The following is a 54,517-nucleotide window of genomic DNA, read 5'->3' as shown; positions in this document are numbered from 1 at the left end:
TTTGATTAATGTGCGGCGGACTTGCTGTTATTTTCGGTCTCTTTGCCGCCGCAAAAGCCGCCCGATGATAAAGGACGTGCGGGGGGCATAGACGTAGGATGTGCGCTTGGTCGGGGTCGCGCGGGCGCGCATTCGTGTCAGGCCGAAAACCACAAGAACCGCATGGCCGATGGCCATAAGCATGAACAAGGCGGTTGGGCCGAACGCCTCCATCAATTTCGACGCGCCAAGCGGGGAGGCGATGGCGCCGACCGCGTACCAGAACATGAGCGCTGCCGACAGCTCCACCCGCTCCTCGGAGGTTGCAAAGTCATGAGCGTGGGAGGCAGCGACGGAATAAATGGGGAATGTGGTGAACCCGAACACCGCAGCGCCCAGAAGCACCATGGTCGTCCCGCCCATGGCGGAAAAGACAGTGAACACACTGGATATGATCGCGGCGACAGAGAGCCAGATCAGCACCCAGCGGCGATCATATTTGTCTGCGAGCCAGCCCGACGGGACTTGGGCCAGCGCCCCACCGGCCACGAAGGCTGCCAGAAAAATACCGATCTGGTCGGGCCGCAAGCCTACTTCTTGGCCATAGACCGGGCCGACCATTCGAAACGCGGCACTGTTCAGTCCCGCCACGATAACGCCTGCTGCCGCCAGAGGGGACCGCGTGATCGCCAACATCGGCCGCAAACGCGGGGCGGTCGGGGTTTCGGGCGGGCGTGCCGTCGTCAAGGTCAGCGGCAAGATGGAGGCACAGCAGAGCAAGGCCAGCAAGTTGTAGGAAACGTAGGACGCTGGCTCCAAAATCCCGATCATCAGCTGCGCGACCAGCGACGCCCCCATATCGACCGAACGATAGGTACCCATGGCGCGACCGCGCGTTTCGTTGGTGACTTTTGATTGCAGCCATGCCTCGATCACAGTGTAGCAGCCCGCAACGCACAGGCCCGACGCGACCCGCATCAATGCCCACGCATAAGGGTCGATGATCAGCATATGCGCCAACAGTCCGATGGCCCCTGTCGCCGTGAAGGCCGCAAAGGCTCGGGAATGCCCGACGGAGCCCATCGCCCGCGGCGCCCACCAGCATCCGATGAAGAACCCAAAGAAATGCGCAGACCCGAGCAGGCCGACCTCGGACTTGCTGAAATCCAATGTCAGGCCGGACAACGCGTCCAGCGGGCCGACCCCACCCGAGGAAAGCTGCAAGAGAACGACCGACAGAAACAAGGCCGCGAAAGAGATCAGGAGGCGCATGGGTCTGCCTTTTAAGTTGCCTCACGCTCGCCTTATGCGCCGCGGACCGCAAGTGGTTTTGCGTCATGTCCCTGTCGCTCGCGGGTGATATCCTCTGGATTCAGAAGCAAGTTTCGGAAATATTGCAAAGATTGTTTGAATAAATTTTCAAGAGGTCGACGATGATTACCGCAAAACAGTATGGTGCCATGATGCGCCAACAAAATGTCCTTTGGCCGTCTCCTGCCGTTGATAGTGCTGATATGAAGCTCCCCGATGTATCGATCTACCAAATCGGCGGGCGCGGATTGTCCAATGCGTTCTTGCTGACCCGCAAGGGGTGGGGCACCGTCTATGTAAACCCCGCCTATACCAGCTACCGCGCCGCCTTTGACGCCGTGATGCCGCGCACATCGGACGGACAGGACGTGGACCACCTTTTGCCGCGCTCGAAAGGCGGCGCTCAGGAGTTTTTGGCTTTGGGTCGGATCAGCGGGACGTCGAACCGTGGCTGGAATGACGATGAAACCCATCAGGCGCTGGCACAGAAGGTTCGCAACATGCCGACGGCGTCCCCTCATTCTTTCACGTCGTTCTTGACGGACATGGAGCGCGGTTGGGCCGTGGTGACCTGCTACATCCGTCCGTTCCGCGAGTTGAACCAAAGTGTGCTGACAAAGATCGACCCCAAAGACTTGTAGCAGCGTGTTTCGCAGTGGGCGGGGCTTTTTCTTTTTGATTTCGACAAGATGCCGCTCGATTTTGCGGTTGTGACGGGCGCGTAGCTGACTAAGCTCGCGCCCGATCCTCGAAGAGCAGAAAGAGTCAGTTACAATGAAGACAGTTCGCCTTGGCCGCACCGACCTGAAGGTTTCCCAGTTGTGTTTGGGATCAATGACATGGGGCACCCAAACCAAAGAGGCAGAGGCGCACCAGCAGATCGAGACCGCTCTCGACGCGGGCATCAACTTCATCGACACGGCAGAAGCCTATCCGGTGAACCCGATGAACAAAGAAAACGCTGGCAAGACCGAAGAGATCATCGGCAACTGGTTCGCCAAGACAGGCCGACGCGACGAGGTGGTGCTGGCCACCAAAGTGGCAGGGAAAGGCAATTACATCCGCGATGGCGAGGAGATTTGCGCCAAGACCATCCGCGAGGCCATCGAAGGCTCGCTCAAGCGGTTGCAAACCGATGTGATCGACCTCTACCAGCTGCATTGGCCCAACCGCGGCAGCTATATGTTCCGCCAGAACTGGGCCTATGACCCGTCCAAACAGGACCGCGCCGCAACAGAAGCGCATATGGTCGAGGTTCTGGAAACTTTGAAAGCACTGGTGGCGGAGGGCAAGATCCGCCATTTCGGACTCAGCAACGAAAGCGCATGGGGCACTATGATGTGGCTCAAGATTGCGGAGCGACTGGGCGGTCCTCGGGTGGAAAGCATCCAGAACGAATACTCTCTGCTCTGCCGCCTCTACGATACCGACATGGCCGAGCTAAGCCATAACGAAGACATCTCCCTGCTGGCCTTTTCACCGCTGGCGGTGGGTTATCTGACGGGCAAGTATCAGGGCGGCGCTGTGCCGGAAGGCTCGCGCATGTCAATCAACAACAAGATGGGCGGGCGCGCGTCGGATCGCGTGCTGGACACGGCACAGGTCTATCTGGACATCGCGGTCAAGCACGGGCTGGATTCTGTCCATATGGCCCTTGCGTGGTGCTGCCAACGTCCATTCCCCGTCATCCCGATTTTCGGTGCGACCACGATGGACCAACTGAACCATATCATAGCGGGCAAGGATCTAGTTCTGGGCCAAGACGTCCTCGACGATATCACCGCCGCCCATAAGGCCCACCCGATGCCCTATTAGACGGATCGCGGGCGCCTGTCGCCCTCGAGAGATAAGCAGGCGAAAACAGGCTTGCGCGGGGGGGCTAAAAATGGCCCCCTTCGCCAAAACGGGGAGAACCGAAATGCCTTTAGAAATGAACCGCGACGTGTTTATCACCTGCGCTGTGACGGGCTCTGGCTCGACCCAAGACAAAAGCCCGCATGTGCCGCGCTCTCCCAAACAGATTGCCGATAGCGCCATTGCGGCGGCCAAGGCTGGGGCTGCGGTGGTCCATTGCCACGTGCGCGACCCTGAGACGGGCGCGCCATCGCGTGATCTAAAGTTGTATCGCGAAGTCACCGACCGCATCCGCGACGCTGAAGTGGACGTTGTGTTGAACCTGACGGCAGGTATGGGGGGCGATATCGTCTTCGGAGCGCCAAACCCGCTGCCGACCCAAGCCGGCACCGACATGGTCAGCGCCGAAGAACGCGTGGCGCATGTGGCCGAATGCCTGCCCGAGATTTGTACGCTTGATTGTGGCACGATGAACTTTGCCGAAGCCGATTACGTGATGACCAATACCCCCGGGATGCTGACCGCCATGGGCCGCATGATGACCGAACTGGGCGTGAAACCCGAGATCGAGGCGTTTGATACCGGCCACCTGTGGTATGCTAAGCAGTTGGTCAAAGATGGCGTGCTTGATAGCCCTGCCTTGGTGCAGCTTTGCATGGGCGTCCCATGGGGCGCGCCGGACGACCTGAACACCTTTATGGCGATGGTCAACAACGTGCCGGACGATTGGACGTTTTCCGCCTTCGGGCTGGGGCGCAACCAGATGCCCATCGCGGCCGCCTCTGTGCTGGCAGGGGGCAACGTGCGGGTCGGGCTGGAGGACAACCTGATGCTGGATCGTGGCGTGCTGGCCACAAACGAGGCGTTGGTTGGCCGTGCGGTCGAGATCATCGAGCGCTTGGGCGCGAAGGTCATCGGGCCGGACGCCGTGCGCGAGACGCTTGGGCTGGTCAAGCGGGCGCCGCGCGGGTGAAACACTGGGTCGCCGCTATCGGGTTTCTGGCACTCGCCGCCTGCGCGCCGAAACCTGCTTTCGTGCCAGACGGCTTTCGCGACACCAACATCCCGATCACGTCCTCCACACGGTTCGATCCCAAACGCTTTGCTGGCGACTGGCGGGTGATTGAAAGCTTCGAGCGTACGCCGCGCGAAGTCGCCATCAGTCGTGTGTCCTTCCGGCCCGAGGCGGGGGGATATCGCTACATCCCCCAAGCCGCGATTTCACCCTTGGCGGCGGATGCCGAAGGAGCCGCTTGGCCGCTTTATAGCATCGGCCAATTTGGCAGACTGTTGCCCGAGGAGGGTGATCCGATCTGGGTGATCTGGGTGGACGAGGATCACCGCACCGCGGTGCTGGGCACGCCCTCCGGTCGGTTCGGTATGATCATTAACCGAACCTCAAAACTGCGCGCGGACCGCCTAGCCGCCGCGCGCGAGATACTGGCCTTTAACGGCTACGATTTGGCCCAACTCAGAAAGGTGTCGCCATGACGAAAACAGCAGCAATTCTTGGCGGTGGCGTCATTGGGGGCGGCTGGGCCGCGCGGTTCTTGCTGATGGGCTGGGACGTGCGGGTGTTCGATCCCGACCCAGAGGCTGAACGCAAGATTAACGAAGTGCTGGCCAATGCGCGGCGCTCGCTGCCCGGCTTGGCGGACGGCGCTATGCCTGACGAGGGCCGCCTGAGTTTTCATGCTGACCTGGCCGACGCCGTTGGCCCCGCCGACTGGATTCAGGAAAGCGTGCCGGAGCGTTTGGAGATCAAGCACAAGGTTTTCGCCAACGTGCAAGCCGCGTGCCGCGAGGACGCGATCATTGGGTCCTCCACTTCAGGTTTCAAGCCGTCCGAGCTGCAAGACGGCGCTGCCCGTCCCGCGCAGATCGTCGTGACGCACCCGTTCAACCCTGTTTATCTGTTGCCGCTGATCGAAGTCGTGCCTAGCCCCGCCAACGACGCTGCAATGATTCAGAAAACCAAGGACGTTCTAACCTCCATCGGCTGTTTCCCTTTACATGTCCGCAAGGAAATCGACGCCCATATCGCCGACCGCTTTCTGGAGGCCGTCTGGCGCGAGGCGTTGTGGCTGATCAAGGACGGCATCGCCACCACCGAAGAGATCGACGAGGCCATCCGCATGGGCTTCGGCCTGCGTTGGGCGCAGATGGGACTGTTCGAGACCTACCGTATCGCAGGCGGCGAGGCAGGTATGAAGCACTTCATCGAGCAGTTCGGCCCTTGCCTGTCATGGCCATGGACCAAGCTGATGGACGTACCGGAGCTAACAGACGAGTTGGTGGACCAAATCGCCAGCCAGTCCGACGCGCAATCGGGGATGCACAGCATTCGCGAGCTGGAACGCATTCGCGACACCAACCTCGTCGCCATGATGCGGGCGCTGAAGGCGCAAAACTACGGCGCAGGGGCGGTGCTGAACCGTGCGGAGCCGCCGAAAACCGCGCCCGACGATATATCCACCCCGATTGAAACCGTGCAGCGTGCGGTGCCTTTGGACTGGGTCGATTACAACGGCCATATGAACGAAGCCCGCTATTTGCAGGCTTTTGGCGACGCCACCGACCGCTTCATGGAAATGGTCGGCTGCGATGCCGCGTATATCGCCTCGGGTGGCAGCTACTTCACTGCCGAGACCCATATCCGCCATCTTGACGAGGTCCATGCCGGTGCCCGCATCCGCGTGGAAACCCAAGTGCTGCTGGGCGAGGGCAAGAAGATGCACCTGTTCCACCGGATGTTTGAGGGCGGGCGTTTGTTGGCAACGGGCGAGCACATGTTGATCCATGTCTCGCTGGAAACTCGCAAAGCGTCTGTTCCTGCGGACGCCATTGCCGCACGGCTTGCAGAGATCGCCACAGCCCACGCGGCACTGCCCGCACCAGAAGGCGCAGGGGCGGCGGTCGGCAAACGATGAAGGTCCTCATTACGGCAGGTGGCTCCGGCATCGGATATGCGATGGGGCAGGCCTTCAGCGAGGCGGGCGCGCAGGTCTGGGTGACGGATCTCGACATCTCGTCTGTGCCTGCTTCGTGGCGGGCCTCCAAGGTGGATGCAAGTGACGAGGCTGGCATGGCCTCCTTGTTCACGGAGGTAGACAGCGAATGGGGCGGATTGGATGTGCTTTGCGCCAATGCGGGCATCGCAGGCCCGACCGCAGCAGTTGAGGATGTGGCGCTGGCCGATTGGAAAACATGTGTTTCTGTGAACCTTGAAGGCGCGTTTCTGGCAGCGAAATACGCGACACCCCTGATGAAACGGCAGGGCAGTGGCGCGATGGTGCTGACGTCCTCCACGGCAGGGATTTATGGCTACCCAAATCGCGCGCCCTATTCGGCAGCGAAATGGGGGATCATCGGGCTGATGAAAACTCTGGCGATGGAGCTGGGCCCGCATGGCATTCGCGCCAACGCGATCTGCCCCGGTGCGGTCGAAGGCCCGCGTATGGAAGGCGTTCTGGAGCGCGAAGCAGGCGCCAAGGGCATGACCCGTGATCAAGTCTATGAGGGTTATGCAAAAGGCACCTCCATGCGGTCCTTCGTAGAGGCGCGGGATGTCGCGAATATGGCGGTGTTCTTGGGGTCAGATGGCGCGCGGCTGGTCTCCGGTCAGGTGATCGCTGTTGATGGCCACACGGAGAACCCAGACCCTAAAGTCTAACCTGCGCGAGGGTGGTGTAATGCTCTGTCGGGGTCAGATGAAGCGTCGCCCTCTCAATTGCGTCGTTCAGTGCGTGGGCCATTGTAACCGGCGCCCACTTGTCTTGGGTGCCATGATAGATGTCCGTCGGGCAGGAAATCTGAGGTAGTAGATCAGACCAATCCGCCACATAGTCTCGCAAATGGGCGATATATGCCGCGCGATATGTCAGCAAACTTTGGCGCAGTCCGTGCTGAAGGGCGGGTTTCTGATTGCGGGCAAACGCACGTTCGTCAGGGCCGGATTTGGCGAATAATGCGCTCAACAAAAGGCCGGGTGCGGCGCGGATGGCGAGGGATTGGATTAAGGCAAATCGGGCCATTGCAGCTTCACTTTTTTGGGCGGCAAGGAAAACAGGGCGACCTGCCATTTGGCTTAGGTAGTCACCTGTTTGGAGTGGTGCGCCGGGGGAGATCAGGGTCAGTTTCGCGATCCGGTCCGGCCGATTGGCCGCAATCAAGCACGCAATGCGCGCGCCGATGGAAAAGCCTGCAATGTGAACTTGGCCCGATAGATGCGCAGTCATTTCGTCAAATTGCGAGAGCGGATCAGAGGCCGCCAGCAAGTCAGGGGCAATGGCTTTCGCTGTCATCAGGCTGGTATCCAAGGGGCTGCCGGGAAGGCCGTGACAGAAGTATATGCTTGATGTCATTAGGTTCCCCGCGGGTAACTCGGTAAGGTCTTGTTTATGTATGCTAAGGCCTGTCCCAATAAAAAACATCTAAAACAAATACTTATGACTTAGTTGTTACCTATTGAATTAACCAGTTCTTCCAGCAATTTCGGCATGTCGCGCGACGACAGTTCTGCTTCGCGCACCAATCCGTCGAAGTGTTGGGTGATGGCCTGAACCCGCTCGCGATCCCGAAACGCGAGGTAGTTGCGGCCCAGATATATCACCGCAAGTTTCGGTCCGAAGATGGTGACCGGCGCGGAATACAGCTTCCGCGCGTCGAAGGCGTGGAGCCTGAGAGTAGGGTATAGCTGCTCGTGAAGCTCCAGCAGTCGGGTCAGTTGCGCGCGGCGCAGATCGACGGGTAGGCCTTCGTAGTACCCGCACCCCTCTGCCATGGTGTGAAGCTCGTGCAAGGGGACAGCGATCTCGTAATCGGAACCCGCGCTGCGCATCCATGTAAGCCGATCCTCGGACGCGCCGATGGCCTGTGCCGTGGTTTTGCCCAAGTGCGGGGAATATTCCCATTCCAACATGTCTCGCGTTTTCAGCATGTCGGGAAGGCTGGCAGGGACGTGGCGGATTTTGTATCCGGCCGCCTCGCGGTGCCAGTCAAAAATCTGTTCGTCCACCAGTGCGCGCGGGGCTTCGGTGAAGGTCAATGCGGAGGCCATAAGATCCGCCGCAAGCTCTGGCCGGTCGGTCAGGCCCAAAAGCCAGTCAGCCGAGACGCCAAGCACCCGCGCGCATTCCCCCACGACCTGCGCGTTCGGGAGGCGGGCGGTTTTCTGTTTGAGCAACTGCGACACCGTAGAGCGATCCACCCCAATGGCGCGGGCAAGCGCGCTTTGGGTGGTGCGGCTGTCGGCCATGGCTTGGGACAGGCGCAGGCGAAACAGGTCCGCCCGATCGCGTTTGTCTAATATTTGCGTCATTTGGTGTGTATTATCACCATTGCTGCAAAATGTGAACTATCTTCAGGATGGCCCACCCGTCCGCCGCCGCGCTAGGCCAATGGTACGGGAAAGGGACATAATGGAAAGCACGACACGCAGCTTGGTGAAGGCCATGCTTTGGACCCTTTTGGGGTTCGTCATGATGAGCGGCGTTGGCTACGCCTCGACCGGCTCTTGGGCCCTCGGGGGCGGCATGGCGCTTGCGAACTCGACCTTGGGGCTGGTGAGCTATGTCCTTTACGAGAGGGTCTGGGCGCGCATCTCTTGGGGTGTGGCGGGGCCGGAGCGGCGCGATGTCTGAACGTCGCCCCCGCATAGAGTGGCCGACGCTGGCCTTGCTGGCCGTCACCTACGCGATTTGGGCGTGGGCGGTCTTCTGGCTATCGGGATGGTCCGTGCCCTTGGCCGTCGTGGTCGCGGCGCTTGCGATTGCGCAGCAGTCTTCTTTGCAGCATGAGGTGCTTCACGGACACCCGTTCCGCTGGCAAAGGCTAAACGAAATTCTAGTGCGCCCGTCGTTGAATTTGGCCATTCCGTACGGGCGGTTCCGCGACACCCATCTGGCCCATCACCGCGACGCCTGTTTGACGGATCCGTATGATGACCCTGAAACCAACTACCTGGCAGAGCGGGATTGGAACGCGCTGCCCACTGTGCTTCAGCATATTTACCGCTGCAACAACACATTAGCGGGGCGCATGCTGTTCGGGCCGGTTCTGGGGCAATTTGCGTTTATGCAAAGCGATGTCAGGGGCTGGACACCCGCCATTGCCAAAAGCTGGCTTGCGCATTTGATTGGCACTGCACTGGTCATTTGGATGATTTGGCAGTCCGCCATGCCGATCTGGGCCTATGTCGTCGCTGCCTATATCGGGCTATCGCTGCTAAAAATACGCACCTTCCTAGAGCACCGTGCGCATGATCAAAGCAGAGAGCGCTCAGTCATTGTGGAGGATCGTGGACCTCTGGCGTTTTTGTTTTTGAATAATAACTTGCACGCAGTCCATCACATGTATCCTCAGGTTCCGTGGTATGATTTGCCGAAGCTTTACCGCGTTGGCAAAGACCGATTTCAGGCGTGCAACGGTGGATATGTTTATCGCTCCTACGCGACGGTTTTTGCGCAACATCTGGTGCATCCGAAAGATCCGGTCGTCCACCCGCTTTGGCATAAGGCCGAGGAGACGCTGGACGCCTGAATTGAAGGGAGTATAGACAGGCCAAGCGTCGCGATTGGAATGACACATGGCCCTTTGGATATACGTCTCTGTCTTTGCGGCCTTCATGCAGAACTTGCGCTTCATGCTGCAAAAGCACCTGAAGGCAACAAAGCTTTCGACGGGTGGCGCGACCTTTTCCCGTTTTCTGTTTTCAAGCCCGCTGGTGGCCTTGGGCGTCGGCGGCTATCTGGCCGCAACGGGAGCGCCTATCCCGTCCTTGAATGGCGCGTTCTGGCTTTACGCTCTATCTGGTGGAGTTGGTCAGATTTTGGCGACAGCCTGCGTCGTGGCATTGTTTGCTGAACGAAATTTCGCCGTCGGTATCGTGTTCAAAAAGACCGAGGTCGTGCTGACGGCGCTGCTTGGGTTGGTCGTGCTGGGCGAGCGGATTTCGCCCCTTGGCGTGATCGCAATTATCATAGGGTTTGCGGGCGTGGTGTTGCTGTCGGACCCACCCAAAGGCGGCGCACGGTTCTTTAACAAGGCGGCAGGGTTCGGGTTGGGCTCGGGGCTTTTGTTCGGCGTGGCAGCTGTGGGATACCGCGGGGCGGCATTGCAGATCGACAGCCCTGACGTCATCGTGCGCGCGGGCGTCAGTCTTGCCGTCGCCACGGCGTTCCAGACGGCGATCATGGCCGCTTGGCTCGCGTGGCGGGATAAAGGCGAGATCGGGCGCGTGCTGGCATCCTGGCGGGTGTCATCGCTGGTTGGGGTGACGTCGATGTGCGGCTCGTTCGGGTGGTTTGTGGCCTTTGCCTTGCAGAATGCGGCTTATGTGAAAGCCGTCGGCCAAGTGGAATTGGTGTTCACCTTTCTGGCGTCCTACTTCATCTTCAAAGAGCGCAGCACTCGCAAGGAATTGATCGGCATCGCGCTGATCGTTGTGAGTATTCTTGTGCTGGTGGCTGTGCTTTAGGTGAAAACGGGGAGGAGCTTCGACATGGCATTAAAAGTAACAGCAGCTCAAATGGTGGCAAACGCACGGGCGCGGATCGAGGAAATCGAGACTGCGGACGCGATTGCCATGGTGGACGACCCGAACGTGGTGATCGTGGATTTGCGAGACGTGCGGGAACGTCAGCGTAGTGGCTATGTGCCCGGAAGCTTTCATTGCCCGCGCGGGATGGCGGAGTTCTGGGTCGATCCAGACAGCCCCTATTTCAAAGACGTTTTCGCGCAGGACAAGAAGTTCGTGTTTCACTGTGCCTCTGGGTGGCGGTCGGCGCTGACCGTGGCCACCCTGAACGACATGGGGTTCGAGGCGGCGCATCTGCGTGAGGGGTTTTCGACTTGGGAAGCGCAGGGCGGGCCGGTCGCGCGCGACTGATGGAATAGCTTACCTTGACGCTACGGAGACGTGGCCATATCTGAACAGAACAGTTCACTTTGATATGGGGCGTGATCCGCATGGCCAAATCTGTCGACCGCTTCTGGACAGAGGCGACGTTTGACCTTCCCAACCCGCCAGTCTTGTCGCGGACGAGTTCTGACGGGGTTTTGTTGTTCGAGTATCGTGAAGACGCACCGGGCTCTTTGCCGCCTCAGGTTAACGCATTGTTCAGCTTTGTTATCCCTATCTCGGATGAACCACTGCGCGTCATCGCGGACCGCGACGGGCGTACCGAGCGACTGACCATGAAGCCTGATGACATTGCGGTATCCCCGGCGGGATCGAAAACGGGATGGCAGTGGATGGATCCGTCCAAATGCATGATCATTCATATCAACCCGCCAGCAATGAAACGCTTCGTTCAGACCGAGCTGAAAGTCTTGTCTACGGGTGGGCAGTTCGACGACGTGATCTTCTTTCATGACGCTGAGGTGCGGCAAGCCGCAGAGCGGATGTATGAAACTCTCGTGAGCGACGAGCTGGGTGCGGATGTGATGTTCGACGCTTTGGCGCGGATGTTTCTGGTGCTGCTGGTCAAGCGCTACGGCAAACCGCAGAAGGTAGATGCGACCTTTGACACCCATTTCAGTGCGGACAACTATGCCCGCGTCGTCGAATATATCGAGGGGCATCTGGATCAGAAAATCAGCCCCGCCGATCTGGCAGCGGACCAAGGCATGAGCGAGGCCGCGTTTTCGCGCAAGTTCAAGGCACGGGTCGGGGAAACGCCGATGCGGTTTGTCACGCAGGTGCGACTGGAGGTGGCGAGCCGGTTGCTAGGGCAGGGTGACTTGTCGATGGCCCAAGTCGCTGCGCGCTGTGGTTTTGCCGATCAAGCGCATCTCTCACGCACCTTCAAGCAGCATCTGGGCATATCCCCAAGCCAGTTTCGGTCTCAGCTGCAGCACGCATGAAAAAAGCCCCGGCGGGCCAAGACCTGCCAGGGCGACGACTGATTTAGGGATTTGGGGGACGGAACGATCAGTCGTGTGCGCCGATGAACATGCGCGCCAGTTCCGCAGTGGAATAGGTGTCAGGGGACACACCTAGATCGCGAGCCAGTTGGATATGGCCCTGGGAGTTGCGGCTCACCTGAGGGGCGTCGATGACCACGATACGATTGTCTATATCGTCACCGGACAGTTTCAGGACGGCGGTTTCATAAGCGGCGGCAGATGCGTTGCTCCCTGCATTTTTCATGTCGAATTCTTCGGCCGGTGAGCCTGCCAGAACAGGAGCGGCAGCAAGGGCGAGTGCGGTGGTGAAAGCGATCAGTTTCATAACTTTTTCCTTTGTTTCATGTGCGGCTGCGGCGAGTGCCGCTGCTGATGAATGATAAATAAGGAGTGCCACTGCCTATGCCTTGAACGTGGGGCGCAACATTTTGAACGAGAGCGGCAAGTGTATGAAATTGTGGTAAAATTCGATCACGGACGCGTGAGGTGAACGCCTGTTTTGATCCCTTTTTCGCGGGTTGCGCCTCGCATCCCGCCTCACCGCCCGACCGAGCTGGAGTGGAAAGAACGCCAAGAGCTATTCGCCGTTGGGCAATGGCCCGTAATGGCACAAATAGCGCGTGGCGACCCAGCCTTTGAGCGTGCTCAGTGCAAATTCGGTTTCTTTGAGAAATACCCCGTCGGAGGTGAACAACACCCGCGCCTCGTGGATTTCGGCCCATGCGCCGTTGGGGCTGGTCTTTCCCGTGGTTGCAACAAGCGTGTAGGGGCTGAGTTTCATCACCTCGCCCGCGCCTGCTTTGGGGGCGCGGCGCGTGGACAGATAGCTGTCTGGCCCGCTGAGGCCGCAGACCATCCAACCACCGACACGGTTGGCAGCGTCGCGCTCCGGCTCTGTTCCGAAAGGCATGAGGGCGACCGCAGAGGCCATCCCTGCACTGGCACACAGGCTGGAGAGTGTCAGAAGCGGTTTGATCATATGACTTACCCTTCGGTGGTCGCGGGGCCGACGTGGCCAGTATAGTCCTGAAGCTCGCAACATTCCCAATTGTAGTCTGCAGGAACCATGAAGATGAACGTCTCGCCGCCTCCTGTATAGCGCGGATAGGATTTGACGTTTACTTCGCCGCCAGCGGCCGCGGTGCCGCGCTGCCCGCCCTGGTTGCCGCCCAAGATCGCAATCCGATCCGGCTGACCCGGAACTGTGCCCGCAACGAACCCCACATGCCCGCCGCCGTCCCGCCGTTTGCGGGCCGTCGCGCCATAGACGGGGCGCGGGATGATCTTGCCGTCGGGCCACCCGTTGCCGCTGGAATCCAGCGTGGAGCGCGAATAGGAATTTGCCCGAAAGCCGTTATTGGCTGGAGTGATGCCAGCCTGTCGCAGTGACCATGTCACAAAGGACCCGCACCACGCGTTGTCTTCGGTAGAGTCGTCGTCCGTCCATGTGAAACCGGCGGAGCGATGGAACTCCATAACCCGTGGGTTGGCATTGTTCAGGCCGGCATACTCATGAACGCCCAATTCCCCCAAGGCGGTGTTCATCCATGGCGTGGGCCCGCAGCAGGGCGCGGAGGGGCGGCTGTCGGTGGCACCAGCTGTGGGGCTTGCGCTGGGATTGATCATGGTCGTGCCGCACATGTCAGGTCTCCTCGTTCGGTAGCATCTTGGTCATGCGTTTTATAGCGTAGTCTTTCAACACTCGCGCCCTTTCTTGTGGGGTATCAGGGGCTTGGGCGGGAATATCGCGCACCCAAGGGAAAAGCGGGTCTTGCGCGAACCCTGTTCCCAGCCAAAGGGCCAGTGACAGGCAAAGACCGTAGCCCGTTGGCGTTTCCATATCGAGTGCGTTGGCGGATTGCCGCGCTGCATCGACCAGATGCGCCTCTGGAAAGGTGTCCCGCTCCTGCGGGGTGAAGTCAAAGGCGACATAGAAGGCGTCGAGACCTGCGCGGGGAGAGAGTTTATCATCCGGCACAGAGGTGAGTTGTTCGTTGAAAAGGGTCAGGGCGCTCTTGGTTTGGGCCAACCCGATACCCACAAACCGATCCGCGAACTTGCGAAAAATCCGGTGCGCGGTTTCGATCCGTTGGTGGGCGACATGGCTTTGATCGGTCAATGCGCCCGTCAAAGCCGTGTAGCGCGGATCACGCGGGAACCCGGTGCCGATGAAATACATCATGAAGTGGACGTATTCGATATGCTCCATAAACTCGATCTTATGCGCATCGCAAAACGCCAGACCCTGACGGACGAACGCTTTGCAATTGGCGTCACCAAGGCCGCGAAATCGCGCGGGATCAAGATCTACCAGATAGGCCAGCATATGCTTGTAGATGCTGTCGAACCGCAGATCGGTCACAGATTGCGTGGACAGAACGAAGCTCATGGCGTGGGGGCACATCTGGGATCGCCGAGCCAGCTTTTGACCAGGACATCGCCGTCCGGCGACGATTGGCGGGCGTAGGCAATCATACCGGGGCGATAGAGCCGCGCCTGATCTTTTTGCGCTGCGGCCTCGGCCACTGTGAGCAGCGCGGTGCCTTCCCAAAAACGGAAATAGAACCACTTCCCGTTGTCGTTCTGCACTTTCAGGATTTTCCTGAAATGCTTACGCATTTCTGAGCAACTGGCGCGTGCGCGCAGAAACATACCGGGCCTTTTATCCCAAAGCTGCCACGGGGCGTTGCCTTTGGTGAATAGATGACGGGTCAGTGCGTTGCCGGTTTCAAGCCGCACAATCCATGGTGCGACATGGCTAAGCTCTTCCTGGGCCTCGCCGATGAACAGGCAAAGATGCTCTAGCCCAGAGGTTTCCAGCAGCTCGGGCAGATTGGTGACGACAGCCGCATCGAGCACAGCGTAAGTGCCGAGCGGCGGCACTTTGTCGGCGTCGCCGTTCGCGGCGGCCAGATCGGCGGGTGACGGAGCCGGTTGGCCGAAAAGCTCTTCGGTCAACGCGTCTGGCACGGACTTTTTGACGTCCACACCGAATTGCGCGTCGAGCGGTTCGATACTCTCGAATGTTTGAGAGAGAATGAGCGATCCCGCCTGAGCCGCCGCACTGTCATGAGCAGCGGGGTTCGAGGCTGAGGTGCCGGTCCAAATGTCGTCGACAGTGTTCATTTGCAACGTGCAAACCTAACATTTAAATACACTTTTAGCGCCAGTCGCGCTGTTCAATTTTGAGACCATGGCATAAGGACCGCACGTAAACAATGCCATGATTGACCTAGAGCTTGTTAACGAAAGAAGCTCTCGAGATCCGTGAGAAAGTCGCTGTGCATGGCTGCAAGACGGGCCGAGGGCTGGCGCAAGTCGAATGTCGCCGCCAACGGGTCCTCGGCTGAAATGAGGCTTCCGGAAAGTTGTTGCAGCACATTGTGGCCGCAGAAGGGAACGTAGACCTCGGAATACCCGCCCTCGTGGACCAGCACGAGGCGGTCGTCGCACAGGTCCGAGGCGGCTTCCATCGCCATCTCGGTCAGGGCGCGGAAGGTTTCTGCGGTTGCCATCATTCGCGATAACGGATCAATCGCTGCCGCGTCATAGCCACAGGCGACGATGATCACGTCAGGTTGGAAATCTGATAGGGCCGGAAGGACCAGCCGTTCCATTGCCTCCAAGTACAGGGCGTGACCGCCGCCAGGGGGAAGGGGGATGTTCATATTGTAGCCTTCGCCCCGTCCGACGCCACGATCCTCGGCGTCGCCAGTGTCCATCGGGTAATTGCGTTCCTGATGGAGCGAGATCGTGAGAACGTCGTCGCGGTCAAAGAAGATCGCTTCGGTCCCGTTGCCGTGGTGCACATCCCAGTCGATGACGGCGACCCTGTCTGTCAGGCGATGCTCCAGTGCGGCTTCGACGGCGATGGCGATATTGGCCAAGAGGCAGAACCCGTTGGGGAAATCCGGCAAGCAATGGTGTCCCGGGGGACGGGACAGGGCGTAAGCGTTGGTCATGTCGCCCTGAAGGACGGAAAAGAGCGCGGCTTTGGCCAGACCTGCCGACAGGCTCGCGATCTCGAACCCGCCTTGGGCGAAAGGGGTGCGCAGGCCCATTGTCCCGCCGCCTGCGTCCGATTTTTCTTTGAATTTGTGCAAAAAAGCCTCGGGGTGGACGCGGGCAAGATCGTCCCACGTTGCCTCCGGCGCGGATCGGGCGTGCAACTCGCTGATCAGCCCGGTCACATCGAGCAGGTTCTTCAGCCGGCGCTTGGTTTCCGGATTTTCCGGCAGGCCGCCTGCAGCCAAGGGCTGCACCAGCCCGCCGATGGGGACTGTAAAGGCAAAGTCGCCGCCTGCGTGCCAGAAGCATTTTTCATCCCAGAAGAAGCCGGTTTTGATCATGGTTTCCCCTTCAGCCGGTAACTGCCTTCGGGAAGGTCCAACGCGGCCGTCAGATCGCGGATTTGCTGGAGCGAGAACGTCACCTTCTGGATGCGGTCGGTGTGATGGTCCAGCTGCTCTACAGTGATACAGTCCTCAAAGGCGTTGATGGAGATGTCGCCTTGCAGATGTTGCTCCCCTTCGTCGATCAAGGTGATGAGGGTCGCGTCGAATTCGTGCTCGATCGTGAACATTGGGCCTCCAGCTGCCAGCAGTCTTTCCCTCACACTAGGGGCGCTGGGCGCAAAATTGCAAATGCTGATCTGTGGGCTTGGCGGGCAGGGGGAGGAGCGCTACATTCCCAAAAAACGACAAGAGGTAAATCGATGCGTTTTATGCTTTCAATCCTAGCCGCGGCGTCCCTTGGGGCGTGCACGGTCGAGACGGCGGAAACCCCCGCCGCCCAGCCAGCGCCGACTGCGACAGTGGGAACGTCATCCCCGCCGAAAGTGTCTTCGCGCACTGCCGTCGCGAATTTCAAAGCGGTGGTCCAGCAGGTTGAGCCTGTGGCCGAGCGCGAATGCCGTGCCCGTGCGCCCGATCTGAACTGCGATTTCAAGATTGTGGTCGACGAGCGGACCAACCTGCCGCCGAACGCCTTCCAGACGCTCGACAAATCGGGTCGTCCGATCTTGGGCTTCACCATCGCGCTGATTGCTGATGCGCGGAACCGCGACGAGATTGCATTTGTGATGGGCCATGAAGCGGCGCACCACATCTCCAAGCACCTTGCCAAGCAGCAGCAAACGGCCATGGGCGGCGCGATCCTCGGCGGGATCATTGCGGCCTCTGTCGGACTGGATGTGAATGCAGGGCAGCAATTGGGCGGCACTGTGGGCGCGCGGGCTTATTCGAAAAACAACGAGCTTGAGGCTGACGCGCTGGGCACGGTCATTTCCAAACGTGCGGGGTATAATCCTGTGCGCGGGGCCGAATTCTTTACCCGCATCCCCGATCCGGGCGACCGCTTCCTTGGAACCCACCCGCCCAACGCCAGCCGTGTTGAGACGGTGCGTCGGGTGAACTCCCAGCTGTAAGACCGGTGCGCGCCGCGTCTGTGGCGCGCCATACCTGCCCCGTTTGATGCAGATCAACGCTGTGGCGCGTCCTGTGATGCTATCTTTCACAGCATGACACATCGCATCCACCCCATGGGGGACTCCCGCACGCATTTCTGGCTCACCACCGGTATGGCCCGCGCAGTTGGCGTGGACTTGTCGGCCGCTATCCACCAAGGCCTGTTAACCCGGTCTGACTACGCCGAGATGGTCAACGAATGCCGAAAATGCGAGTTTGCTGACTGCCGCGCTTGGCTGGATGAACAATGGGATGGCCCGGTGGAGGCGCCGAAAGCCTGCCGGAACAAGAACATGTGGACTTGGCTGGCGCGCTCCGACGTGCAGGTCTAGCTGACAGGCTTATCTGGCAGGGCACGCTGTCGCGTCGAGTGGCGACAGATCGTCCGTGGTGTCATAGGCAAACACGCAAATCTCCGACATCTCACGATCAAGCGCGATGCGATTGTTCAATGCGAAAACGGCGGTGACAGCGGTGACGGTGATCGCGAGGCTGAGGGCGATGGCTTTGAGGGTCACGGGATTACGGGCTCCTTGCTTGCGTCGAATATCAATTGAACGCAGCCGCGACGGGCTTCCGTCGCAAAAACTTGTGCCCTAGGGTGCGGGCATGCTTCAGCTTGAGAACATCCTGACAGATCGCGGCTCCAAATACGCCGTGTCTGGCGGTCCTGTGCAGACGCGCGAGGAGGCGGCGGCGTTTGTCAAAGCCCTGTGCCGCACCAAGAAATACGCCAAGGCCACGCATAACACATGGGCAGTGGTGCTGCCGGACGGCACGCCGGTCAAAAACGATGACGGCGAGGCAGGTGCAGGCATGGTGATCCTGCGCATGCTGGAGCGCGAGGAACTGGTGGGCGAAGTCGTGGTGGTCACGCGCTGGTTTGGCGGGGTGAAGCTGGGCGGGGACCGGTTCCGGCGGGTGCAGGACTGCGTGCGGATGTATCTGGACGCGCGCAAGGGAAAGGCGGGGTGACCCCCGCCCGCCGTTTGACTACTTCGAGTGCCAATCCGCGACCACATCGTAGCTGCGGACCGTCGGCTGTTCGACCAGAAACTCCGAGAACGCGCCCCAGAGGGCTTTGATCTTCTCGGCGGTCTCGGGCGCTGTCTCGGCGTTCTCCGTGGTGGAGATCACATAGCCGGTGCCGTCTTCGTCATTGGAGACATTGAGAAAGCTTTGCTGGCCTTCCAGCGCCATGATTTTGTCCTTGAGGGCATTCATGACCTTGGTCGCGGCGGCCTGCGAGCCGGGCTTCATTTTGTACGGGGTAATACGTGCATACATGGTGTCTTCCTTTGTCATGCGAATGAACATTAGAGACGTATGCCCCGCGAGCATGAAGGCGCGGGACACAAGAATATAGCACAAAATAGCGGATTTGTGGTGTGAGTTCAGCCGAGCGTCTGTCCTAGAGCTTGTTGTGCGTACCGTCGCAGGTGACGGGGGCGGCGGAATGTTTGCAGCCGCAGAAGAAGACTTTCTTGGTCTCCGTGGCTTCGAATTTCACAGGGTTGAATTCGGTGCCTTTGTGCGAGCCGTCGCAAAACGGCTGCTTGGCGGACTGGCCGCAGGCGCACCAGAAATAGGATTTGCCTGCCTCGACCTCGACGGGGAAGGGGCCTTTTTGGGCGATGGTTGGGGGTGGCATGTGGGCTGGCTCCAATGTTGGTTTTGGAGAGCTTACGGTGTTGGGAGCGGAATGGAAGCGTGGTGCGTTTGGTGCGCAGCATTTAGGGGAGCGCTTGGACCGAGGGGGTGAAGGCCGTCTTGGAAACTGTCGAGGACAGTTTCAGCCCTGAACGCGCGACAGCGCAGGGGGTGCGCTGATGTGGTCGCAACATTTAGGGGAGTGCGCGGACCTCGGGGCGGGTGCGAAGCGCCCTCCCCATGGGGGAGGTCCGGGCGCTGCCCGGCGATGCCGGGCGGAAGGTTTGATTTATTGGCTATCCATATCCGACGAAGTGCTGATTCAATTCTCTAGGCTGGACACTAGCTCTTTCGCGCGAAAATATAGCTCGTCAAACGTAATTATCTCCGGAGAGTTCAATCCTTTCCGATACAGTTCGAAGCTCGTTATCTTGTCTTCGTTATCGATGAGTTCGTTGAGATTTCCGACGACGAGATAGGCGCGAGGCGAGATACGATAGGTCATCTCGCTTGTAAAATCCCCATTCTCATCCTTTAAATCAATCCGAGGGGATTGGCTTTTGACGAAGTCGAAGACAGTTTTTTGGGACTGAGTAACGGCTGAGTTTACCTCGTCCGATACAGGCCAAACTCCGGGGCGATAGTATTTGGTTCTAAGTAGTTTCGTGAAGTTCGACTTAATTTCAATAAGGACGGTTTGACTTATTTCAGCTCTTGTTCGTGCCAGTCCATCGGAGCGTTTTCCCTTACTATCAAAACTATGACCTTTAGTGGTTTGCTCGAACTTCCTGCCCACTTTATCTAAGAAAACATAATTTAGACCAAAGCCAAATATCCATGGATTTTCTTCGAAAAAAATCTGCCATTCTGTTTCTCTAGTCTCTGCATCAAGCTTTTTTCTAAACTCTTGCAGAACAAGGCGTTTCGCGCCGATTGCAAAAACGTCTTTTTTGAAACGGGGATCTTGAGCTAGGTCCTTGATAATACTGCTAGATTCTTCAAACTCCAGCAGATCATCAAGTGAGATTGCGGGTAGGTCGACACGAACCCGTTCAGTTGGCTCGATGTCGAGAGATGAAAGGATCGCGAGCAAATCGCGAACCTTTCTAGCATCAAATCCATTGAGTTTGAGTTCTTCAACCCAGTACCAACCGCTGTTCTTGCGATGTCTAAGTAAGTGAATTTTTATGGTAGAGGGTTCTCGACTTCCTGCCTTCAGGAAGGCCGATACTGCCACTCGCGTTTTGTTAACTAATTCAATTTCGCCAAGAACTGTTTCGTGGATATCATCGCAAATAGAGGCGAATGCTCCTTTGCCCTCAGCGGGATTTACATAAACACGCTTTATTCTATAATTTTTAATGTATTCGGCGTCAGAACTCATGATGCTCTATGCTACGGGCTTTCCCCATAAATCATACTCTCCAGCTTCATCCACTACAACAGAAACCATATCCCCAGCCTTCAACCCTTCAAACCCCTCGTCGATGAACAGGTTCCCGTCGATCTCGGGCGCGTCTGAGGTGGTGCGGCAGGTGGCTCCGTCGTCCTCTACCTCGTCCACGATCACCTGAATAGTGGTGCCGACTTTGGCGGCCAGTTTGGCCTCGGATATCGCTTGGGCTTTTTCCATGAAGCGGTCCCAGCGGTCTTGTTTGACCTCGGCCGCCACATGGTCGGGCAGGGCGTTGGAGCGGGCGCCGTCGACGTTTTCGTATTGGAAGCAGCCGACGCGGTCCAGTTGCGCCTCGTCCAGCCAGTCGAGGAGGTGCTGGAACTCGGCCTCCGTCTCGCCGGGGTAGCCGACGATGAAGGTGGAGCGCAGCGTGATGTCGGGGCACTCAGATCGCCATGCGCGGATTTCGTCCAGCGTGCGGGACGCGGCGGCGGGGCGGGCCATGCGTTTGAGCGTGTCGGGATGGGCGTGCTGGAACGGGATGTCGAGATAGGGGAGGATCGCGTTCGCGGGATCGGCCATCAGCGGGATCAGCTCGCGCACATGGGGGTACGGGTAGACGTAGTGCAGCCGGACCCACAGGTCCTTTTGCGCGCCAAGGCTGCCAAGCTCGCGGGCCAGATCGAGGATGGGCGCCTTGGAGGGGCGGTCCTTCCAGTCGGTGCCGTAGGCGGAGGTGTCCTGGGAGATGACGAGGAGTTCCCTGACGCCGGCCTCGACCAGTTTTTCAGCCTCGCGGATCACTGCCTTTTGCGGGCGGGAGGCGAGGAGGCCGCGCATGTCGGGGATGATGCAGAACTTGCACTTGTGGTTACAGCCCTCGGAGATCTTGAGGTAGCTGTAGTGGCGCGGCGTGAGGGTGACGCCGGTGGCGGGCAGCAGGTCGATGAAGGGATCGGGGGAGGGCGGCACGGCCAAGTGGACCGCGTCGAGGACTTGTTCGTACTGGTGCGGGCCGGTGACGGCGAGGATGGCGGGGTGGTGCTCGCGGATGTAGTCGGGCTCCGCGCCGAGGCAGCCGGTGACGATGACCTTACCGTTTTCCTTGAGGGCCTCGCCGATGGCGTCGAGGGATTCCGCCTTGGCGCTGTCGAGGAAGCCGCAGGTGTTGACGATCACCGCCTCCGCGCCCGCGTAGTCGGGGGAGATGGCGTAGCCTTCGGCGCGGAGCCTTGTGAGGATGCGCTCACTATCCACCAGCGCCTTGGGGCAGCCGAGGGAGACCATGCCGATTTTCGGCTGGTCGTCGCGTGTGGGCTCGCGCAGCTGGAGCTTCGGTGCAAGGTCGGGGCGGAGGTTTGGGGGGTTCTGGGCCATGGGGGGGCGTATACGACGGACTGGTGGTGGGGGGAAGTGGGAGGACGCGGTTTAGCTGGTGACTGTTTCGATGTGCCCAATTCCTACAGGTCAACTCTGTCCAGCAAAAAAACTTTATGCAGGCGGGGCTAACGGCAGCTTAGAGCCCTTCTACCAGATTTTCGCACTGAAGCTAAAGTCTGGTTTGGGGAAGGCCAAGGTAAATGCTCACGGTCGCCGCACCCGAAGCGATAGAACTACGCGACCCCCGACTGATCCTCAGGTTGTTGGTATGCACCCTTCTGGTCAACATCGCGGGCTTCTTCGTTGCGAAACACAACAACCTGTTCATGACTTGTGAAGGTTTTGCAGGAGCCGAAGGCGTAGCCTCTGCAAAAGCTGACCTCACGCCAATCGATCAATCAGAAAATCCATAAAGCACCTGACTTTCGGGGTCAGAACGTTGGATTTCGGATAGATGAGCCACAGCACTGATTGATCGTTCAGACGCCATTCGGGAAGGATTTGCATCAATGTTCCTGCTTCGAGGTCATGGGCGACGCTCCAAAGTGAGTTTATCGAAATGCCCAACCCCGCAAGCGTTGCGAGGCGTTGCGATGTGCCGTCATCAAGCACCGTTCGGCAAGTCATTTTTTCAGGATCGAGGATCGCCCTTTGACCGTCTTGGTGCACGATCTCACGAGCGGCCATGTCCGACCAAGCTAAAAACCGATGGTCCTTCAAATCTTCTGGGGTTGCGGGCACACCAAATCGATTCAGATAGGCCGGAGACGCGCAAAGCACACGACTGTCGTCAGACAACTTTCGGCCCAGAAGGCTACTGTCTTTCAACGGCGCATTCCGCAGGGCAAGATCAAAACTCCCGTCAATAATATCGAAGCGTTTGTCGGAGAGCCGTAGATCCAGTGTAATATCCGGGTAGCGGTTCTGAAAGTCAGGTAACAGCGGAATGATATGGAGTTGTGCAAAGCTGCTGGGGGCTGCAAATCGCAGAATGCCACTGGGGCTGAGCGTATCTTCCCCTAATGCGGCACGGCCTGCCTCTGCCTGCGCGATTATTTCGCGTGCATAAGGGAGGAATGCCGCACCATCTTGGCTCAGCGAAACCTTACGTGTCGTTCTATGGAGCAGTTCGACCCCCAACTCCTTTTCAAGCTTTGCCAGGCGGTTGCTGGACATGGCAGGCGCGAGACCAAGGTCGCGGCCTGCTGCAGTGATATTGAGCCGCTCGGCAGCGGCGACAAAAAGGCGAAGAGTGTCTGTGTCCATGGTGCTAAATTATATCAAAAATCGGAATTATAAAACCAAATATCCGCAGTTTCTATAATTTTTGGAGATGGTATTTAGCTTACTGAAACCGCACATAGGAGCAGGACAATGAAAGCAATCGGATATACGCAAGCTGGCCCAATCGATGGCAATGGCGCGTTGCAAATGATGGATGTTGCCAAGCCGCAAGTCGGCCCGCATGACCTTTTGGTTGCGGTCAAGGGCATCTCGATGAACCCCGTAGACGTCAAGCTGCGCGAAGTCCGTCCGCCTGAAGGTCCCACGAGTGTGTTGGGATATGACGCCGCAGGAACCGTTGTCGAAATCGGGTCTGACGTGACGGGCTATGCGGTTGGCGATGATGTATTTTATGCAGGTGATGTGACCCGCGCGGGCACGAACGCAGAACTGCACGCAGTTGATGAACGTATCGTTGGCAAAAAGCCAGCGACGCTCGACTTTACCGGAAGTGCGGGTCTTCCCCTAACGTCCATCACCGCTTGGGAAATGCTATTTGATGCCTTCCGTGTGACCGAAGGCGGTGGTGCGGGGCAGAGCCTGCTGGTCATCGGCGGTGCTGGTGGTGTGGGTTCAATGCTGATCCAACTGGCCAAAACGCTAACCAATCTGACCGTCATCGCGACCGCCTCCCGTCCCGAAACCCAGGACTGGGTACGCAAGATGGGCGCAGATCATGTGATTGATCACCGTGGCGATTTGGCGGCGCAGCTTAATGACCTTGGGCAGACGCCGACTTACGTTGCAGCTTTGACGGCTACAGATCAGCACTGGTCTGCGATCATAAACCTGATTGCCCCACGTGGACACATCGCATTGATTGATGACCCGCAGAGCATAAACATCACGGATGCAAAGCCAAAGGCCCTGACGATTTCGTGGGAATTCATGTTCACACGGTCGATGTTCAACACCGCTGACATCGCTGTCCAACGTGATCTTTTGACCCGCGTGTCCGCTATGATCGACGCGGGAACGCTGCAATCCACCGTTACGGAACGCGCCAATGTGCTGACTGTCGAAACGCTGACTGACGCGCACAAACGCCAAGAAAGTGGCCGCGTAATCGGCAAACAGGTCCTTCCGGGCTTGTCCGCACAACTTTGAAAAGAAGGAAATAATTATGACTTACTACTCAGTACTTGATGTGACCCCCACCAGCGAAGACTGGATTCCTGACTACCTGCCGGCGGCGAATGCCCGTGTTGCGGCCCACGGCGGGCGCTACATTGCCCGCACAGCCAGTCACGAACAAGTCGAAGGCTCCCCCCAAGAGGCCGGATTGCGTATCATCATCGAATGGCCGTCCAAAGACGCCGCAGAGGCCTTTATGGCGGACGACGAATATGCGCCGCACCTCGCGGAGCGGACCAAAGGCTCTGTCAGCCATCACTACCTGATCGAGGGCAAAGACGACCTTGCCTAATACCACTGCGTCGCCCCGTCAAAGGGGCGGCGCACATCACAGGAGACCTCAAGTGCGCGACGAGACCAATACCCCCTTTCCGCAAATCAATCGCGGCTTTGATACGACGTTTCAGAACGGTCAACTCAGCCTCGGTCTGGTCGTGCCGATTGCGCAATACGGGCACAGCCCCGTGCCGGATTTGTCTGACCACCTGCGCCGAGTAAAACAAGCCGAGACGCTTGGCTTCAAGGCTGTCTGGTTGCGCGACGTCCCGTTCAACGTCCCCAGCTTTGGTGACGCGGGGCAGCTCTTTGATCCGTTCACCTATCTGGGATTTCTGGCCGGCCAAACTTCGGAGATTGCCTTGGGCGTTGCCAGCATTGTCCTGCCCCTGCGCCACCCCGCGCATGTGGCCAAATCCGCCGCGAGTGCCGACGTGCTGTCAGGCGGACGGTTGATCCTCGGCGTGGCCTCTGGTGATCGCCCCGAAGAGTATCCGGCCATGAACGAAAACTTCGATGCACGCGGCGATGCATTCCGTGAGAGCTTTGAATACATCCGCGCCATGGGGCAAACGGCACCGCGGGTCAGCAACGGCTTTGGCTCGGTAAACGCGCCCGTCGATATGCTACCAAAACCTGCTGGAACAAAACTGCCGCTTTTGATCACAGGATCAAGCCGCCAATCCCCCGACTGGATTGCAAAGAATGGCGATGGCTGGATGACTTACCCACGCCCCGGCGTGGCGCAAGACCGCGTTCTGCAAGACTGGCGCGAAACCTTGTTACGACTTGGGCAGCCACCGAAGCCGGTATTGCAACCATTATATATCGATCTGGCCAAAGACCCCGATGAGGCTCCAAGCCCGATCCATCTCGGCTTTCGCTCCGGCCATCGCCCGCTGACGCGCTACTTAAAGCAACTCGAAGAGATCGGCGTAAACCACGTCGCTCTGAACCTGCGGTTTAGTACCGGCCCCATTGAAGATTCGCTCGAACAACTTGCCGAGCATGTTTTGCCAACTTTCAGTTAAGGAAACTAATATGACAAAAACCATCCTGATCACCGGCGCAACCGACGGAATTGGCCGTGCCACCGCTTTGGCCCTTGCAGCCCAAGGGCACCGCATGATCGTTCACGGGCGCAGTGCTGAGAAACTGAATGCTTTGGCGCAAGAGATTGGCCGCGATGTCACGACTGTTCAGGCTGATATGTCCGATCTATCGCAGGTCGCTGAAATGGCGCGCGACCTCAAGAACAGCAACGACAGGATCGACGTTGTGATCAACAACGCGGGCGTGTTCAAAGTGCCCGAACCACTTACGCGTGATGGTTTGGATGTCCGATTTGTAGTGAACACATATGCGCCTGCGCTCCTCTCTGGCCTCTTGCTGTCCATCATGCCGAACGACGGGCGATTGGTGCATCTATCGTCAGCCGCGCAAGCCCCCGTCGACGTTGATGCAATGCAGGGCAAGCGACGCCTGAACGACATGGAGGCCTATGCGCAAAGCAAACTGGCGCTGACAATGTGGAGCCAGGATTTCGCGGCACAGCATCCCGACGGGCCGCTGTCGGTGGCCGTGAATCCGGGGTCTCTACTGGCCACGAAGATGGTGCGTGAGGGCTTTGGCACCGCCGGAAATGATCTGAACATCGGCGTTGATATCCTGTCCCGTGCGGCGCTTTCGGATGAATTTTCAGATGCGTCGGGTCGGTATTATGACAATGACTCTGGTGCATTTGCAGCGCCACATGTCGATGCGGCTGATGCGGACAAAGTCGCAAAGGTTATTGCCGCGATTGATGGACGGATTAAAGGTGCGCTTACATAGGGGCGGCTACAACATCAAATCTGAACGATGCGCAATGAAATGATCAATCAGGCGTCGGGTTAGCGCCTGTTGCGGGCCGATGCCCGACCAAACAGCGTAAATGCCCAATGTGGGCAAGTTGCAGTCCGGCAAAACTCTTACCAATTGTCCTGTGACCACCTCCTACTCTATCACGCTAAGGGGGAGGTGTCAGATACCAAGCCCGGCCAGTACAGCGGCCTTGGTTACCTCAGTACGCACGTTTACGGGGACAACCGGACGTTCACGACTGCGAAACGAATGGCAGCTTCTTCCCGCAAAGCTGCCCTTCCTTGCCTGCGTCAGCGCTCCCCCCTACGCTAAATCGTTGTAGCCCGCCCCGTGACGGCCTACCTTGTGGAAAAGCCCATAAGAGGAGCAGGCCCCATGCGCTGGATATTTCGGATTGTGATCACCTTGATCATCCTTGTGGTGGTCGCCGTAGCGGGGTTGTTCTTGGTCCCCACCGACAAGATCGCCCGCCTTGCGGAAGACCAGTTCGAGAAGAACACGGGCCGCGCGCTCAGCATTGCGGGGGAGGTGTCACCGCAGATCTTCCCGCGCTTGGGCGTGAAGCTGGAGGACGTCGCGATCTCCAACGCGGAATGGTCGGGCAAGGGGCCGATGCTGGAAGCGGCGTCTATGGAGATGGGCGTGGGGTTCTCGGCCCTTTTGGGCGGCGATATTGTCGTTGAGGCGTTCGACATCCAGTCACCGGTGATCCGGCTGGAGAAATCCAAGGACGGCAAAGCCAACTGGGATTTCGTGAGCGAGCTGGGCGGCGGTGAGGATGGCGGCGGCTCTGCCGACGTGTCGCTGCCTTTGGCGCAGATCACCAACGGCTCGGTCGAGTTCGTCGATGCGCAGGCAGGGCAGTCCTATGTGATGACCGCGCTGGACGCGAGTTTGAAGCTGGTGGATTTGAAGGGCGCGGGGCGCGTTGATCTGTCGGGGCTTTACAAGGGCCAGTCGGTCAAGGTGTCGGGCACCATCAACGGCGTGCAACAGATGCTGGATGGCGGCGTGCAAGGCGTGGATATCGCGGCGAGCGCCGGGGGTAACAGTTTTAGCTTCAAGGGCAGTGCCGGGCTGGACCCGATGCAAGCGAAAGGGGCCGTAACAGGTGCCGTCAATAACCAGACCACACTGTTTGCGCTTATGGATCAGGCGGCACCACGTATTCCCGAGGGGCTGGGGCAAAAGGTCAAAGTGTCGGGCGAGCTGACGCTGACCGCCGATAACCAGATTTTCCTGCGCGGGGCGACGGTTGACCTGGACCAGAACCGTCTGACCGGTGCTGTGGATGTCGCATTGCGGGACACGCCTTACGTGACTGCAAAACTGCAAGCGGACCGGTTGGATTTCTCGGCGATGAGCACGGACACCACCGAAGGCGATGGCGCGGCCAATGCCGGGGCTGGCGGTTGGTCTGACGCGCGGATTGACGTGTCGGGGCTGTCTGGCGTGAATGGTGAGTTTTCGCTGAAGGCCAACGGAATCGACCTCGGCTCGGTGCAACTTGCGGCGACAGATATGAAAGGCGCGTTAGACCGGTCGCGTCTGGTGTTGGACCTGACGAACGTTGGCGTGTTTGAGGGCGTCGTTGCTGGACAATTTGTGGTGAACGGCCGCGGCGGGCTGTCCGTCGGGGGCGACCTGCGGGCCAATAGTGTTGCCATGCAAAAAGTGCTGAACGATTTCGCCGGATTTGACCGACTGGTCGGCGATGCCTCTATGTCGTTGAAATTTTTGGGCGTCGGCGGCACGATGAACGAGATCATGAACGGGCTGTCAGGCTCGGGTCGGATGGATGTTGGCAGCGGCGAATTGCTGGGGCTGGATATCGCGGGGATGATCAAGAACCTAGATGCGTCCTATCAGGGCGAAGGCTCGAAAACGGTGTTTGATGATATTACCGCCAGCTTCACAATCGAAGGCGGGGTTCTGAGCAACTCTGACCTGAATTTCGTGGCAGATTTGTTGACCGCGACGGGCAATGGTGTTGTCGATCTGGGCGGGCAAACGATCAAATACCGGCTGGCCCCAGTGGCGCTGGCGGGCCGCTTGAAAGACGGCATCCGCGTTCCTGTGATCATAGAAGGCCCGTGGAGCAACATCCGCTTCCGCCCTGATCTGAAAGCACTCCTTGATACCGAGCTTGAGGCGCAGAAAGAGCAGCTGAAGGCACAGGCCAAAGCGAAAGAAGAAGAGTTGCGTGCCAAGGCCAAGGTGAAAGAGGACGAGTTAAAGGCGAAGGCCGCGGCAAAGCTGAAGGACGAGCTGGGCGTCGAGCGCCAAGAAGGGCAGAGCGTGGAAGACGCCTTGAAGCAAGGCCTTGAGAACAAGGCCAAGGATGCGCTGCGGGGTCTATTGGGCGGGAACTAAACGGAGGCGTTAATCAACGCGTGTTCATAACGGCGGGGATATCTTTGAGTTCGCGTTTCTTGAGCAAAGCCTTTTCCGCCCACATCAAAAACCTCTCTTCAACCTGACCATAGGGCGGTGGGCTGATGTAGGGGGGCATCGGAAATTTGGCCGCGCTCATGTAGGCTCGCGGCGCGCCACCTTTGCCTTGTTGCGGACCGATTGCGGCGCGTTCCACCGTTTCTTCTTTGAAAACCTCATCGACAGATTTTCCGGCGTCTGCACAATAACAGTCTTTCATGTATGCCATGCGTACGCCGGTGTCGGGGTTGGGGTATTGCATCATATGAACCCGTCCCACGATCAGGACGCCGCCATATTGCTTTACGCCCCGAGCGATCTGATCGTTGATCTGTTTGATCTCTCGATACAAGGCATGGTGCATCGACATGTTGTAGGCAAAAGATGATGCCCTCAATGCGATCTCGGCCATGCCTTCACGGCCAGAGTTCCGCATTATCCCGAGGCGTGGCTTGATGCTTGTGCTCTTATAGCGGACGCCTTTTCGGCCTTTCTTGTAGCGCTTTACGCCTTGGATTTCCGCGCCGGTCTCGACGTTCACCTCGCCAATTTTCTCGGGCTCGGAGCTTGTGACATAGGGGGCGGAGAGTGGGTTCTGGAGCAAATAGAACTGAAGGCCCCATTCAGCCTTCCATTTCATCATCGTAAAGCGTTGGTTGCCCATTGCGCACCTAAAATACTAAAACCAATTCGGCACAAAAAAAGCGCCACGGCCTTCAGGCTATGACGCTTGATCTTTTTTAGCAAGAACGCTGAGCGGTCTTAGCGTCGGCGATCGCGGCGTGCGGACATAGGTTGGAACGCCACGCCGACATGCGCCTCGCAATAAGGTTTACCCTGCTGGGATGGCAGGCCGCAGAACCAGAAGTCTTCGGTTGCCGGATCACCGACAGGCCATTTGCAGGTCTTTTCGGTCAGTTCCATCACCGACAGGCGCTTTGCCTTTTTCTCGACTTCGCGCACGGAAGCCAGTGCTTCTGGGCTGATCTCGTTTGCGGAAGGCTGCGGAGGTAGGGGTTGGCCCGCGGTGACCACCAATTTCGGGCGGCCGACGGCCCTATTGACCGGAGCAGGGGCTGGCTTCGCCTCAGTCTCCGAGGCTGCTGCTGCCGGTTTCGGCTTCTCGGCAGGTTTGGCCTTGGCCGCGGGTTTGGCTTTTGCCGCTGTTGCTGCCTTGGCAGGGCTTGCGCCGCCGGAGCGGTTTGACAGGCCAAGACGGTGCACTTTGCCGATCACGGCATTGCGGGTCACGCCGCCCAATTCCTTGGCGATCTGCGAGGCGGATTTCCCTTCGCCCCACATTTTCTTCAAAACTTCGACGCGTTCATCAGTCCATGACATGCGGTGTTGCCTTTTCAAACGACAAACCGCCCCAGTCGCTTGGCTTGGGCGGCGTGTTCTTTTCCAGTTGCCCCTAATTTAGAGGCCAATGCGTCGGGATACAAGTTTGGATCAGCCGATGCGGCTCTGAGACGTGTTTCTGTGAGGCGTAAGAAAATTCTGGACAGGAACGAAGCTGCGGCATAGACGCTTTTCCATGATCAAGTCCGCACATATCGTTTCACTGCGACGCCGACGCTAATTTAGCGTCTGATCATCTGTGCGCTTGGCGCACGCCTCTTATCCCTCATTCAAATTGACTTGCCTCGGAACATCCTCAATATCTGGATTTCCTCTGCGTAAAGGACACCCACGCGATGATACCTGCTGTACTGCCGACCTATTCACGGGCGAAAATGAGCTTTGAAAAAGGCGAGGGGAGCTGGCTCATCGAGCAAGACGGCACGCGATATCTTGACCTTGGAGGCGGCATTGCGGTGACAGGTCTTGGCCACGCGCATCCGGCCTTGGTGAAGGTGGTGCAGGACCAAGCGGCCAAGTTGTGGCACACCTCGAACCTGTATCACATTCCCCATCAGGAAGAACTGGCCGAAAAGCTGCGCGAGGCGACCTTTGCTGACACGATGTTCTTCACCAACTCTGGTGCCGAGGCGATGGAATGCGCGATCAAGATGGCGCGCAAATACTGGTATGACAAAGGTCAGCCAGAACGGGTGAATATCATCACCTTCACGGGGTCCTTCCACGGGCGGACTTTGGCCACCATCTCGGCCGCAGCGTCGGAGAAACTGACAAAGGGATTTGGCCCCTTGTTACCCGGCTTCATCAATCTGACTGCCGGTGACCATGACGCGTTGCAAGAGGCGCTGGACGACACGATTGCCGCGGTGATCGTGGAGCCTGTGCAGGGCGAGGGCGGGATTATCCCGCTGCCCGATGCCTGTCTGAAGGGCTTGCGCGATATGTGCGACAGCACAGGAGCGTTACTGATTTTCGATGAAATTCAATGCGGTATGGGGCGGACGGGCAAGCTGTTTGCTCATGAATGGGCCGGAGTGACCCCTGACATCATGGCGGTGGCCAAGGGCATCGGCAACGGCTTCCCGCTGGGAGCGTGCTTGGCGACCGAAGACGCGGCAAGCGGTATGACCGCAGGCACCCACGGCTCTACCTATGGCGGCAACCCGTTGGCCTGCGCGGTCGGGTCTGCGGTGATGGATATCGTGGCGGATCATGATTTTCTGGCTGAAGTTTCGCGCAAATCCGGCCTGCTCCGGCAAAGCCTAGAGGGGCTCGTGGCGTCGCATCCGACGATTTTCGAGCTCGTGCGCGGCGCTGGACTGATGATCGGTGTGAAATGCGTGGTGCCGAATGTCGACGTGGTGACTGCAGGATATGCGGAGCATGTGCTGACCGTTCCGGGCGGTGACAACGTGATCCGGCTGTTGCCTGCGATGACCATCTCTGATGACGAGATCAAGGAAGCGGTGGCGCGTCTGGACCGCGCGGCGACAGCCTTGGAGGGCGCGGCATGAAGCATTTTCTGGATATCCACAAGACCGACCCTGCAGATCTGCGGCGGATCATCGACACCGCAAGCGATGTCAAGAAGGCCCGTGCAGGTCGCCCCAAAGGCGCGTTGGACGACGATCTTCCGTTGAAAGACCACATGGTCGCGCTGATCTTCGAGAAGCCGTCGACGCGGACGCGTGTTTCCTTTGATGTGGGCGTGCGGCAGATGGGCGGGCAGACGATGGTTCTGTCCGGCTCCGACATGCAGCTGGGCCACGGCGAGACGATTGCCGATACCGCCCGCGTGCTGTCGCGCTATGTCGACCTGATCATGATGCGGACCTTTGAGGAGGACACGCTTCTGGAGATGGCCGAATACGCCACCGTTCCGGTGATCAACGGGCTGACCAACCGCACGCATCCTTGCCAGATCATGGCAGATATTCTGACGTTCGAGGAACATAACGGCCCGATCAAAGGCAAAAAGGTTGTGTGGACGGGCGACGGCAACAACGTGTTCGCGAGCTTTGCGCACGCGGCCAAGCAGTTTGATTTCGATTTGGTCTTCTCCGGTCCGCCGCCTTTGGACCCGGAGGCGTCGTTGGACGGGCTTTATAGCATCGAGCGCAACCCGCAGGCCGCTGTTGAAGGGGCCGATCTGGTTGTAACAGACACTTGGGTGTCGATGCATGACCCGCAATCCGCGCGGGAGCGGCGGCATAACCAGTTGCGTGGCTATCAGGTGAACAAGCAGCTGATGGACCATGCCAAATCGAACGCTCTGTTCATGCACTGTTTGCCAGCCCATCGCGACGATGAGGCGACATCTGAGGTGATGGACGGGCCGAACTCGGTAATCTTCGACGAAGCCGAGAACCGTCTTCACGCACAAAAGGCCGTCATGCGGTGGTGCTTGGAGTCGTAACTCTTTGGCTGCGAAGCCAAGCGTTTTCGGCGGGACACATCGATCTGGCGCTTGAATTCAATCTGACATCCGAGTGATGCTACTCAGGACTGCCGCGGCGGTTGGAGGGTGCTGGAGTTGAACGCGACAGCTTAGATGCCTGAAGATTGTTATGCGGCAGCCCCAAGGGAGGACTGCCGCGATGATTGAAGAACCAAAAATGCTCAGGATTGGTCCGGATGTCGCCCGCCGCCCAACCAAGGACCAGATCGCCAAGTTTCAAGGCGTGCCGACGGGGTTCGTGGTTGACGCGATGTTCGGGGCCGGCGCCATGGAGGCGCGCATAGCGCCGCTGTCCGGGGCCAACACTCATGTCGCAGGGCCTGCGCTTACGGCGGATAACCGGCCATCGGATTTGCTCGCGACTTTGGGGTGCCTGAGATATCTGAAAGCCGGCGACGTTCTGATCGGGGCTGCCCAAGGTTGGCAAGGCTGTGCTGCGGCTGGGGACCGTGTCACGGGCATGGCCAAGAATGCGGGCGCTGCGGCTTTCGTGACTGACGGGCCGATGCGCGACTTTCAAGGCGTTCTGGAAGTTGGTTTGCCGTGCTGGTGCACCGGGTTGAACCCTGGCTCCCCTTATGGAACTGGGCCTGGGCAGGTGGGCACGCAGGTTGTTGTAGGTGGTCAGCCCGTCGAGACAGGAGACCTGATCGTAGCCGACCGCGACGGTGTTGTCGTTGTGCCATTTGCAATGATTGATGCCGTCGCCGCTCGCATTCCAGACGTGCAAGCAATGGAGATCGCTTTGGACGCAGAGGTACGCGATGGCCTTTCCTTGCCGGACCCGATTGCCGAAATCTTGGACGGTGACAGAACCGAAGTTCTATAGATCTGCGCTTTAAAAGGGCGGAAAGTGAACAAGCAGGGCCGCCTTCGAAAGATGTTCGGCGGCCCCGCCTGCCTCCCTGCTGTGCAGTGGAGTACGCTTTAGAGATAGGCCCTATGTCGCGAATGTCTATGCGCACGAGCGAACACGTGCTGCGCGATCGAGCCTCAAGGAAAGGTGATGGAACCGCCCGTTCCGGCGCTGTTGTGAACTGATCCGAGCAGCTATTTCGGCGTCATAATGATGCAGGTGGTGGAACCCGTCGCGTAGAGTTTCCCGTCCTCGACGCCCACAATTTTTCCCGTTGCGACGCCGGTCGAGCGGCCAGCGTGTTCGACCGTTCCGATGCAGTCCACAAGCATGCCCGACGGGATTGAGCGGATGATATTCACCTTGTATTCCAAAGTGGTATAGACGGAACCTTTGGGCACGCGTGTCATCACGGCGCAGGCCATAGCGCTATCGAGCAAGGTGCCATACCAGCCACCATGAATGGCGCCGCTGGGATTCATATGATTGAAGCCGGGCGCGCCGCGAAACACGATTTCATCCAGCTTTACACTGTGCAATCCGTAGTTCAGCCCGCCTGCTATCGGTGCCATCGGCAACTCGTTCGCGAGCACCTTCTGCATGAATTCCAAACCGGACATGGACAAGATTGCGTCCCTGCCTGGAAGCTGGTCGGGATGATCAGGGAAGAAATTGTCGGGCATGGGGGTGGGCCTGTCTCTTGGGTATGTCAGGGAGACGGTAGGAGACAGGCCCGAGAGGTGCAACTGGCAGTCTTACGCCACTTGCGCCAAGGCTAGTTTCGGGGTCACGCCCAAGGCCGCGCAGATATCGCGGGTCAATTCCGGGCGGTTCAGCGTGTAGAAATGCAAGTCGGCCACGCCGCCGTCGACAAGGTCGGAGCAGAGTTCGGTCACGACGGATTGGGCCAGCAGATCATGGCGGTCGTCACGGATCGCGATGGTAAACGCCTCGTCCAGCCATGCGGGCACTGCGGTGCCGCAGCGCTTGGCGAAGTTGCTGGCGCGGGTCCAGTCCTCAATCGGGAAGATGCCCGGCAGGATCGGCTTGTCGATCCCGGCCTTTACGCAGGCGTCACGAAAACGGAAGAAAGTGTCCGCCTCGAAGAAAAACTGGGTGATCGCCGCATCCGCACCTGCATCGAATTTGCGCTTCAGGTAGGCAATGTTGGCCTCCATCGAGCCTGCTTCGGGGTGGCTGTCGGGGTAGGCACCGACGCGGATCGTGGCATCGGTTTCGGTTTTCAGCGCTTCGATCAACTCGATGGAGGACGCAAATCCGTCTTCGGATGCCGCAAAGCTCTGACCTTTTGGGGCGTCGCCGCGCAGGGCGACGATGTCGGTCACACCCGCCTTCATGTAATCGCGCGCGATGGCGAGCGTTTCTTCGCGAGTCGCATCAACGCAGGTCAGGTGGGCCGCAACGCGCAGGTCTGTTGTTTTGTGCAGGGCCGTGACCGCCTCGTGGGTCAACTCGCGTGTCGTGCCACCAGCGCCATAGGTCACCGACACAAAGGTCGGGTCCAGCGGGGCGAGCGTTTGGATCGTGTCCCAGAGTCGGAAACTGGCTTCCACCGACTTGGGCGGGAAGAATTCGAACGAGACGTTAGGGCGAGTCATATCAGATGTCCTTTTGGAGTTGACGACTTGTGCCACAGCGTCTCATGTGAGACAAATTCATAACATTCACGATCATTATGAGGATCGCATGCATATTGAATTTCGCCACCTTCGGACGGTGCGTGCCATTCACGAAGCAGGTGGGCTGGCCAAGGCTGCCGACCAGCTCAACATCACCCAAAGTGCGCTTAGCCATCAGATCAAAGGTCTGGAGGATCAGGCTGGCGTTGAGCTGTTCATTCGCCGCGCCAAGCCGATGAAGCTGACGGCTGCTGGCATGAAATTGCTGCGGCTGGCCGAGCGGATTTTGCCGGAGATTGAAGCACTGCAAGCGGATTTCGAAGGACTTCGGATGGGCAAAACGGGGCGTTTGCACATCGCTATTGAGTGCCATGCGTGTTTTGAGTGGCTGTTTCCCGTGCTTGAAGGCTTCCGCAAGAACTGGCCCGATGTGGACGTGGATATTCGCCCCGGCCTGTCGTTTGACGGGTTGCCTGCCTTGATGCGCGAAGAGGTCGATCTTGTGGTCTCGTCTGACCCCGAAGACCTGCCCGGCGTGGATTTTACCCCGTTGTTCGACTACGAACCGGTGTTTGTCGCGTCATCCCAGAACCCTCTGGCACAAAAGGAATATATCGACGCGGAGGACTTGCGCGACCAGTTGTTGATTACCTATCCGGTTGATCGTTCACGCCTCGACGTTTTCACCGAATTACTTGCCCCAGCGGGGGTCGAGCCCAAAGCGATGCGACAAGTGGAGCTGACAGCGGTCATCTTGTTGCTGGTCGCCTCCAACCGAGGCGTGGCGGTGCTTCCGGACTGGGTGGTGCGCGAAGTGCGGTATAACTCTGATTACGTGACACGGCCTTTGACCAAGAGTGGGCGCACCAAGCGGCTTTATGCGGCGACGCGCAGCGAGGATACGGCCAAACCGTTCATGGCGAATGTTATTCGGTTGGCGAGAACGGAGCCGTTGAAACTGCAACGCACGCCGGAAAAGGCCTAGGCGGCAGGTGGAACAAGGCGCGCCATCCGGCGCTCCCGCAGCAAGATATAGAGACCTGCAGCCATGGTGATGCAGATGCCGACCATTGCGAGCGAGTTCGGCCAATCGCCGAACACAGCGAACCCCACAATCGTGGCGATCGGTATCTCAAGATATTGGATCGGGGCGACGGTGGCGGAGGGCGCAAAGCGCAGGCTCCACGTCATGACCAGATGCGCGAAGGTGCCAAGCAGGCCGATGGCCAGCAGCATCGCCCAGATGTTGACGCCTTCCGGCATGACGAGTTGGAACTGCTCAATCGTATCCGTGCCGGGGATGAAATACATCGCGGCGAGGATGAGTGTCGCGACAATGCCGCTGACGGCTTGAAGGCTGATCGGGTCGGCGTGCTTGGCGACCTGACGCGTCACCAACATGAACAGAGCAAATACCACGGCGACCACCAAGGGCAGCAGCGCAGGGGCGCCGACAGCAGCGAAGCTGGGCTGGATCACCAGCAACGTGCCGATGAATCCGACCACGCAAGCCAGCAAGCGTCGCATACCGACTTCCTCTTGAAGCACATACTTGCCCAGAAGCAGCATGATGAATGGCATGACAAAGGCGATGGCCACGGCATCGGCCAAAGGTAGAAACCGCAGGCTGGAGAACATTGCGCCAATGCCGATGATATGGAGCACCGAACGCAGCACCGTCAGGCGCAACACACGGCCTGACATAAGGAGCGTGCGCCCAGTTAGCAAAGCCAAAGGAATTAGCACTGCTGTCTGCACCCCGAAGCGGGTCAGCAGCAGCTGGCCCAGTGGAATGCTCTCGCCCAACAGCTTTGCCAACGCGTCGCCCATTGGGGCGAGCACGCAAAAGCCGATCATGAGCATGATGCCAAGGAGGGGACGGTCAGCGGACATAACTGGACGCTCGTTTAAATGCGCGGCATCCGCAAGGGCTTTCCCTATGCGGAGGATAGGTCTATACGCGCCTCCGAACCTCTCCCAAGGATGATGACCGATGCAAGGCAGCGCAAACCTGAATGTTATGATCAAAGCCGCACGAGTTGCCGGCCGATCGCTGGTGAAGGACTTCCGCGAAGTCGAGAACCTGCAGGTCTCGATGAAGGGCGCGGGGGACTTCGTGTCCAAGGCGGACACCGCCGCCGAAGCCATTATCAAAGAGCAACTGATGGACGCGCGCCCGACCTATGGCTGGGTTGGTGAGGAAAGTGAGCCGATCGAAGGCGCTGACCCGACCCGCCGCTGGATCGTTGATCCGCTAGATGGCACGACCAACTTCCTGCACGGGATGCCGCATTGGGCCGTGTCGATTGCGTTGGAGCACAAGGGCGAGATTGTTTCTGCTGTGGTCTACGACCCTGCAAAGGATGAAATGTTCGTCGCTGAAAAGGGCGAGGGCGCATATATGAACGAGCAGCGGCTGCGTGTTTCTGCCCGCAACAAGATGATCGAGTCAGTGTTCGCGACGGGAGTGCCGTTCGGCGGCAGCAAGTATCTGCCTGCGACACTGAAAGATCTCGCCCGGCTGATGCCCCAATGTGCTGGCGTTCGTCGCTGGGGCGCTGCGGCGCTGGATCTCGCTTACGTGGCGGCTGGCCGCTACGACGGATACTGGGAACGTGGGTTGAACATCTGGGACATCGCGGGCGGTGTGCTGTTGGTCAAAGAGTCGGGCGGGTTTATCGAGCCTATCCGTGAAGGCCAGAACTTGCTGGAAGACGGTCACATGATCGCAGCCAACCCCGATATTTTTCCTGCTTTCGCAAAGACGATCCGCGAGCGGGACTAAGCGTCAAAAATCGAAATAATTTTAGGGCTTGGCGCGAAAACGCTGAGCCCTTTCCGCTTGTGAAACCGTGATCTCAGGCCTTGATGAACCAGACAATTTCGGTCTCATAGCCTTCGCTTTGCAACACCTCGATTTTAGAGATCCAAGCCGCAGGGCATACGATGAGCGCAGCATCATTGCCACGCGCCTCAAGTGCTGACTCTGACGCCTGCAACAAGGCGCGGGCGGCGTGGCCTTGGTTTTCCAGACGGGTTGGGTTTTCGAAATCTGCATGGAAGTAGTCGTCTATGAATCCAGTGCCCACAACGTCATGGGCTGACGGGAAGTGAAGGGGTGTTGCAGGCTGGGACACAGAGTAGCCTTCTGGATCGCCTTCTGAGTTGGAGATGAGCATATCGCGGTCTGTGAGTGTGAGGCTGCGCGTCATCCAGCTGCCAAAACGGGCGTCAGCCTCTGGATGCGGTTTCCAGAAGTCGTTTAAGTCAAACAGCACCTGACGGTTCACGGCGCTGGAGGCCACAATCGCCGGGATGTCGTCTTCGGATGCTTTTTGCACGTCGTCGTGGTCTGCCGCATTGCTCAATCCGGTCTTGGAAAAATACAGAGTCAAAGGCTCGTAGCTTTGTGCCAAGAACTCATCGCCCCAAATGCCGCCTGCGATGGATGATCCCAGTAGGACCTTCGCACCGGCTGCAACCAAATCGGCCTCCGCTGCCTCCAGTAGAGCCTTCGCGGTGCCGGAAGGTGCGCGATCAAGGACGTAGCAATCCTCCATGATCAAACCGGGGGGGCCAAACTCGCCCGCGTAGATCGGCGGGACAGGCAGTAGGATTGTGTGGGTCACGCCAACGACGTTGCCCTCGGATTCGGCGATAAGCCAGTGTTGGCGAAAGGGCGGGGCTTCGTTTTGCATCGCGGCGGTGATGGTCGAAGCGACTTTCGCGTGCGGTTCTGGAGCCATCTTCCACAAGGTTTGATTGGCTGCGTAGCGTTGTTCTGCGTCCAGAACGAGCAGGCCGGCAATTGCCTCTACATCTGTAATATTTGCGGGACGAATGGTTAGGGACATAGCGGCACCTTTCGCAAGAAAATCTTCACTAAATCATATGCTTATCTCGGCGATATGCAATGGTGTGGCCGAGCGCGCAGGCGACCGAGTGTGGGGGATGACTGCCGCGTATTCAGTCGCGTTGGTAGGACACAGTGGCGTCTCCCGCCGTCATGCCCTCGGTCGCGCGGTCAAAGCGCAGATACGCAATCGCGCGGCCACCGGACTGGCTGTAGAGAGTGCCAACTGCCTTGTTATGTGCGTCGATCGGGGTTCCCACCGGGGCCGCGCCCTTAATGTCGACCAATGCCAGCCCCTTGCGCAGCTCGGTCTTGTGTTTCATGCGGGCCGTGACCTCTTGGCCGACATAGCAGCCTTTGCGGAAATCGACGCCGTGCAAGCGCTCAAAGCCCACTTCCAGAATAAAGCTATCATCGGGGATGAGTTCGATGCCGATCTCGGGGATGCAATGGGCAACGCGGATGGCGTCCCAATCGATATCGGGTTGCTCTTCGAACGCGAAGCCAGGCCCGTAGGCGCGCCAGCCGAGCGCATCATGGCGGGGGTCGGAGAATGCACCTTGCGGCATATCATTTACTCCGCGTGTCACATCAGCCTTCAATTCGTGAAGCTTCACATCAGCACGTAGCTTGTAGAAGGTCAGCCGTCGCATCAGCGCGTCGCCATAGGGTGCAGCCACGTCGATGAGAATCGCATCCTTCCAGGGCACCAAGAAAAAATCGACCTGAAATTTACCTTGAGGGGTCAACAGTGCTGCATAGACCAAGCCTTCAGATAGTTTCGCCAAATCATTGGTGACCAGACCTTGCAGGAATTCCACGCGGTCCCCGCCGGTGACTTCGATCAACATGCGCGTGCTGTCTGGCATTTCGTCCTCCATCTGTTCTTAGCTCTGTCATATAGGAGGCAGGGGTGGGTATAACAGCCCCGATATGTCTGCACCGTTTTCCATTGTGATCCCGACCCTGAACGCGGCCCCTCAGTTGCCCGCGACCCTAAATTCGCTATTGCCGGGGTTGGAGGTCGGGATGATCCGCGACCTGATCGTGTCTGATGGTGGCAGTGGGGATGACACCGTCAAAATCGCAGAAGAAGCAGGCGCTGTTGTTGTCACTGGCCCCAAGGGGCGTGGCGGACAGCTCCATCGCGGAGCGGAGGCCGCCAAAGGGGAATGGCTGCTATTCCTGCATGCTGACACGCGACTTGCTCCAGATTGGGTGGGGGCGGCGGCAACACACCGCGAAGCGCATCCAAATCTTGCAGCCGCTTTCCGCCTGAAGTTCCGCGCCAAAGGTATCGCGCCACGTTTAGTCGCAACCTGGGCGAATATGCGCAGCGCGGCGTTGAACCTGCCTTACGGAGATCAGGGACTGATGATGTCGCGCGCCTTATATGAGTATACAGGGGGCTATCCTGACCAGCCATTGATGGAAGACGTGGCCATGGCACGAGCTTTGAAGGGCCGCCTCCGATTGCTCGACACATATGCCGCGACAGGGGCAGAGCGATATGAGCGCAACGGCTGGTTGCGCCAAAGCCTGCGCAACTTTGGCACTTTGACGCGCTACAGCTTCGGGGCTGACCCGTCGGATCTGTCCAAACGGTATCACAAAGGCTGATAGTCCACGTCACGGATAGCGAATTGACGCCCCCTGCGGTCGCCTCTACGTCTTGACGCCAAGCTGTTGCTCTTGTTTCCAAAAGGTCCGTTTCATGTCTAATCTGCCTAACCTGTCCCATGGTCGTCATACGCTGGCCATTCCGGGACCGTCCGTTATGCCGGAACGTGTTTTGCAGGCGATGCACCGGCCCGCGCCGAATATCTATACAGGTGAATTGGTGGATCTCACTTACTCCCTGTTTCCCGATCTGAAAGTCGTCGCGAAGACTGCGGGTCAGGTCGCCTTGTATATCGGGAACGGTCATGCCGCTTGGGAAGCGTCTTTGGCCAATGTGCTCGCCCCCGGCGACAAGGTTCTGATCCCCGGGGCAGCGCAATTCTCGCTCGGTTGGGGTGTCACTGCCGAGAAACGCGGTTTGGTCGTCGAGCATCTGGATTTCGGTCGGCGAGCGCCGATTGATCCTCAAGCAGTTGAGGACGCCTTGCGCGCCGATACAGATCACAAGATCAAGGCCGTTCTCGTGGTTCAGGTTGATACTGCAAGCTCTGCCAAGTCCGATCTTGCGGCGATCCGTGCTGCGATGGATGCGGCCGCGCATTCGGCGTTGCTTATCGTAGACAGTATCGCCTGCCTTGGCTGTGATGATATGCAAATGGACGCCTGGGGCGTCGACATCTTGGTTACGGGAAGCCAGAAGGGGCTGATGGTGCCGCCGGGTATGTGCTTTGTGTTTTTCAACGCTAAAGCTGCTGCGGCGCGCGACAAGATGGAACGCGTGTCGGCCTATTGGGACTGGAAGCCGCGTGCCGATCCCGAGATGTATTACCAGATTTCCTGCGGCACCGCGCCGACGCATCACCTCTACGGGCTGCGGGTGGCATTGGACATGATCGTACACGAAGAAGGGCTGGATAATGTCTTGGCCCGCCATGCGACCTTGGCCCGCGCCTTATGGGCGGCCTGTGATGTTTGGGGGCAGGCTGGTCCGCTGGAACTGAACATCGCGGACACGGCCGCACGCAGTAACGCTGTGACCTCGCTGCGCATCGGCGCGCCACACGGTGCTAGGTTGCGCGACTGGGTCACCGATCAGGCGGGGCTGACGCTTGGCATCGGCCTTGGTATGGCGACAGACGAGGACCCGCAGTCCGATGGGTTCTTCCGCATCGGTCACATGGGGCACGTGAACGCTCATATGCTGATGGGAACACTTGGCTCTATCGACGCAGCGTTCAAGGCCTTGGACGTCCCCCATGGCGCGGGCGCGCTGGAGGCAGCTTCAGCGGTGTGCGCGGGACAATAGCTATTCGCGTTTGGGGATAAACCCGAGCGCGATATGCAAAAACAGGCTGGTAACCAGAGAAATCACATAGCCAAACGCTGCCCAGAGAATGAACAGTCCGGTGAAGATGACCACGAAGGCCATGACCAGAAACGGCTTGGTGTAGTCTTCAACCCGTCCGGGTGGCGTCGACATCGGTGCATCCTTTCTTTCCGTGCATGAGCCTAGCGTGGCTTTTGGCAAAGAAAAGTCGCGTTTTCGTTAACTCGCGGCGCTCAGCGCTTTTGGGAGAGCGTCGCCCAGCAGCTTCATGTCTTGCTCTGTGCCGCAGCTGATGCGGATCGCGCGGTCTTGCGGGGCGACGAATGGCATCCGCACAAACAGACCTTGCTCTAGTAATCCCGCCAAAACCTTGCGCGCAAAGTCGCCATCCTTGCCGCAGTCCACAGCTACAAAGTTGGTGGCGGAGGGCAGGGGGGTCAGCCCGTTGTCGCGCGCGATGTTTGCAATCCGCTCCCGCGACGCGGCGACCTTTGCGCGAATTTCGGACAGGTAGTCCTGATCCCCCAACGCGGCCAACGCGCCTGCCTGACTAATGCGGCACATGCCGAAGTGATTGCGGATTTTGTGGAAGGCGTTGATGTTTTCCGCCTCGCCCAAAGCGTAGCCCACCCGTGCGCCCGCCATGCCATGCCCCTTGGAAAAGGTGCGCATACGGATCACGTTGGGGTTGGACATGTCTAGCGCCGGTGCGGTGCCATCGGGGCTCAGTTCGATATAGGCTTCGTCAAGGATCAGCAGGCAGTCTTCTGGAACGGCGTCGATCATCCGCTGCACGGCAACCGCGTCGTGCCAGCTTCCCATCGGATTGTCGGGGTTGGCGAAGTAGATCAGCCTCGCCCCAGTCTCGCGGGCTTTTGCTAGCAAGGCGTCTGGATCTTCGCGATCGTCGCGATAGGGAACCATGTGCAACTGACCCCCAAAACCTGCGACGTGGTAGTTGAAGGTGGGATAGGCGCCAGCCGATGTGACAACTGCGGTGCCTTGGCCTACGAAAAGTCGTGCGAGATACCCCAAAAGGCCGTCGATGCCTTCGCCCACCATAACGTTGTCATGCGCCACACCGTGATGCGCTGCCAATGCGTGACGCAGATCATGGCTTTCGGGGTCGCCATATTGCCAAACCTCCGAGGCCGCGTCTTTCATCGCGGCAATTGCCTTGGGAGAAGGCCCAAAGACGCTTTCATTGGCCCCTAGGCGGGCTTTGAAGGGCGCCCCACCGGCGCGCTCAAGAGCTTCAGGCCCGACAAACGGGACAGAGGCGGGGAGGCTATCGGCGAGCGGGGTGAGGGGCGGTCTTTTCATGGGCTGGAGTTTGATCGGCTTTTACCCGCACTTGCAAGAGGCGGAGTTTGTTCCCATCTAACAAGCACGGAGGGTTCATCCATGCCACACCTCACACGCCGCGGCTTCATGGCCGCCACTTTGGCTACGGGCGCAAGCCGTGCCGTGCCGCTCGCCATCAAGGCACGCAAACCGCGCGTTATTCTGGAGCTTGTCTACGACAAGGCGCTGGGCATGATGCGGGCCGTGGAACGCGTCGTTAGGTAACTCTGGCCTGACTGGCGGCTTGCGATTACGCTTCCCGCCATGAGCTTAGTTACGACAGACATCGCCGACGGCATCGCTCGGGTCACGTTAAACCGCCCCGACAAGATGAACGCCATTTCACTGGATATGCTGGACGAAGTTCTCGCTGCTGCGGACGCCTTGCGCGACGCGGATGTAAACTGCGTCGTAATAGCTGGCGAGGGCCGCGCGTTTTGTGCGGGGATCGACATCACGTCTTTGTCCAGCCTTCTGGGTCAGGACATGGAGGAGGTGATCATTCGTCGAACCCATGGCGAGGCGAACCGGTTTCAGGAGTTCTCGCTCGCATGGCGCAAGCTGGAAGTGCCAGTCATCGCGGCGCTGCATGGGGTTTGCTTTGGCGCGGGGATGCAACTGGCAATCGCCGCAGATATGCGCATCGCGGCACCAGCGACGAAGCTGTCGATCATGGAGATGAAATGGGGCCTCGTGCCCGACATGGGCGGCATGGCCTTGTTTCCGCAGGTCCTGCGAGAGGATGTTTTGCGCAGGTTGACCTACACCGCCGAAATAGTGGAGGCGGAGCAGGCACTGACTTGGGGTTTGGTCACAGAGGTGGCGCAAGACCCGCTTGCGCGGGCAATGGAGCTGGCGCGCCAGATCGCCGACCAAAGTCCGAGCGCTATTCGCGCGGCCAAGCGCCTTGTCACTGAGGCCCAAAGTGGGATAACGGCCAACATATTGATGGCGGAATCTGTCGAACAGGCGGCCCTAATTGGTAAGCCTGACCAAATGGCAGCCGTAATGCGCGGTATGTCCAAAAAGTAAACCAAAAAAAGAGGCGACTGGGGTGCTCCCCAGCCGCACTCCGAAGATCGCGCTTGGCGGTCTCCATCCGGTCCGGTCATCGGCTCTCCAGCCTGTACCGGACGTCTAGGAAAACGCGATTCTGGTTTCCATTTGGTTAAAAATACTCAAGTCGTTTCACCTGATGCAGGCGGCATGGTTTGAGTATTTGGGACCAAATGGAAACGAGAAGTTAACCAAGTTCAGCCAGTCGCGCGAGGGCGGCTTTCAGTTTGCTTTCCTCGTCCTCGCGTGCGGCGAGATTTTCGCGGGCTTCCTCGACCACATCGGCGGGCGCACTTTGGGCGAATTTGGGATTGTTCAACCGGCCACGTAGGCCGCCGAGTTCTTTGGCCAGCTTGCCCAGCGTTTTCTCCAAACGAGCTTTTTCCTCGTCCACATCAATGATGCCAGCGAGGGGCAGGGCGAAATTGCCGCCCGCCACTGGGATCGTGACAGAGCCCTTCGGCGCGCTGCCTTCAGAGACGCTATCGATGCGCGCAAGCTTCAGGATCAACGCGTCGTTGTTGGCGAAGGCGATGCGACCGGCATCGTCAAGATCGACCTGCACCAATGGCACTTTGAGACCCGCAGGCACATGCATCTCGCCACGCGCAGAGCGCACTGTTTCGATCAGGGAGATTACCCAGTTCATCTCGCGATCTGCGTCGGCGTTGATCAGCTCCGCGCCGTAGGTGGGCCAATCTTGGTGGACCAGCATCGTGTCTCGCTTTGCGGTTTCACCCCACAGCTCCTCAGTGATAAAGGGCATGATCGGGTGGAGCAGGGTCATACACTGGTCCAGCACCCAGCCCATTGTGGCGCGGGTTTCGGCCTTCTGGGCGTCGGTGCCATCCAGCAGCAGCGGTTTTGAGAATTCCACGTACCAATCGCAGACCTTGCCCCAGACGAAGGAATACAGGGTCGAGGCAGCATCGTTGAAGCGGTAAGCCTCCAGCGCGGCGTCCACGTCCATGCGGGCTTTGGCCGTTTCGCCGATGATCCAGCGGTTCACTGTTTGCGTGGCGTCCGGAGCGGAGGCGGGCGGCGCAGAAGCGTAGACCTCGTTCATCTCCGCAAAGCGCACAGCGTTCCACAGTTTGGTGCCAAAATTGCGATAACCCGCGATGCGCTGCATGTCCATTTTCAGCACGCCACCCAAGGACGCCATAGCCGCATTAGTGAAGCGCAGTGCGTCGGCACCGAACTCGTCGATGATTTCCAGCGGATCGACCACGTTGCCGGTGGATTTCGACATCTTCTTGCCCTTGGCGTCGCGGACGAGGCCATGCAGGTAGACCGTGTCGAACGGGATTTCGTCCACGACGGCCAGTTGCATCATCATCATGCGCGCAACCCAGAAGAACAGGATGTCCTGGCCAGTGATCAACGTGGAGGTCGGGAAGTACTTCTTCAGGGCCTCCGTGTCGTCGGGCCAGCCGAGCGTACCGATGGGCCAAAGACCGGAGGAGAACCATGTGTCGAGCACATCTGCATCCCGCCAGATCGGGTAGACCAGCTTGGTCGGATCCTGTGTGACATTGTACTCTGCCAGACCTTCTGCGAACTGGTGCAGCGCTTCGGTGCGGTCGGCGACTTCAATTGGACGCGCGTGGTTCAGCGGCATTGGCAGCTTTGCGAGGATGTCATCAAACTGGTCGGTCACGCCTGCGAATTCGGGGGCGCAGTGATAGACGTCGGGATTGGCGGCGATGGCATCATTTGTCAGCAGGCGGCCAAGCTCGACAGAATCCAGATCGCCGTCGTTCTCGTCGTCTGTGAAGCCGGTAGCGTTCAGATCGAAGCCATACCAGACAGGGATCTGGTGGCCCCACCACAGCTGACGCGAGATGCACCATGGCTCAATATTGTCGAGCCAGTTGTAATACACTTTTTCGCCGCTTTCGGGCATGATTTTGACATCGCCTTTGCGCACCGCATCCAGTGCGGGGCCGACGATTTTGTCGGTCTCCACGAACCATTGGTCCGTCAGCATCGGCTCGATCACTACCTTGGAGCGATCGCCGAAGGGCTGCATGATCGGCTTGTTCTCGACGTAAGGGATCAGCTTGGAGCTTTCCTGCCCATCCTCCTCGTCGATGACGGGGACGGAGACCATGACGGCGAGGCCCTCTGCGGTGATGTCATCGACGACGGCTTTACGGGCCTCGAAACGGTCCATGCCGCGGTAGGCTTCCGGCACAAGGTTCATCGCGGCGATCATCGCTTCGTCGAATTCCTGCTCGCCGTTCGCAATGGCTTGGGCTGTTGCAGCCTCCTCGGCATAAGCTTTGCCGTCGGTGCGCATTGCGGCTTTGGTATCCATCAGGTTGTACATCGGAATGCCGCCGCGCTTGGCAACTTGGTAGTCGTTAAAGTCATGAGCGCCTGTAATTTTCACCGCACCGGAGCCGAAATCCTTATCTGGATATTCGTCAGTGATGATTGGGATCAGGCGGCGAAGCTCTTTCGGGCCAACAGGAATTTCACATAGTTTTCCAACGATTGACGCATAACGGTCATCCGACGGGTGAACGGCAACAGCGCCGTCGCCCAGCATGGTTTCGGGGCGCGTGGTGGCGATGGAGATGTAGTCGCGGGTCTCGCGCAAGGTGACGTTGCCGTCCTCGTCCTTCTCCACATATTCATAGGTTTCGCCACCGGCCAGCGGGTATTTGAAGTGCCACATGTGACCGGGGGTCTCGATGTTCTCGACCTCCAGATCAGAGATCGCGGTCTCGAAGTGCGGGTCCCAATTGACCAGCCGCTTGCCGCGGTAGATCAGGCCTTTGTTGTACATCTCGACGAAGACTTTGATGACGGCGTCGTGGAAATTGCCTTGGGCCGTGTCGGGTGCGCCGGGGGCGCCGGACATAGTGAAGGCCTCGCGCGACCAGTCGCAGGACGCGCCGAGGCGCTTGAGTTGGTCGCGGATGGTGCCACCGCTTTCGGCTTTCCAGTCCCAGACTTTTTCAAGGAACTTCTCGCGGCCAAGCTCGACGCGCTTGGGTTCGCCACTTTCGGCCAGCTGGCGCTCAACGACCATCTGAGTGGCGATGCCGGCGTGGTCTGTGCCGGGCTGCCAGAGGGTGTCATAGCCCTGCATGCGTTTCCAGCGGATCAGGATGTCTTGCAGCGTGTTGTTAAACGCGTGGCCCATGTGCAGGACGCCGGTGACATTCGGGGGCGGGATCATGATACAGAAGGTTTCCGCCCGCTTGGCGTTCGCCCCAGCAGTGAAGCATCCGGCTTTTTCCCAAGCGGCGTAAAGGCGGCTTTCGGCTTCTGCTGCGTTAAAAGTCTTTTCCATCGCCATGATCTTCGTCCTCATATCGGGTTGAGGATCATCTACCGAACGGGGAGGCTGAGGAAAAGGGCCTATACAGTCAGCGGCTCGCGCACGCCCGCTCGTAGGACGTCTGGGTCATAGGGCGTGCGGGCGAATACCTCGTGCACCCGTGCGCGGAAATGCTCCAACGGAAGGGTGTCATAGGCGGGATCGAACGACGACTGATCCCAGCGTTCACAGAAGGTGGCGCAATCTTCAAAGTAGGGGTGCTCCCTATAGGCTTCGCGCTTGTGCGGGTCGGCGCCGACATGTTCGCCGTAATAGACCATCTGGAAATCACCGTGCTTTTCGACCACCCATGTGCATTGTTCTCTGACAAAGGGCTTCAGGATCGTGGCGGCGTATTCGTCGTGGTTGTAAGGGGCGAAGATGTCACCGATGTCATGGAGCAGGGCTGACACGATCCAATCTGTGTCCGCCCCGTCGCGCTCCGCCCGCGTTGCCGATTGTAATGAATGGCCAAGGCGGGTGATCTGGTAGCCCGACAGGCTTTCGTCGAGGGAAACCAGCGCCGTTAGCAGTCTGTCGGCAGTGCCTTTGGTATACTCAATCTCATGTTCGGTCAGGAAGTCATAGTCTTCCTTGTCACCATCTTTCATTGCGGTGAATTTGACTGTTTCCATAAGTGTTTCTCCACGGCTGGGGCTTTCGGAAAGTGTGACCTCAAAACGCACAGCAAAGAAGCAGAAAGTTTGCACATGGCTTTCGTCGCTGGATCGGCGAAAGCATTCCGGTTTCTGCATCGCAGCTTTGAATTCTGTTGACGTGAGGGAAATCTACGCGCTCAATTGTCAGACAATTAAGGCGCCGCTGCTGAATTCTGGCGCGAAGAGTTTATGGGAGGACTAAATTCATGAATCTGAGACCTGATCCTACTTTCTACCCCTCTGCTAAAATGGCGATGGAGGGGCCGACCGAGACGCTCGCTTTTACTTTGATGTTGAGCCCCGATGGCATGCAACCCGACGGGCTGGCAGTCGTCGACGTTGACCCCAAATCCAACACCTATGGCGAGATTTTACATTCGCTGTTTATGCCAAATCTGGGTGACGAGTTTCACCATTTCGGCTGGAACGCCTGTTCTTCGGCATTGTCGCCGCTGACGGGCCACGCATTCCTAGAGCGGCGCTACCTGATCATCCCCGGCATACGGTCATCGCGCATTTACATTATCGATGTGAAGGAACCGCTGAAGGCCAAGATCCACAAAATTATCGAGCCGGAAGAGCTGTTTGCGAAGACAGGCTATTCCCGCCCGCACACGATCCACTGCGGTCCTGAGGGGATTTATGTCTCGACTTTGGGTGGCGGAGGTAAGGACGGGACCGATGGCCCGCCCGGTATCTTCATCATGGACTGCCAGACATTTGAGATCCTCGGCCGCTACGAGATGGAGCGCGGCATTCAGGACAAGCACTATGACTTTTGGTGGAACCTGCCGCGCGACTACATGGTGTCAAGCGAATGGGGTCTGCCACCGCAATTCGAGAACGGCATCGTGGCGGAAGATCTGTTGTCCAACAAATATGGCCATACGATTCATTTTTGGGACCTGCGGGCCCGAAAATGCGTGCAATCCATCGATCTGGGCGAGAATCATCAGATGGCACTGGAAATCCGGCCTGCCCACGACCCCGTAAAGGAATATGGGTTCTGCGGCGTCGTGGTGGACACCACCAACCTGCAAGGCGCGATCTTTACGTGGTGGCGCAAAGAGGACGGCACATTCGAAGCCAAGAAAACGATCACCATTGACCCCGTCCCCGCGGATGCAGATGTCCTGCCTGACTTGCTGAAAGGCTTCGGAGCGGTTCCGCCATTGGTGACGGATATCGATCTAAGCCTTGATGACCGGTTCCTTTACGTGGCGTGCTGGGGCTTGGGCGAGATGCACCAATACGATGTGTCTGATCCGATGAAACCCAAGTTGGCGGGCAAAGTTGATCTGGGGGGCATTGTTACCAAGACCGCTCACCCCAACGGCAAGCCGTTTGCCTACGGGCCGCAGATGGTCGAGATCAGCCGCGACGGCAAACGGGTTTATTGGACGAACTCGCTCTATTCGACATGGGATGACCAATTCTACCCCAACGACGAAGGCGGGCAAATGGTCATGGCCCATGTCGGCGAGAATGGCGGGCTGACACTGGCCGAGGATTTCTACGTCGACTTCCCCAAAGGCTACCGCAGTCACCAAATTCGGCTGGAAGGAGGGGACTGTTCGACCGATAGCTTCTGTTATCCGAATGTCTAGGTCGGGCATTTAGTTGGCTGATCTGGTTACATCCACGGCGGGTCTCTGGTTCGCCGTGGTGCTCAGCGGTTTGTATCATGGGTTGAACCCCGGAATGGGTTGGCCTTTGGCGGTTTCCCAAGCGTTGATGGAAAGTAAACCAGCGGCCTTGTTCCGTTCGCTCGCGGCATTGGCCGTTGGGCATTTCGCCGCGATGGTGCTCATCTTGTTGCCGTTCTCGGCCCTCAGCTCGATCCTGACTTATGAGCGGGAGTTGCGTCTTGGGGCTGGCCTTCTAGTGATCGCCCTAGGGCTATACCTGTTGATCACCCGCCGTCATCCAAGGTTCCTGTCACGCGTACCACCTCACCGCTTGGCGTTGTGGTCATTTCTGGTGGCTATCGTGCATGGCGCGGCCTTGATGCTGGTGCCGATCTATCTGGGCCTGTGCGGCCCGGAGGAGTTGGAGGGCGGGCATCTGGCCGTGTCGGAGCTGTTGTTGCGCAACGGTGGCATCCTGATCGGCGTCACCGTCGTTCATACTGGCGCCATGCTCATTGCGGGGGGCGGGGTGGCTTACGCCGTGTATCGTTGGCTCGGGCTGAAGTTCCTGCGTCAAAGCTGGTTTGATTTGGAGGCTATCTGGGCGCTGTCGCTTATTCTTGTTGGCGTGCTGGGCCTAGCGACGGCGGGTCATGCTTAAGGCCCGTGCATCTTGTGGTTGGAGCTCCCCTGTAGACGTCGTTTTCGGTTGAGACGTCCCCGCGCCAGCATGACACTTTTTGGCTTCCGTGGGAACCGCACGGGACGCATGTATCACACGACGGCGGCGATGCGGCGATTGTAAGAGCATTGGGGCCCAAACCGTGAATTGTCAGCCCGTGATGCAAACTCATTTGGCCGGGTTGGATTCTGTCGGTCGCCTTGTCGTCCTCGGCCTCCTCTACCTTCACCGCTTGCCCGCGGTAAAAAAGATTGTAGCCATCGAATGTATCTTCCTGCGGCAGGATCGCGTGCTCGTGGGTGGCGCGGATAAAATCCAAGTAGCCCAATGCTGGTGTGGCGGGCGATAGCGTATCCAAGCTGTCACCCCCTTTGCTTTGGCCAAGCCAGTGCACAGGGACAGGGCTGTCGTGTTTTCGAAGTTAGGGAGGTCGCGCTTTATCCGCGCGAAACGGCCTTCATCTGCGACTTGGTCGCGGGAACAAACGCCTGCGGGCCGTTAATTACACTTTCATGAAGCCGTTCAGACGGATCGCGCCCGACCACACGCGCGCGGCGTTGCCAGAAGAGTTTTCCCCATTGCCGCCAAGTGCCAACGGAGGGCGCGTCGATATCTCGGGGGAACCGCGTGCGCCATTTATCGGGCAGGGGGAGGCCGCACATCTCTGCCTTCTCCAGCATCCAGACGAGCGAGATATTGGCCAGCGGCCGCGCCTTGTCGTAGCCCATTAAGTGTCCGCCGACATCGCCATGCGCACCCTTGAACCAAACCTGTTCCAGCACGCCCTTGTAGCCATCGCGGCTTTCCCACAACACGGGTTCGAATACGCGACGAGTCTCGTTCAGGGCCAAGGCGTGGTAGCCATGTTTAACTGAACAGCCGAGGGTGTGGTTGTGAAATTGGTGTTCAACCGGCGAAAAGCGCCACAGGAATGGAGCGCGGAATCCGAGGGCGCGGACCGTATCCCAGATTCCAATCATTTCGATGTTGGCTTCTTCGTGACAAAACTCTTGGTGGAACGCTTTGCAGGCCGTTGAAGTCGGTGCCATGCGGTAGTGGCGATAGGCCTGACGCACGTTGCGCTCGGTGGCGCAGTCGGCGCGTAGCAATCCAACTTGGTCGATAACGCCCGCGAGACTGCGCACGGCATAGGCACCACGTGAATACCCAAAGAGGAAAATTCGATCGCCGGGCCGGTAGCGCGAAGCAATGAACCCGTAAGCACGGCGGATCTGGCTGTTGATTCCGACCCCGACCATCACGTCGATGGCGCGCCGCAGGCCCTGCCATTGAATGCCAGCTTCGTATTTCAGGGAAACGGCTTTGTTCGGGGACATTTCGGACAGCAGCCGGAAGGTCATGCCTGCATGTGTCTCAAAACCACGTTCCAACGTCGACATGGTGCCGTCCAGAATGATCACATGGGTGACCGGCCCGCGCGTGGCCTTCGGGTGAAGCGAGCGCGGCTCTGGACCGAAGCCAACAAGGGATTTGAGGCGGTCAGACATGGGGCGGACATATCCGCCGAGCCTTTCCATTCCCTTATACCAGCGCACGTTACTCACTCCAATTCGAACCTTTTAGAAACACTAGGAGGAACTTCTAACTGCTTCCAGTCAAGGCGTTTCACATATTCTTCATGGGTGTTACATCCGGCGAAACACCGCGAGATGCCCCTTGTCCTTCGAATGCGCCTCATCGGTACCCGCGCCATATATGGACACGGTGCGAATGTGGAAATCATCGATCTTGTCGCCAAGTGCTTTGAACTTTGCCTCGAACCCGCGCGCCTCGAAATGCTCGGCATTGACCGACAGGACGAACAACGCGCCTGTGCTGGCAAAGGTCAGGAGCTGATCCAATACCTCCGGCCCGACATGGCCATGCGTGAACGTGCCGGAGCTGACCACGCCACCATATTGCCCGGCCTCAATCGGCAGTGCTTTCGTCAGATCGCCGACAATCAGATCGCGGTAGATCCCTTTCCTGCCCGCGACTGCCAGCATATCGGCGGACAGATCAAGCGCGTCGATTTTCACGTCGCTGATAGGGCGCAAGGCTTCGGCAAGCAATCCTGTGCCCGCCCCCACATCCAAGACAGGTCCGACGCCTCCCAATTCGGCGAAAACCCGTGCCACGTGGGCAGGCAGTTGGTAGTCCATCTGTTGTGCGAAGCTTTGATCATAGGTCTCGGCCCATTTGCCATAAAGCTGACGGTTATCGTCTGGCGTTTCCAGCGCATAGGCGGCGTCTAGGTCGGGTTTGTCTTTTTGGTCACGTGCCATCGCTTGGGGATTCCAGAAGCTCGATCTCGATGAACGCGCACTCGAAGTCATTGGCGCTGAGCACGTCATGCTCGATACCCAGTTTGCGAAAGTAGGGGACGCCGTTTTGCATCGGCGCCGTTATGACCTCTCCTTCGGGCAGCTTAATCTCCAAAGTGCCATCAAAAAGCGGGACAACGACATAGTCGTGCTCATGCCTGTGCCAGCCGGTATTGTCCCCGCGCTTCTTGAAGCGCCATTCCGTCACTCGGGTTCGAGCGTTCTCAATTTGAACGGTGCAAATTGCGCTGCCAGAGGCGTTACACATCTATGCGTCGCCAATCATTTGCCAGACCCGCTGGGGCGTGAAGGGCATGTCAGCGCGGCGCACGCCACGCTCCCACATTGCATCTAGCGCGCCGTTGGCAACGGCGGCCAAAGCGCCGACGGTCCCAGCCTCGCCGCAGCCTTTCATGCCAAGCACGTTGGCCGTGGACGGCACAGGTTCGGAATGGAACTGGATCATCGGCATGTCTGCCGCGCGGGGCATTCCGTAATCCATGAACGTGGCGGTCAGAAGCTGGCCGTCCTCGTCATAGACCACGTGTTCGCTGATCGCTTGGCCAATGCCTTGAACGACACCGCCATGCACCTGACCTTCGGCCATCATCGGGTTCATCAACACGCCGAAATCGTCCACGACGGTATATTTCACCACTTCGGTCAGGCCGGTGTCCGGATCAATCTCGACCTCTGCGACGTGGCAGCCATTTGGGTAGGAGCGGCCCGGCAATGTCGTGCTGGCCGAGATGTTGAGTAGGTCATCGCGGCCTTCGGTGCGGGCCACCTCCGCCGCCTCGATCAGCGTCATAACCGTGTTGGAGCCTTCGGCACGGAAAGATCCGTCCTCGAAGGCCACCTCGGGCACACCCAACTGCTCAGCGACAAACGGGCGGAAGGTGTCGATGGTTTTTTCTGCGACAGCCTTGTTCGCCGTTCCTTGCGTGGTGACAGAGCGTGACCCGCCGGTGCCACCACCCTTGGCGATCAGGTCACTGTCGCCTTGGATGATGTCGATCAAGTCCGGATCAATGCCTGTGTATTCGTGCAGCATCTGGGCATAAACCGTCTCGTGACCCTGGCCGTTGCTTTGGGTGCCTACGTAAAGGTTAACGCGGCCTGTATCTGCGAACTCCACATGGGCGGTTTCATCGGGACTGCCAAGGATACTTTCGATGTAGTAGCACACCCCAAGCCCGCGCAGTTTTCCAGCCTTGGCTGACCCAGCTTTGCGTTCCGCGAAGCCTGACATGTCCGCCTCTTCCTCCGCGCGTTGCAGCACTTTGTGGAAGTCCCCCACGTCATAGAGTTCGCCGGTGGCGGAGGTGTAGGGGAACTTGTCCGCGGCAATGAAGTTTTTGCGTCGCAGCTCCAGTGCGTCCACGCCCAACTCCCGCGCGGCGTAATCGATGGCGCGCTCTAGCACATAAATCGCCTCGGGGCGG

At 58.7% G+C, this 54,517-nt stretch carries 62 protein-coding genes (1 of these 62 only partly in view); 31 read left to right on the top strand and 31 right to left on the bottom strand.

The window, feature by feature from the left end:
* Positions 1-27: 27 nt before the first annotated feature.
* Complete coding sequence (locus BM352_RS16285; RefSeq protein ID WP_090218969.1) at positions 28-1,251, bottom strand: MFS transporter; 1,224 nt, start codon at positions 1,249-1,251, stop codon at positions 28-30.
* 161 nt (positions 1,252-1,412) lie between these two features.
* Between BM352_RS16285 and BM352_RS16280 the strand changes: the two genes are divergently transcribed.
* From BM352_RS16280 to BM352_RS16255, 6 genes are all read left to right on the top strand, one after another.
* Positions 1,413-1,931 (top strand): hypothetical protein, encoded by a 519-nt coding sequence (locus BM352_RS16280; RefSeq protein WP_090218967.1) that lies wholly within the window; start codon positions 1,413-1,415, stop codon positions 1,929-1,931.
* A gap of 133 nt (positions 1,932-2,064) precedes the next feature.
* A complete protein-coding gene (locus tag BM352_RS16275) occupies positions 2,065-3,105 on the top strand; it encodes an aldo/keto reductase (protein WP_090218964.1) in 1,041 nt (346 codons plus the stop codon).
* Between the two features lie 103 nt (positions 3,106-3,208).
* On the top strand, positions 3,209-4,117 hold the full coding sequence (gene bcoG / locus BM352_RS16270; protein ID WP_090218961.1) for a 3-dehydrocarnitine:acetyl-CoA trimethylamine transferase BcoG: 909 nt from the start codon (positions 3,209-3,211) through the stop codon (positions 4,115-4,117).
* Positions 4,114-4,635 carry a lipocalin family protein gene (locus BM352_RS16265; protein ID WP_090218959.1) on the top strand — a complete coding sequence of 174 codons (522 nt, stop codon included), beginning with the start codon at positions 4,114-4,116 and terminating at the stop codon, positions 4,633-4,635. The genes bcoG and BM352_RS16265 overlap by 4 nt, the downstream gene beginning before the upstream one ends.
* Positions 4,632-6,074, top strand: coding sequence for a carnitine 3-dehydrogenase (locus BM352_RS16260; protein ID WP_090218955.1), 1,443 nt, complete (start codon positions 4,632-4,634; stop codon positions 6,072-6,074). The genes BM352_RS16265 and BM352_RS16260 overlap by 4 nt, the downstream gene beginning before the upstream one ends.
* Positions 6,071-6,817 (top strand): SDR family oxidoreductase, encoded by a 747-nt coding sequence (locus BM352_RS16255; protein ID WP_090218952.1) that lies wholly within the window; start codon positions 6,071-6,073, stop codon positions 6,815-6,817. The genes BM352_RS16260 and BM352_RS16255 overlap by 4 nt, the downstream gene beginning before the upstream one ends.
* Here BM352_RS16255 and BM352_RS16250 read toward each other — a convergent pair.
* Together BM352_RS16250 and BM352_RS16245 are read right to left on the bottom strand one after the other, a co-directional pair.
* Positions 6,807-7,508, bottom strand: coding sequence for an alpha/beta fold hydrolase (locus tag BM352_RS16250; protein ID WP_175500713.1), 702 nt, complete (start codon positions 7,506-7,508; stop codon positions 6,807-6,809). The genes BM352_RS16255 and BM352_RS16250 overlap by 11 nt on opposite strands.
* Before the next feature lie 89 nt (positions 7,509-7,597).
* Positions 7,598-8,464, bottom strand: coding sequence for a helix-turn-helix domain-containing protein (locus BM352_RS16245; protein ID WP_090218948.1), 867 nt, complete (start codon positions 8,462-8,464; stop codon positions 7,598-7,600).
* A gap of 100 nt (positions 8,465-8,564) precedes the next feature.
* On the opposite strand from BM352_RS16245, the gene BM352_RS16240 reads away from it, so the two are divergent.
* From BM352_RS16240 to BM352_RS16220, 5 genes are all read left to right on the top strand, one after another.
* On the top strand, positions 8,565-8,786 hold the full coding sequence (locus tag BM352_RS16240; RefSeq protein WP_090218944.1) for a DUF2061 domain-containing protein: 222 nt from the start codon (positions 8,565-8,567) through the stop codon (positions 8,784-8,786).
* A complete protein-coding gene (locus BM352_RS16235; protein WP_090218941.1) occupies positions 8,779-9,684 on the top strand; it encodes a fatty acid desaturase in 906 nt (301 codons plus the stop codon). Before BM352_RS16240 ends, BM352_RS16235 begins: the two co-directional genes overlap by 8 nt.
* 46 nt (positions 9,685-9,730) lie before the next feature.
* Positions 9,731-10,621, top strand: coding sequence for a DMT family transporter (locus tag BM352_RS16230; protein WP_090218939.1), 891 nt, complete (start codon positions 9,731-9,733; stop codon positions 10,619-10,621).
* A gap of 24 nt (positions 10,622-10,645) precedes the next feature.
* Positions 10,646-11,032, top strand: a complete 387-nt coding sequence (locus tag BM352_RS16225; RefSeq protein ID WP_090218937.1) for a rhodanese-like domain-containing protein — start codon at positions 10,646-10,648, stop codon at positions 11,030-11,032.
* An 80-nt stretch (positions 11,033-11,112) separates the two neighbouring features.
* Positions 11,113-12,009, top strand: a complete 897-nt coding sequence (locus BM352_RS16220) for a helix-turn-helix domain-containing protein (protein WP_090218934.1) — start codon at positions 11,113-11,115, stop codon at positions 12,007-12,009.
* A gap of 67 nt (positions 12,010-12,076) precedes the next feature.
* Here the strand turns inward: BM352_RS16220 and BM352_RS16215 are convergent, their stop codons facing one another.
* The 7 genes from BM352_RS16215 to BM352_RS16185 all read right to left on the bottom strand — a co-directional run bounded on the left by BM352_RS16215 (position 12,077) and on the right by BM352_RS16185 (position 16,633).
* The gene (locus BM352_RS16215; RefSeq protein ID WP_090218932.1) at positions 12,077-12,376 is read right to left on the bottom strand and encodes a hypothetical protein; all 300 of its coding nucleotides are present in this window, start codon (positions 12,374-12,376) and stop codon (positions 12,077-12,079) included.
* Positions 12,377-12,628: 252 nt separating this feature from the next.
* Positions 12,629-13,030, bottom strand: a complete 402-nt coding sequence (locus BM352_RS16210; RefSeq protein ID WP_090218930.1) for a hypothetical protein — start codon at positions 13,028-13,030, stop codon at positions 12,629-12,631.
* A gap of 5 nt (positions 13,031-13,035) precedes the next feature.
* Positions 13,036-13,692, bottom strand: coding sequence for a TIGR02594 family protein (locus BM352_RS16205; RefSeq protein WP_090218928.1), 657 nt, complete (start codon positions 13,690-13,692; stop codon positions 13,036-13,038).
* A gap of 1 nt (position 13,693) precedes the next feature.
* Positions 13,694-14,440 carry a hypothetical protein gene (locus BM352_RS16200; protein WP_090218927.1) on the bottom strand — a complete coding sequence of 249 codons (747 nt, stop codon included), beginning with the start codon at positions 14,438-14,440 and terminating at the stop codon, positions 13,694-13,696.
* Entirely contained in the window at positions 14,437-15,177 is a 741-nt protein-coding gene (locus tag BM352_RS16195) for a DUF4123 domain-containing protein (RefSeq protein ID WP_090218925.1), read from the bottom strand. Before BM352_RS16195 ends, BM352_RS16200 begins: the two co-directional genes overlap by 4 nt.
* A 116-nt stretch (positions 15,178-15,293) precedes the next feature.
* Positions 15,294-16,397 carry a class II histone deacetylase gene (locus BM352_RS16190; RefSeq protein WP_090220361.1) on the bottom strand — a complete coding sequence of 368 codons (1,104 nt, stop codon included), beginning with the start codon at positions 16,395-16,397 and terminating at the stop codon, positions 15,294-15,296.
* On the bottom strand, positions 16,397-16,633 hold the full coding sequence (locus BM352_RS16185) for a hypothetical protein (RefSeq protein ID WP_090218923.1): 237 nt from the start codon (positions 16,631-16,633) through the stop codon (positions 16,397-16,399). Before BM352_RS16185 ends, BM352_RS16190 begins: the two co-directional genes overlap by 1 nt.
* A gap of 132 nt (positions 16,634-16,765) precedes the next feature.
* Between BM352_RS16185 and BM352_RS16180 the strand changes: the two genes are divergently transcribed.
* Both BM352_RS16180 and BM352_RS16175 read left to right on the top strand, forming a co-directional pair.
* Positions 16,766-17,476 (top strand): M48 family metallopeptidase, encoded by a 711-nt coding sequence (locus tag BM352_RS16180; RefSeq protein ID WP_090218921.1) that lies wholly within the window; start codon positions 16,766-16,768, stop codon positions 17,474-17,476.
* 93 nt (positions 17,477-17,569) lie between these two features.
* Entirely contained in the window at positions 17,570-17,848 is a 279-nt protein-coding gene (locus BM352_RS16175) for a DUF6455 family protein (RefSeq protein WP_139229854.1), read from the top strand.
* A 9-nt stretch (positions 17,849-17,857) separates the two neighbouring features.
* Here the strand turns inward: BM352_RS16175 and BM352_RS19025 are convergent, their stop codons facing one another.
* Entirely contained in the window at positions 17,858-18,034 is a 177-nt protein-coding gene (locus BM352_RS19025) for a hypothetical protein (RefSeq protein WP_175500712.1), read from the bottom strand.
* 91 nt (positions 18,035-18,125) lie between these two features.
* Here BM352_RS19025 and BM352_RS16170 point away from each other — a divergent pair, with 91 nt between their 5' ends.
* Positions 18,126-18,491, top strand: a complete 366-nt coding sequence (locus BM352_RS16170; protein ID WP_090218917.1) for a YigZ family protein — start codon at positions 18,126-18,128, stop codon at positions 18,489-18,491.
* 18 nt (positions 18,492-18,509) lie between these two features.
* Here BM352_RS16170 and BM352_RS16165 read toward each other — a convergent pair whose 3' ends face one another.
* The 4 genes from BM352_RS16165 to rimO form a co-directional block, all read right to left on the bottom strand.
* Positions 18,510-18,803: a hypothetical protein gene (locus BM352_RS16165; RefSeq protein WP_090218915.1), complete on the bottom strand. Its 294-nt coding sequence runs from the start codon at positions 18,801-18,803 to the stop codon at positions 18,510-18,512.
* A gap of 124 nt (positions 18,804-18,927) precedes the next feature.
* Positions 18,928-19,167: a CDGSH iron-sulfur domain-containing protein gene (locus BM352_RS16160; RefSeq protein WP_090218913.1), complete on the bottom strand. Its 240-nt coding sequence runs from the start codon at positions 19,165-19,167 to the stop codon at positions 18,928-18,930.
* Positions 19,168-19,488: 321 nt separating this feature from the next.
* A complete protein-coding gene (locus tag BM352_RS16155; protein ID WP_090218911.1) occupies positions 19,489-20,550 on the bottom strand; it encodes a Shedu immune nuclease family protein in 1,062 nt (353 codons plus the stop codon).
* 6 nt (positions 20,551-20,556) lie between these two features.
* Complete coding sequence (gene rimO / locus BM352_RS16150) at positions 20,557-21,939, bottom strand: 30S ribosomal protein S12 methylthiotransferase RimO (protein WP_090218908.1); 1,383 nt, start codon at positions 21,937-21,939, stop codon at positions 20,557-20,559.
* A 203-nt stretch (positions 21,940-22,142) separates the two neighbouring features.
* On the opposite strand from rimO, the gene BM352_RS18830 reads away from it, so the two are divergent.
* Positions 22,143-22,355, top strand: a complete 213-nt coding sequence (locus BM352_RS18830) for a hypothetical protein (protein ID WP_139229853.1) — start codon at positions 22,143-22,145, stop codon at positions 22,353-22,355.
* Here BM352_RS18830 and BM352_RS16145 read toward each other — a convergent pair.
* On the bottom strand, positions 22,324-23,208 hold the full coding sequence (locus tag BM352_RS16145) for a LysR family transcriptional regulator (RefSeq protein ID WP_090218905.1): 885 nt from the start codon (positions 23,206-23,208) through the stop codon (positions 22,324-22,326). The two genes, BM352_RS18830 and BM352_RS16145, sit on opposite strands and share 32 nt — an antisense overlap.
* Positions 23,209-23,316: 108 nt before the next feature.
* Here BM352_RS16145 and BM352_RS16140 point away from each other — a divergent pair, with 108 nt between their 5' ends.
* The 5 genes from BM352_RS16140 (at position 23,317) to BM352_RS16120 (ending at position 28,872) form a co-directional block, all read left to right on the top strand.
* Entirely contained in the window at positions 23,317-24,333 is a 1,017-nt protein-coding gene (locus BM352_RS16140; protein WP_090218903.1) for a zinc-binding alcohol dehydrogenase family protein, read from the top strand.
* A 16-nt stretch (positions 24,334-24,349) separates the two neighbouring features.
* Positions 24,350-24,652, top strand: coding sequence for a DUF1330 domain-containing protein (locus BM352_RS16135; RefSeq protein ID WP_090218901.1), 303 nt, complete (start codon positions 24,350-24,352; stop codon positions 24,650-24,652).
* Positions 24,653-24,704: 52 nt separating this feature from the next.
* On the top strand, positions 24,705-25,667 hold the full coding sequence (locus BM352_RS16130; RefSeq protein WP_090218899.1) for an LLM class oxidoreductase: 963 nt from the start codon (positions 24,705-24,707) through the stop codon (positions 25,665-25,667).
* A 10-nt stretch (positions 25,668-25,677) separates the two neighbouring features.
* On the top strand, positions 25,678-26,469 hold the full coding sequence (locus BM352_RS16125) for an SDR family NAD(P)-dependent oxidoreductase (RefSeq protein WP_090218897.1): 792 nt from the start codon (positions 25,678-25,680) through the stop codon (positions 26,467-26,469).
* 405 nt (positions 26,470-26,874) lie between these two features.
* Positions 26,875-28,872: an AsmA family protein gene (locus BM352_RS16120; RefSeq protein WP_090218895.1), complete on the top strand. Its 1,998-nt coding sequence runs from the start codon at positions 26,875-26,877 to the stop codon at positions 28,870-28,872.
* A 13-nt stretch (positions 28,873-28,885) separates the two neighbouring features.
* Here BM352_RS16120 and BM352_RS16115 read toward each other — a convergent pair whose 3' ends face one another.
* Together BM352_RS16115 and BM352_RS16110 are read right to left on the bottom strand one after the other, a co-directional pair.
* Positions 28,886-29,596, bottom strand: a complete 711-nt coding sequence (locus BM352_RS16115; RefSeq protein WP_090218893.1) for a hypothetical protein — start codon at positions 29,594-29,596, stop codon at positions 28,886-28,888.
* A gap of 98 nt (positions 29,597-29,694) precedes the next feature.
* Positions 29,695-30,273: a GcrA family cell cycle regulator gene (locus tag BM352_RS16110; RefSeq protein WP_090218892.1), complete on the bottom strand. Its 579-nt coding sequence runs from the start codon at positions 30,271-30,273 to the stop codon at positions 29,695-29,697.
* Positions 30,274-30,629: 356 nt separating this feature from the next.
* Between BM352_RS16110 and BM352_RS16105 the strand changes: the two genes are divergently transcribed.
* From BM352_RS16105 to BM352_RS16095, 3 genes are all read left to right on the top strand, one after another.
* On the top strand, positions 30,630-31,808 hold the full coding sequence (locus BM352_RS16105) for an aspartate aminotransferase family protein (RefSeq protein WP_090218890.1): 1,179 nt from the start codon (positions 30,630-30,632) through the stop codon (positions 31,806-31,808).
* Positions 31,805-32,710: an ornithine carbamoyltransferase gene (argF, locus tag BM352_RS16100; protein ID WP_090218889.1), complete on the top strand. Its 906-nt coding sequence runs from the start codon at positions 31,805-31,807 to the stop codon at positions 32,708-32,710. The genes BM352_RS16105 and argF overlap by 4 nt, the downstream gene beginning before the upstream one ends.
* Before the next feature lie 181 nt (positions 32,711-32,891).
* Positions 32,892-33,581, top strand: coding sequence for an RraA family protein (locus tag BM352_RS16095; protein WP_090218888.1), 690 nt, complete (start codon positions 32,892-32,894; stop codon positions 33,579-33,581).
* A gap of 221 nt (positions 33,582-33,802) precedes the next feature.
* On the opposite strand, the gene BM352_RS16090 is transcribed toward BM352_RS16095, so the two are convergent.
* Both BM352_RS16090 and metF read right to left on the bottom strand, forming a co-directional pair.
* Complete coding sequence (locus BM352_RS16090) at positions 33,803-34,291, bottom strand: PaaI family thioesterase (RefSeq protein WP_090218887.1); 489 nt, start codon at positions 34,289-34,291, stop codon at positions 33,803-33,805.
* 72 nt (positions 34,292-34,363) lie between these two features.
* Positions 34,364-35,227, bottom strand: coding sequence for a methylenetetrahydrofolate reductase [NAD(P)H] (gene metF / locus BM352_RS16085; RefSeq protein WP_090218886.1), 864 nt, complete (start codon positions 35,225-35,227; stop codon positions 34,364-34,366).
* 88 nt (positions 35,228-35,315) lie between these two features.
* Here metF and BM352_RS16080 point away from each other — a divergent pair, with 88 nt between their 5' ends.
* Positions 35,316-36,233: a LysR family transcriptional regulator gene (locus BM352_RS16080; protein ID WP_090218885.1), complete on the top strand. Its 918-nt coding sequence runs from the start codon at positions 35,316-35,318 to the stop codon at positions 36,231-36,233.
* On the opposite strand, the gene BM352_RS16075 is transcribed toward BM352_RS16080, so the two are convergent.
* Positions 36,230-37,141 carry a DMT family transporter gene (locus tag BM352_RS16075; RefSeq protein WP_090218884.1) on the bottom strand — a complete coding sequence of 304 codons (912 nt, stop codon included), beginning with the start codon at positions 37,139-37,141 and terminating at the stop codon, positions 36,230-36,232. The two genes, BM352_RS16080 and BM352_RS16075, sit on opposite strands and share 4 nt — an antisense overlap.
* A gap of 100 nt (positions 37,142-37,241) precedes the next feature.
* Here BM352_RS16075 and BM352_RS16070 point away from each other — a divergent pair, with 100 nt between their 5' ends.
* Entirely contained in the window at positions 37,242-38,033 is a 792-nt protein-coding gene (locus BM352_RS16070) for an inositol monophosphatase family protein (protein ID WP_090218881.1), read from the top strand.
* A gap of 73 nt (positions 38,034-38,106) precedes the next feature.
* On the opposite strand, the gene BM352_RS16065 is transcribed toward BM352_RS16070, so the two are convergent.
* Positions 38,107-39,102 (bottom strand): GNAT family N-acetyltransferase, encoded by a 996-nt coding sequence (locus BM352_RS16065; RefSeq protein WP_090218879.1) that lies wholly within the window; start codon positions 39,100-39,102, stop codon positions 38,107-38,109.
* A 112-nt stretch (positions 39,103-39,214) separates the two neighbouring features.
* The gene (ygfZ, locus tag BM352_RS16060) at positions 39,215-39,970 is read right to left on the bottom strand and encodes a CAF17-like 4Fe-4S cluster assembly/insertion protein YgfZ (protein ID WP_090220359.1); all 756 of its coding nucleotides are present in this window, start codon (positions 39,968-39,970) and stop codon (positions 39,215-39,217) included.
* A 64-nt stretch (positions 39,971-40,034) separates the two neighbouring features.
* Between ygfZ and BM352_RS16055 the strand changes: the two genes are divergently transcribed.
* Positions 40,035-40,721: a TIGR04283 family arsenosugar biosynthesis glycosyltransferase gene (locus tag BM352_RS16055; RefSeq protein WP_090218877.1), complete on the top strand. Its 687-nt coding sequence runs from the start codon at positions 40,035-40,037 to the stop codon at positions 40,719-40,721.
* A 94-nt stretch (positions 40,722-40,815) separates the two neighbouring features.
* Positions 40,816-42,027: a pyridoxal-phosphate-dependent aminotransferase family protein gene (locus tag BM352_RS16050; RefSeq protein WP_090218875.1), complete on the top strand. Its 1,212-nt coding sequence runs from the start codon at positions 40,816-40,818 to the stop codon at positions 42,025-42,027.
* Here the strand turns inward: BM352_RS16050 and BM352_RS19020 are convergent, their stop codons facing one another.
* Together BM352_RS19020 and BM352_RS16045 are read right to left on the bottom strand one after the other, a co-directional pair.
* Positions 42,028-42,201 carry a hypothetical protein gene (locus BM352_RS19020; protein WP_175500711.1) on the bottom strand — a complete coding sequence of 58 codons (174 nt, stop codon included), beginning with the start codon at positions 42,199-42,201 and terminating at the stop codon, positions 42,028-42,030.
* Positions 42,202-42,267: 66 nt separating this feature from the next.
* Positions 42,268-43,371, bottom strand: a complete 1,104-nt coding sequence (locus BM352_RS16045) for a pyridoxal phosphate-dependent aminotransferase (protein ID WP_090218873.1) — start codon at positions 43,369-43,371, stop codon at positions 42,268-42,270.
* An 81-nt stretch (positions 43,372-43,452) separates the two neighbouring features.
* On the opposite strand from BM352_RS16045, the gene BM352_RS16040 reads away from it, so the two are divergent.
* Entirely contained in the window at positions 43,453-43,617 is a 165-nt protein-coding gene (locus BM352_RS16040) for a Tat pathway signal protein (RefSeq protein WP_090218871.1), read from the top strand.
* Positions 43,618-43,656: 39 nt separating this feature from the next.
* A complete protein-coding gene (locus BM352_RS16035; RefSeq protein ID WP_090218869.1) occupies positions 43,657-44,424 on the top strand; it encodes a crotonase/enoyl-CoA hydratase family protein in 768 nt (255 codons plus the stop codon).
* Between the two features lie 211 nt (positions 44,425-44,635).
* Here BM352_RS16035 and BM352_RS16030 read toward each other — a convergent pair whose 3' ends face one another.
* Both BM352_RS16030 and BM352_RS16025 read right to left on the bottom strand, forming a co-directional pair.
* Positions 44,636-47,758: a valine--tRNA ligase gene (locus BM352_RS16030; protein WP_090218866.1), complete on the bottom strand. Its 3,123-nt coding sequence runs from the start codon at positions 47,756-47,758 to the stop codon at positions 44,636-44,638.
* A gap of 62 nt (positions 47,759-47,820) precedes the next feature.
* A complete protein-coding gene (locus tag BM352_RS16025) occupies positions 47,821-48,414 on the bottom strand; it encodes an HD domain-containing protein (protein ID WP_090220357.1) in 594 nt (197 codons plus the stop codon).
* Between the two features lie 230 nt (positions 48,415-48,644).
* On the opposite strand from BM352_RS16025, the gene BM352_RS16020 reads away from it, so the two are divergent.
* Positions 48,645-50,045 carry a selenium-binding protein SBP56-related protein gene (locus BM352_RS16020; protein ID WP_090218864.1) on the top strand — a complete coding sequence of 467 codons (1,401 nt, stop codon included), beginning with the start codon at positions 48,645-48,647 and terminating at the stop codon, positions 50,043-50,045.
* Positions 50,046-50,058: 13 nt separating this feature from the next.
* Positions 50,059-50,727 carry a hypothetical protein gene (locus tag BM352_RS16015; RefSeq protein WP_090218862.1) on the top strand — a complete coding sequence of 223 codons (669 nt, stop codon included), beginning with the start codon at positions 50,059-50,061 and terminating at the stop codon, positions 50,725-50,727.
* Positions 50,728-51,185: 458 nt separating this feature from the next.
* Here BM352_RS16015 and BM352_RS16005 read toward each other — a convergent pair whose 3' ends face one another.
* From BM352_RS16005 to BM352_RS15990, 4 genes are all read right to left on the bottom strand, one after another.
* The gene (locus tag BM352_RS16005) at positions 51,186-52,256 is read right to left on the bottom strand and encodes a DUF2235 domain-containing protein (protein ID WP_090218857.1); all 1,071 of its coding nucleotides are present in this window, start codon (positions 52,254-52,256) and stop codon (positions 51,186-51,188) included.
* Between the two features lie 138 nt (positions 52,257-52,394).
* Positions 52,395-53,033 (bottom strand): class I SAM-dependent DNA methyltransferase, encoded by a 639-nt coding sequence (locus BM352_RS16000; protein WP_090218855.1) that lies wholly within the window; start codon positions 53,031-53,033, stop codon positions 52,395-52,397.
* The gene (locus BM352_RS15995) at positions 53,023-53,280 is read right to left on the bottom strand and encodes a cupin domain-containing protein (protein ID WP_245781008.1); all 258 of its coding nucleotides are present in this window, start codon (positions 53,278-53,280) and stop codon (positions 53,023-53,025) included. Before BM352_RS15995 ends, BM352_RS16000 begins: the two co-directional genes overlap by 11 nt.
* Positions 53,281-53,340: 60 nt before the next feature.
* On the bottom strand, positions 53,341-54,517 hold the 3' portion of the coding sequence (locus tag BM352_RS15990) for a xanthine dehydrogenase family protein molybdopterin-binding subunit (protein WP_090218852.1). The gene runs 1,112 nt beyond the window's last position; 1,177 of the gene's 2,289 nt are visible here — the last part of the coding sequence; its start codon lies beyond the right edge, outside the window — the gene reads right to left on this strand; the stop codon is at positions 53,341-53,343.

It is taken from the genome of Litoreibacter janthinus, assembly GCF_900111945.1.
In the GTDB taxonomy this organism is placed as follows: domain Bacteria; phylum Pseudomonadota; class Alphaproteobacteria; order Rhodobacterales; family Rhodobacteraceae; genus Litoreibacter; species Litoreibacter janthinus.
Note: the sequence above shows the minus strand (reverse complement) of the source record. Positions and strands in the feature narration are given on the sequence as shown.

Bases quoted from the DNA above. Each gene is read 5' to 3' on its own strand.
- BM352_RS16285 (WP_090218969.1), bottom strand. From the start codon at position 1,251: ATGCGCCTCCTGATCTCTTTCGCGGCCTTGTTTCTGTCGGTCGTTCTC.
- BM352_RS16280 (WP_090218967.1), top strand. From the start codon at position 1,413: ATGATTACCGCAAAACAGTATGGTGCCATGATGCGCCAACAAAATGTC.
- BM352_RS16275 (WP_090218964.1), top strand. From the start codon at position 2,065: ATGAAGACAGTTCGCCTTGGCCGCACCGACCTGAAGGTTTCCCAGTTG.
- bcoG (WP_090218961.1), top strand. From the start codon at position 3,209: ATGCCTTTAGAAATGAACCGCGACGTGTTTATCACCTGCGCTGTGACG.
- BM352_RS16260 (WP_090218955.1), top strand. From the start codon at position 4,632: ATGACGAAAACAGCAGCAATTCTTGGCGGTGGCGTCATTGGGGGCGGC.
- BM352_RS16255 (WP_090218952.1), top strand. From the start codon at position 6,071: ATGAAGGTCCTCATTACGGCAGGTGGCTCCGGCATCGGATATGCGATG.
- BM352_RS16250 (WP_175500713.1), bottom strand. From the start codon at position 7,508: ATGACATCAAGCATATACTTCTGTCACGGCCTTCCCGGCAGCCCCTTG.
- BM352_RS16245 (WP_090218948.1), bottom strand. From the start codon at position 8,464: ATGACGCAAATATTAGACAAACGCGATCGGGCGGACCTGTTTCGCCTG.
- BM352_RS16240 (WP_090218944.1), top strand. From the start codon at position 8,565: ATGGAAAGCACGACACGCAGCTTGGTGAAGGCCATGCTTTGGACCCTT.
- BM352_RS16235 (WP_090218941.1), top strand. From the start codon at position 8,779: ATGTCTGAACGTCGCCCCCGCATAGAGTGGCCGACGCTGGCCTTGCTG.
- BM352_RS16230 (WP_090218939.1), top strand. From the start codon at position 9,731: ATGGCCCTTTGGATATACGTCTCTGTCTTTGCGGCCTTCATGCAGAAC.
- BM352_RS16225 (WP_090218937.1), top strand. From the start codon at position 10,646: ATGGCATTAAAAGTAACAGCAGCTCAAATGGTGGCAAACGCACGGGCG.
- BM352_RS16220 (WP_090218934.1), top strand. From the start codon at position 11,113: ATGGCCAAATCTGTCGACCGCTTCTGGACAGAGGCGACGTTTGACCTT.
- BM352_RS16215 (WP_090218932.1), bottom strand. From the start codon at position 12,376: ATGAAACTGATCGCTTTCACCACCGCACTCGCCCTTGCTGCCGCTCCT.
- BM352_RS16210 (WP_090218930.1), bottom strand. From the start codon at position 13,030: ATGATCAAACCGCTTCTGACACTCTCCAGCCTGTGTGCCAGTGCAGGG.
- BM352_RS16205 (WP_090218928.1), bottom strand. From the start codon at position 13,692: ATGTGCGGCACGACCATGATCAATCCCAGCGCAAGCCCCACAGCTGGT.
- BM352_RS16200 (WP_090218927.1), bottom strand. From the start codon at position 14,440: ATGAGCTTCGTTCTGTCCACGCAATCTGTGACCGATCTGCGGTTCGAC.
- BM352_RS16195 (WP_090218925.1), bottom strand. From the start codon at position 15,177: ATGAACACTGTCGACGACATTTGGACCGGCACCTCAGCCTCGAACCCC.
- BM352_RS16185 (WP_090218923.1), bottom strand. From the start codon at position 16,633: ATGTTCACGATCGAGCACGAATTCGACGCGACCCTCATCACCTTGATC.
- BM352_RS16180 (WP_090218921.1), top strand. From the start codon at position 16,766: ATGCGTTTTATGCTTTCAATCCTAGCCGCGGCGTCCCTTGGGGCGTGC.
- BM352_RS16175 (WP_139229854.1), top strand. From the start codon at position 17,570: ATGACACATCGCATCCACCCCATGGGGGACTCCCGCACGCATTTCTGG.
- BM352_RS16170 (WP_090218917.1), top strand. From the start codon at position 18,126: ATGCTTCAGCTTGAGAACATCCTGACAGATCGCGGCTCCAAATACGCC.
- BM352_RS16165 (WP_090218915.1), bottom strand. From the start codon at position 18,803: ATGTATGCACGTATTACCCCGTACAAAATGAAGCCCGGCTCGCAGGCC.
- BM352_RS16160 (WP_090218913.1), bottom strand. From the start codon at position 19,167: ATGCCACCCCCAACCATCGCCCAAAAAGGCCCCTTCCCCGTCGAGGTC.
- BM352_RS16155 (WP_090218911.1), bottom strand. From the start codon at position 20,550: ATGAGTTCTGACGCCGAATACATTAAAAATTATAGAATAAAGCGTGTT.
- rimO (WP_090218908.1), bottom strand. From the start codon at position 21,939: ATGGCCCAGAACCCCCCAAACCTCCGCCCCGACCTTGCACCGAAGCTC.
- BM352_RS18830 (WP_139229853.1), top strand. From the start codon at position 22,143: ATGCTCACGGTCGCCGCACCCGAAGCGATAGAACTACGCGACCCCCGA.
- BM352_RS16145 (WP_090218905.1), bottom strand. From the start codon at position 23,208: ATGGACACAGACACTCTTCGCCTTTTTGTCGCCGCTGCCGAGCGGCTC.
- BM352_RS16140 (WP_090218903.1), top strand. From the start codon at position 23,317: ATGAAAGCAATCGGATATACGCAAGCTGGCCCAATCGATGGCAATGGC.
- BM352_RS16135 (WP_090218901.1), top strand. From the start codon at position 24,350: ATGACTTACTACTCAGTACTTGATGTGACCCCCACCAGCGAAGACTGG.
- BM352_RS16125 (WP_090218897.1), top strand. From the start codon at position 25,678: ATGACAAAAACCATCCTGATCACCGGCGCAACCGACGGAATTGGCCGT.
- BM352_RS16120 (WP_090218895.1), top strand. From the start codon at position 26,875: ATGCGCTGGATATTTCGGATTGTGATCACCTTGATCATCCTTGTGGTG.
- BM352_RS16115 (WP_090218893.1), bottom strand. From the start codon at position 29,596: ATGGGCAACCAACGCTTTACGATGATGAAATGGAAGGCTGAATGGGGC.
- BM352_RS16110 (WP_090218892.1), bottom strand. From the start codon at position 30,273: ATGTCATGGACTGATGAACGCGTCGAAGTTTTGAAGAAAATGTGGGGC.
- BM352_RS16105 (WP_090218890.1), top strand. From the start codon at position 30,630: ATGATACCTGCTGTACTGCCGACCTATTCACGGGCGAAAATGAGCTTT.
- argF (WP_090218889.1), top strand. From the start codon at position 31,805: ATGAAGCATTTTCTGGATATCCACAAGACCGACCCTGCAGATCTGCGG.
- BM352_RS16095 (WP_090218888.1), top strand. From the start codon at position 32,892: ATGATTGAAGAACCAAAAATGCTCAGGATTGGTCCGGATGTCGCCCGC.
- BM352_RS16090 (WP_090218887.1), bottom strand. From the start codon at position 34,291: ATGCCCGACAATTTCTTCCCTGATCATCCCGACCAGCTTCCAGGCAGG.
- metF (WP_090218886.1), bottom strand. From the start codon at position 35,227: ATGACTCGCCCTAACGTCTCGTTCGAATTCTTCCCGCCCAAGTCGGTG.
- BM352_RS16080 (WP_090218885.1), top strand. From the start codon at position 35,316: ATGCATATTGAATTTCGCCACCTTCGGACGGTGCGTGCCATTCACGAA.
- BM352_RS16075 (WP_090218884.1), bottom strand. From the start codon at position 37,141: ATGTCCGCTGACCGTCCCCTCCTTGGCATCATGCTCATGATCGGCTTT.
- BM352_RS16070 (WP_090218881.1), top strand. From the start codon at position 37,242: ATGCAAGGCAGCGCAAACCTGAATGTTATGATCAAAGCCGCACGAGTT.
- BM352_RS16065 (WP_090218879.1), bottom strand. From the start codon at position 39,102: ATGTCCCTAACCATTCGTCCCGCAAATATTACAGATGTAGAGGCAATT.
- ygfZ (WP_090220359.1), bottom strand. From the start codon at position 39,970: ATGCCAGACAGCACGCGCATGTTGATCGAAGTCACCGGCGGGGACCGC.
- BM352_RS16055 (WP_090218877.1), top strand. From the start codon at position 40,035: ATGTCTGCACCGTTTTCCATTGTGATCCCGACCCTGAACGCGGCCCCT.
- BM352_RS16050 (WP_090218875.1), top strand. From the start codon at position 40,816: ATGTCTAATCTGCCTAACCTGTCCCATGGTCGTCATACGCTGGCCATT.
- BM352_RS19020 (WP_175500711.1), bottom strand. From the start codon at position 42,201: ATGTCGACGCCACCCGGACGGGTTGAAGACTACACCAAGCCGTTTCTG.
- BM352_RS16045 (WP_090218873.1), bottom strand. From the start codon at position 43,371: ATGAAAAGACCGCCCCTCACCCCGCTCGCCGATAGCCTCCCCGCCTCT.
- BM352_RS16040 (WP_090218871.1), top strand. From the start codon at position 43,453: ATGCCACACCTCACACGCCGCGGCTTCATGGCCGCCACTTTGGCTACG.
- BM352_RS16035 (WP_090218869.1), top strand. From the start codon at position 43,657: ATGAGCTTAGTTACGACAGACATCGCCGACGGCATCGCTCGGGTCACG.
- BM352_RS16030 (WP_090218866.1), bottom strand. From the start codon at position 47,758: ATGGCGATGGAAAAGACTTTTAACGCAGCAGAAGCCGAAAGCCGCCTT.
- BM352_RS16025 (WP_090220357.1), bottom strand. From the start codon at position 48,414: ATGGAAACAGTCAAATTCACCGCAATGAAAGATGGTGACAAGGAAGAC.
- BM352_RS16020 (WP_090218864.1), top strand. From the start codon at position 48,645: ATGAATCTGAGACCTGATCCTACTTTCTACCCCTCTGCTAAAATGGCG.
- BM352_RS16005 (WP_090218857.1), bottom strand. From the start codon at position 52,256: ATGTCTGACCGCCTCAAATCCCTTGTTGGCTTCGGTCCAGAGCCGCGC.
- BM352_RS16000 (WP_090218855.1), bottom strand. From the start codon at position 53,033: ATGGCACGTGACCAAAAAGACAAACCCGACCTAGACGCCGCCTATGCG.